Source organism: Amycolatopsis rifamycinica, assembly GCF_000695625.1.
GTDB classification, from domain to species: domain Bacteria; phylum Actinomycetota; class Actinomycetes; order Mycobacteriales; family Pseudonocardiaceae; genus Amycolatopsis; species Amycolatopsis rifamycinica.
Genome location: NZ_JMQI01000013.1, coordinates 1 through 57671 on the forward strand (window position 1 = coordinate 1; position 57671 = coordinate 57671).

Annotated in this window: 40 protein-coding genes and 1 pseudogene (1 of these 41 running past the window's edge); 18 read left to right on the forward strand and 23 right to left on the reverse strand. The window is 73.2% G+C overall.

The annotated features are described in order from the left end of the window. The 6 genes from DV20_RS06590 to DV20_RS06615 all read left to right on the forward strand — a co-directional run. Nucleotides 1–1604, forward strand: a 1604-nt coding sequence (locus DV20_RS06590) for a non-ribosomal peptide synthetase (RefSeq protein ID WP_043777302.1), incomplete at its 5' end; no start/stop codon positions are given. 9 nt (nucleotides 1605–1613) lie between these two features. Next, a complete protein-coding gene (locus DV20_RS06595; RefSeq protein ID WP_043777305.1) occupies nucleotides 1614–16448 on the forward strand; it encodes a non-ribosomal peptide synthetase in 14835 nt (4944 codons plus the stop codon). Beyond that, nucleotides 16445–17785 carry an MFS transporter gene (locus DV20_RS06600; RefSeq protein WP_084093345.1) on the forward strand — a complete coding sequence of 447 codons (1341 nt, stop codon included), beginning with the start codon at nucleotides 16445–16447 and terminating at the stop codon, nucleotides 17783–17785. The genes DV20_RS06595 and DV20_RS06600 overlap by 4 nt, the downstream gene beginning before the upstream one ends. Before the next feature lie 14 nt (nucleotides 17786–17799). Further along, nucleotides 17800–17997 (forward strand): MbtH family protein, encoded by a 198-nt coding sequence (locus DV20_RS06605; protein WP_043777379.1) that lies wholly within the window; start codon nucleotides 17800–17802, stop codon nucleotides 17995–17997. A 147-nt stretch (nucleotides 17998–18144) separates the two neighbouring features. Then, complete coding sequence (locus DV20_RS06610; RefSeq protein WP_043777309.1) at nucleotides 18145–18927, forward strand: hypothetical protein; 783 nt, start codon at nucleotides 18145–18147, stop codon at nucleotides 18925–18927. Nucleotides 18928–19265: 338 nt separating this feature from the next. Beyond that, nucleotides 19266–20036 (forward strand): sugar phosphate isomerase/epimerase family protein, encoded by a 771-nt coding sequence (locus DV20_RS06615; RefSeq protein ID WP_043777312.1) that lies wholly within the window; start codon nucleotides 19266–19268, stop codon nucleotides 20034–20036. Nucleotides 20037–20077: 41 nt separating this feature from the next. Here DV20_RS06615 and DV20_RS06620 read toward each other — a convergent pair whose 3' ends face one another. Then, nucleotides 20078–20749 (reverse strand): lytic polysaccharide monooxygenase auxiliary activity family 9 protein, encoded by a 672-nt coding sequence (locus tag DV20_RS06620; RefSeq protein ID WP_051735814.1) that lies wholly within the window; start codon nucleotides 20747–20749, stop codon nucleotides 20078–20080. A 385-nt stretch (nucleotides 20750–21134) separates the two neighbouring features. On the opposite strand from DV20_RS06620, the gene DV20_RS06625 reads away from it, so the two are divergent. After that, a complete protein-coding gene (locus DV20_RS06625; protein ID WP_043777314.1) occupies nucleotides 21135–21401 on the forward strand; it encodes a hypothetical protein in 267 nt (88 codons plus the stop codon). 249 nt (nucleotides 21402–21650) lie between these two features. Here DV20_RS06625 and DV20_RS06630 read toward each other — a convergent pair whose 3' ends face one another. From DV20_RS06630 to DV20_RS06650, 5 genes are all read right to left on the reverse strand, one after another. After that, nucleotides 21651–22457: an MBL fold metallo-hydrolase gene (locus DV20_RS06630; RefSeq protein ID WP_043777385.1), complete on the reverse strand. Its 807-nt coding sequence runs from the start codon at nucleotides 22455–22457 to the stop codon at nucleotides 21651–21653. Between the two features lie 65 nt (nucleotides 22458–22522). After that, the gene (locus DV20_RS06635; protein WP_043777315.1) at nucleotides 22523–23134 is read right to left on the reverse strand and encodes a DUF3618 domain-containing protein; all 612 of its coding nucleotides are present in this window, start codon (nucleotides 23132–23134) and stop codon (nucleotides 22523–22525) included. Further along, a complete protein-coding gene (locus DV20_RS06640) occupies nucleotides 23131–23559 on the reverse strand; it encodes a phage holin family protein (protein ID WP_043777318.1) in 429 nt (142 codons plus the stop codon). Before DV20_RS06640 ends, DV20_RS06635 begins: the two co-directional genes overlap by 4 nt. After that, nucleotides 23559–24362, reverse strand: a complete 804-nt coding sequence (locus DV20_RS06645) for a hypothetical protein (RefSeq protein WP_235190723.1) — start codon at nucleotides 24360–24362, stop codon at nucleotides 23559–23561. Before DV20_RS06645 ends, DV20_RS06640 begins: the two co-directional genes overlap by 1 nt. Before the next feature lie 184 nt (nucleotides 24363–24546). Further along, nucleotides 24547–25011, reverse strand: a complete 465-nt coding sequence (locus tag DV20_RS06650; RefSeq protein WP_043777320.1) for an SRPBCC family protein — start codon at nucleotides 25009–25011, stop codon at nucleotides 24547–24549. A gap of 111 nt (nucleotides 25012–25122) precedes the next feature. Here DV20_RS06650 and DV20_RS06655 point away from each other — a divergent pair, with 111 nt between their 5' ends. Genes DV20_RS06655 through DV20_RS06665 form a run of 3 tightly spaced genes read left to right on the forward strand, consistent with a single transcriptional unit; the run spans nucleotide 25123 to nucleotide 27082 of the window. Further along, nucleotides 25123–25503 (forward strand): STAS domain-containing protein, encoded by a 381-nt coding sequence (locus tag DV20_RS06655; RefSeq protein ID WP_043777322.1) that lies wholly within the window; start codon nucleotides 25123–25125, stop codon nucleotides 25501–25503. A 41-nt stretch (nucleotides 25504–25544) separates the two neighbouring features. Continuing rightward, on the forward strand, nucleotides 25545–26354 hold the full coding sequence (locus DV20_RS06660) for a nucleotidyltransferase family protein (protein ID WP_043777325.1): 810 nt from the start codon (nucleotides 25545–25547) through the stop codon (nucleotides 26352–26354). Next, nucleotides 26351–27082, forward strand: coding sequence for a metallophosphoesterase family protein (locus DV20_RS06665; RefSeq protein ID WP_043777328.1), 732 nt, complete (start codon nucleotides 26351–26353; stop codon nucleotides 27080–27082). The genes DV20_RS06660 and DV20_RS06665 overlap by 4 nt, the downstream gene beginning before the upstream one ends. A gap of 70 nt (nucleotides 27083–27152) precedes the next feature. On the opposite strand, the gene DV20_RS06670 is transcribed toward DV20_RS06665, so the two are convergent. The 3 genes from DV20_RS06670 to DV20_RS06680 form a co-directional block, all read right to left on the reverse strand. After that, the gene (locus DV20_RS06670; RefSeq protein WP_063607777.1) at nucleotides 27153–30341 is read right to left on the reverse strand and encodes an AfsR/SARP family transcriptional regulator; all 3189 of its coding nucleotides are present in this window, start codon (nucleotides 30339–30341) and stop codon (nucleotides 27153–27155) included. Between the two features lie 187 nt (nucleotides 30342–30528). Beyond that, complete coding sequence (locus DV20_RS06675) at nucleotides 30529–30894, reverse strand: hypothetical protein (RefSeq protein WP_043777333.1); 366 nt, start codon at nucleotides 30892–30894, stop codon at nucleotides 30529–30531. 237 nt (nucleotides 30895–31131) lie between these two features. Continuing rightward, complete coding sequence (locus DV20_RS06680; protein WP_235190724.1) at nucleotides 31132–31740, reverse strand: SGNH/GDSL hydrolase family protein; 609 nt, start codon at nucleotides 31738–31740, stop codon at nucleotides 31132–31134. A 55-nt stretch (nucleotides 31741–31795) separates the two neighbouring features. On the opposite strand from DV20_RS06680, the gene DV20_RS06685 reads away from it, so the two are divergent. The 4 genes from DV20_RS06685 (at nucleotide 31796) to DV20_RS06700 (ending at nucleotide 35304) form a co-directional block, all read left to right on the forward strand. Continuing rightward, complete coding sequence (locus DV20_RS06685; RefSeq protein ID WP_200876360.1) at nucleotides 31796–32611, forward strand: alpha/beta hydrolase; 816 nt, start codon at nucleotides 31796–31798, stop codon at nucleotides 32609–32611. A gap of 69 nt (nucleotides 32612–32680) precedes the next feature. Beyond that, complete coding sequence (locus DV20_RS06690; protein ID WP_051735815.1) at nucleotides 32681–33685, forward strand: quinone oxidoreductase family protein; 1005 nt, start codon at nucleotides 32681–32683, stop codon at nucleotides 33683–33685. A 99-nt stretch (nucleotides 33686–33784) separates the two neighbouring features. Continuing rightward, nucleotides 33785–34537 (forward strand): SDR family oxidoreductase, encoded by a 753-nt coding sequence (locus DV20_RS06695; RefSeq protein WP_043777335.1) that lies wholly within the window; start codon nucleotides 33785–33787, stop codon nucleotides 34535–34537. Further along, on the forward strand, nucleotides 34534–35304 hold the full coding sequence (locus tag DV20_RS06700) for an SDR family oxidoreductase (protein WP_043777337.1): 771 nt from the start codon (nucleotides 34534–34536) through the stop codon (nucleotides 35302–35304). The genes DV20_RS06695 and DV20_RS06700 overlap by 4 nt, the downstream gene beginning before the upstream one ends. Before the next feature lie 475 nt (nucleotides 35305–35779). Here the strand turns inward: DV20_RS06700 and DV20_RS06705 are convergent, their stop codons facing one another. Together DV20_RS06705 and DV20_RS47280 are read right to left on the reverse strand one after the other, a co-directional pair. Continuing rightward, a complete protein-coding gene (locus tag DV20_RS06705) occupies nucleotides 35780–37015 on the reverse strand; it encodes an HNH endonuclease signature motif containing protein (protein WP_043777338.1) in 1236 nt (411 codons plus the stop codon). Nucleotides 37016–37114: 99 nt separating this feature from the next. Continuing rightward, nucleotides 37115–37920, reverse strand: a pseudogene (locus DV20_RS47280) (enoyl-CoA hydratase-related protein). 127 nt (nucleotides 37921–38047) lie between these two features. Here DV20_RS47280 and DV20_RS06715 point away from each other — a divergent pair. Further along, nucleotides 38048–41122 carry a glycoside hydrolase family 2 TIM barrel-domain containing protein gene (locus DV20_RS06715; protein WP_051735816.1) on the forward strand — a complete coding sequence of 1025 codons (3075 nt, stop codon included), beginning with the start codon at nucleotides 38048–38050 and terminating at the stop codon, nucleotides 41120–41122. Nucleotides 41123–41166: 44 nt separating this feature from the next. Here DV20_RS06715 and DV20_RS06720 read toward each other — a convergent pair whose 3' ends face one another. Further along, nucleotides 41167–41991, reverse strand: coding sequence for a hypothetical protein (locus DV20_RS06720; RefSeq protein ID WP_043777340.1), 825 nt, complete (start codon nucleotides 41989–41991; stop codon nucleotides 41167–41169). A 356-nt stretch (nucleotides 41992–42347) separates the two neighbouring features. On the opposite strand from DV20_RS06720, the gene DV20_RS06725 reads away from it, so the two are divergent. The 3 genes from DV20_RS06725 to DV20_RS06735 are packed head-to-tail and all read left to right on the forward strand — an operon-like array spanning nucleotide 42348 to nucleotide 45614. Beyond that, nucleotides 42348–43994 (forward strand): AMP-binding protein, encoded by a 1647-nt coding sequence (locus tag DV20_RS06725; protein WP_043777342.1) that lies wholly within the window; start codon nucleotides 42348–42350, stop codon nucleotides 43992–43994. Further along, nucleotides 43994–44974, forward strand: coding sequence for a phosphotriesterase family protein (locus DV20_RS06730; RefSeq protein WP_043777345.1), 981 nt, complete (start codon nucleotides 43994–43996; stop codon nucleotides 44972–44974). Before DV20_RS06725 ends, DV20_RS06730 begins: the two co-directional genes overlap by 1 nt. 13 nt (nucleotides 44975–44987) lie before the next feature. Continuing rightward, entirely contained in the window at nucleotides 44988–45614 is a 627-nt protein-coding gene (locus DV20_RS06735) for a TetR/AcrR family transcriptional regulator (protein ID WP_043777347.1), read from the forward strand. Here DV20_RS06735 and DV20_RS06740 read toward each other — a convergent pair. From DV20_RS06740 to ligA, 11 genes are all read right to left on the reverse strand, one after another. Then, nucleotides 45611–46489 (reverse strand): alpha/beta fold hydrolase, encoded by an 879-nt coding sequence (locus DV20_RS06740; RefSeq protein ID WP_043777350.1) that lies wholly within the window; start codon nucleotides 46487–46489, stop codon nucleotides 45611–45613. The two genes, DV20_RS06735 and DV20_RS06740, sit on opposite strands and share 4 nt — an antisense overlap. 138 nt (nucleotides 46490–46627) lie before the next feature. Beyond that, a complete protein-coding gene (locus DV20_RS06745) occupies nucleotides 46628–48142 on the reverse strand; it encodes a hypothetical protein (RefSeq protein ID WP_043777352.1) in 1515 nt (504 codons plus the stop codon). Between the two features lie 103 nt (nucleotides 48143–48245). Beyond that, nucleotides 48246–49340: an acyl-CoA dehydrogenase family protein gene (locus DV20_RS06750; RefSeq protein WP_043777353.1), complete on the reverse strand. Its 1095-nt coding sequence runs from the start codon at nucleotides 49338–49340 to the stop codon at nucleotides 48246–48248. Next, nucleotides 49337–50521: an acyl-CoA dehydrogenase family protein gene (locus DV20_RS06755; RefSeq protein ID WP_043777355.1), complete on the reverse strand. Its 1185-nt coding sequence runs from the start codon at nucleotides 50519–50521 to the stop codon at nucleotides 49337–49339. The genes DV20_RS06750 and DV20_RS06755 overlap by 4 nt, the downstream gene beginning before the upstream one ends. Further along, nucleotides 50518–51741, reverse strand: a complete 1224-nt coding sequence (locus DV20_RS06760) for an acyl-CoA dehydrogenase family protein (RefSeq protein WP_043777357.1) — start codon at nucleotides 51739–51741, stop codon at nucleotides 50518–50520. Before DV20_RS06760 ends, DV20_RS06755 begins: the two co-directional genes overlap by 4 nt. Then, on the reverse strand, nucleotides 51742–52767 hold the full coding sequence (locus DV20_RS06765) for a phosphotransferase family protein (protein ID WP_043777359.1): 1026 nt from the start codon (nucleotides 52765–52767) through the stop codon (nucleotides 51742–51744). A 140-nt stretch (nucleotides 52768–52907) separates the two neighbouring features. Further along, nucleotides 52908–53360 carry a MaoC family dehydratase gene (locus DV20_RS06770; RefSeq protein WP_043777360.1) on the reverse strand — a complete coding sequence of 151 codons (453 nt, stop codon included), beginning with the start codon at nucleotides 53358–53360 and terminating at the stop codon, nucleotides 52908–52910. A gap of 5 nt (nucleotides 53361–53365) precedes the next feature. Next, nucleotides 53366–54127, reverse strand: coding sequence for a 3-oxoacyl-ACP reductase FabG (gene fabG / locus DV20_RS06775; protein ID WP_043777363.1), 762 nt, complete (start codon nucleotides 54125–54127; stop codon nucleotides 53366–53368). Between the two features lie 203 nt (nucleotides 54128–54330). Further along, nucleotides 54331–55446, reverse strand: coding sequence for a polysaccharide deacetylase family protein (locus DV20_RS06780; RefSeq protein ID WP_043777365.1), 1116 nt, complete (start codon nucleotides 55444–55446; stop codon nucleotides 54331–54333). Nucleotides 55447–55696: 250 nt separating this feature from the next. Beyond that, nucleotides 55697–56137, reverse strand: coding sequence for a hypothetical protein (locus DV20_RS06785; protein ID WP_043777369.1), 441 nt, complete (start codon nucleotides 56135–56137; stop codon nucleotides 55697–55699). 102 nt (nucleotides 56138–56239) lie between these two features. Then, nucleotides 56240–57671 carry the 3' portion of an NAD-dependent DNA ligase LigA gene (gene ligA, locus DV20_RS06790; protein WP_043777371.1) on the reverse strand. It continues 560 nt past the right edge of the window, so 1432 of the gene's 1992 nt are visible here — the last part of the coding sequence; its start codon lies off the right edge, out of view; the stop codon is at nucleotides 56240–56242.

The following is a 57671-nucleotide window of genomic DNA, read 5'->3' on the forward strand; positions in this document are numbered from 1 at the left end:
CGAACCGGCTGGTCGGCCTCGGGCTGCGGCCGGAGGAGCCGGTCGGGCTCGCCGTCGGCGGCGCCGGCGCCGTGGTGGCCGAACTGGCCGTGGTCAAGGCGGGCGGGGCCTACCTCCCGCTGGACACCCGCGCGCCGGCCGAGCGGCAGCGCCTGCTGCTCGACGGGGTCCGGTTCGTCGTCGCCGAGGCGGAGTACCCGTTCGCGAGCACCGTGCTGCTGTCCTCTGTGGACGATGAGCCCGGCACCGACCCGGCGGTGGCCGTCGACCCCGACCAGCTGGCCTACGTCATGTACACCTCCGGGTCCACCGGGATCCCCAAGGGCGTCGCGGTGCGCCACCGCGATGTCGCCGCGCTGGCCGCCGACCGCCGCTTCCGCGGCGGCGCGCACGACCGCGTCCTGCTGCACTCGCCGCTGGCCTTCGACGCCACGACGTACGAGCTGTGGGTGCCGCTGCTGAACGGCGGCCGCGTCGTCGTCGGTCCGGGCGAGGGCGTGGACGCGCCGGCGCTGCGGGAGCTCGTCCGCGAGCACGGGGTGACCGCGATGTGGGTCACCGCCGGGCTGTTCCGGGTGCTCGCGCAGGAGACGCCGGACTGCTTCGCCGGCCTGCGGGAGGTCTGGACCGGCGGCGACGTCGTCCCCGCGGCCGCGGTGCGGCGGGTGCTGGCCGCGTGTCCCGGCCTGCGGGTCGTCGACGGCTACGGCCCGACCGAGACGACCACCTTCGCCACGGCCCACCCGATGGCCGAGGTGGTCCCGGACCGGATCCCGATCGGCCGTCCGCTGGACGGGATGCGCGCCCGCGTGCTCGACGCCGACCTGCGGCCGGTCCCGCCGGGCGTGCCCGGCGAGCTGTGCCTGGCCGGCGCCGGCCTGGCCCGCGGCTACCGCGGCCGGCCCGGACTGACCGCCGACCGGTTCGTCGCCGATCCCGCCGGCCCGCCGGGGGCGCGGATGTACCGCACCGGCGACATCGTCCGCTGGACCGCCGAAGGCGAGCTGGAGTTCCTGGGCCGGGTCGACGACCAGGTCAAGCTCCGCGGGTTCCGGGTCGAGCCCGGCGAGGTCGAGGCCGCGCTGGCCCGGCACCCGGACGTCGCGCAGGCCGCGGTCGTGGTCCGCGAGGACCAGCCGGGCGTGAAACAGCTGGTGGCGTACGTGGTGTCCGATGTGGACGACGCGGCGCTCCGGGAGTTCCTGGCCCGGTCGCTGCCGGACTACCTCGTCCCCACGGCGTTCGTGGCGCTGGACCGGCTTCCGGTCAGCGCCAACGGGAAGCTCGACCGGCGCGCGCTGCCCGCCCCGGCCGGACCGGCGACCGGCCACGTCGAACCGGAGACGGACACCGAACGCGCGCTCGCGGCGATCTGGGCCGAGGTGCTCGGCGCCGAGCGCGTCGGCGCCGAAGACAGCTTCTTCGCGCTCGGCGGGGATTCGCTGCGGAGCCTGCACATCGCGGCCAAGGCCAGTGCGCTGTTCGCCGTGCGGATCACCCCGGCCGACGTGCTGACCGCGCGCACGGTCGCCGGGCTGGCCGGCACGGTCGAGGAACTCATCTTGGGCGAGCTCGAAAGCCTCGCCTCCGACCAGGAAGCGTGAGGACGTCCCATGACCTCGTCCCGACAGGACCGCATCGCGGCACTGCCCGCCCACCTGCGGGAGGTGCTGCGGGCGCGGATGGCGGGAACGGCCGCACCGGCGCCGGAGATCCCGGCCGCCGCCGACCGTTCCCGCCCGCTCCCGCTGTCCTCGGCCCAGCGCCGGCTGTGGTTCCTCAGCCGGCTCCGGCCGGACGACCCGGAGTACAACAGCGCGATCGCGCTGCGCCTCACCGGGACGCTCGACCCCGGCGCGCTGGCCACCGCGCTGCGCCTGCTGGTCGCCCGGCACGAACCCCTGCGCACGACGTTCACCGAGGTCGACGGCGAGCCGGTCCAGCACGTCCGGCCGCCGTACGAGGTGGCGCTGCCCGTGGTGGACGTCGCCCCGGACGACCTCGGCGCCGTGCTGCGGGCCGAGTACGCCCGGCCGTTCGACCTGGCCCGCGGGCCGCTGCTGCGCGCGGTGCTGCTGCGCCTGTCCCCGGCCGAGCACGTGCTGCTGGTGTGCGTGCACCACATCGCCACCGACGGCGCGTCGATGGGCGTGCTCACCGAAGAGCTCGGCCTGCTCTACCGCGACGGCGAACGCGCCGAGCTGCCGCCCCAGCCGCTGCAGTACGCGGACTTCGCGGTGTGGCAGCACGACCGGCCGACCCGGGCCGCCGGGCTGGACTACTGGAAGGAGCAGCTCGCCGGCGTCACCCCGCTGGACCTGCCCACCGACCGGCCGCGCCCGGCCACCCGCGGCACCGCCGGCGCGGTGCACGAGTTCGCCGTCCCCGCGGACGTGGCCGCCCGGCTCGCCGAGCTGGCCCGGACGGCGGAGACGACGCTGTTCACCGTGCTCGTCGCCGCCTGTCAGGCGCTGTTCGCGCGCTACACCGGGCAGGACGACATCGCGCTCGGCACCGTCGTGCAGGGCCGCGACCGGCCGGAGCTGCAGCGGGTCGTCGGGTTCTTCGTCAACACCGTCGTGCTGCGCTCGGCCGTGGACACCTCGGTCCCGTTCACCGAGCACCTGAACCGCACGCGCCAGACCGTGCTCGACTCCTTCGCCCACGACGACGTGCCCTTCGAGGAACTGGTCGACGCCGTGCACGCCGGGCGCGACCCCGGCCGCAACCCGCTGTTCGACGTCATGGTGCTGCTGCACAGCGTCGGCGGCGCCGGGCCGGCCTTCCCCGGGCTCGCCGCCGAACCGGCCGAGGTGCCGCGGGACTCGTCGAACTTCGACCTGACGGTGGAGTTCGAGGAGTCCGGCGGCCGGCTCGCCGGGCTCGTCGAGTACAGCACCGAGCTGTTCGACGCGGCCACCATCGACCGCCTGACCGCCCACCTGCTGCGGCTGCTGGCCGGGATCGCGGCCGGATCCGGCCGTCGGATCGCCGACCTGCCGCTCACCACCGAAGCCGAAGAACGGCAGCTGCTTTCGTGGGGAAAGCGGGACCTCGACGTTCCCGGCACGACGGTCGTCGACCTCCTCGACCACCAGGCGCGGACCCGGCCCGAGGCCACCGCGCTCGTCTGCGGCGGCGTCCGGCTGACCTTCGCCGAACTCGCGGCCCGCACCGACGCGCTCGCCGCGGACCTCGCCGCCCGCGGCGCCGGGCCGGACCGGGTCGTCGCCGTGCTGCTGCCGCGGTCGGCCGACGCGATCGTCGCGCTGTTCGCCGTCCTCAAGGCGGGCGCGGTGCACCTGTCGATCGACCCCGGGCTGCCCGCGGACCGGATCCGCGTCCTGCTCGACGACACCCGGCCGGTGGCCGTGCTCGACGGCACCACGGTGCCCACCGGCGGAGCGAGACCGGCCGGGCCCCGGCCGTCGGACGCCGCCTACGTCATCCACACCTCCGGCTCGACCGGCACGCCCAAGGGCGTCGTCGTCGAGCACGCGGCCCTGGTGAACCTGCTGGCCGACCACCGCACGGTGTTCGGCCGCGACCGGTTGCGCGTCGCGCTCACCGCGACCCTGTCGTTCGACACCTCGTGGGAGGGCCCGCTGCTGATGGCGGACGGGCACGAGTTGCACCTCATCGACGAGGACACCCGCCTCGACCCGGCCGCGCTGACCCGCTACGTCCGCGACGAGCGCGTCGACTTCCTCGACGTGACCCCGTCCTACCTGCGGCAGCTGCTGCCCGCCGGGCTGCTCACCGGCGAGCACCGCCCGCGGTTCCTCATGGTCGGCGGCGAAGCGCTCAGCCCGGGCCTGTGGCGCGAGCTGGCCGAGGCGGACACGGCCGCCCACAACTACTACGGCCCGACCGAGTCCACTGTGGACGCCACCCGCGCGCCGGTGACCGGCGACCGGCCGCTGATCGGCAGGCCGATCGGCAACGTCACGGCGTACGTCCTCGACGAGCACCTGCGGCTGGTCCCGCCGGGGGTACCGGGCGAGCTGTGCCTCGCCGGGGCCCAGCTGGCCCGCGGCTACCTCGGCCGGCCGGGCCTGACCGCGGACCGGTTCACCGCGGACCCGTTCGGCCCGCCTGGCACGCGCCTGTACCGCACCGGCGACCGGGCCCGCTGGACCGCCGACGGGCAGCTGGAGCACCTCGGCCGCGTCGACGACCAGATCAAGGTCCGCGGCTTCCGCATCGAGCCGGGCGAGGTCGAGACGGCGTTGCGCGCCCAGGCCGGCGTCACCGACGCCGCGGTGGACGCGCGGGACGGCCGGCTCGTCGCCTACGTGGTCGGCGACGCCGAACCCGCCGCCCTGCGGGCCGCGCTCACCGAGGTCCTGCCCGCCCACCTGGTGCCGGCCGCCTTCGTGGCCCTCGACCGCCTGCCGCTGACCCGGCACGGCAAGCTGGACCGGCGGGCGCTGCCGGAGCCGGAGCTGGCCGCGTCGACCCGGTACGTCGCCCCGCGGGACGAGCGCGAACGGCTGGTCACCGAGGTCTGGGCCGACGTCCTGGGCGTCGCCCGGGTCGGCGTCGACGACGACTTCTTCGACCTGGGCGGCGATTCGCTGCTCGGCATCCGGGTCGTGGCGAGGCTGCGGGACGCCCTCGGCGCCGACGTGCCGGCCCGGCTCGTCTTCACCGCCCCGACGCCGGCCCGGCTGGCCGCGCAGCTGCCGGACGCGGCCGCGCCGCAGGCGCCGATCGCGGTCCTGCGGCGCGACGGCGGCCGGTTCGAAGCGCCGCTTTCCTTCGCCCAGCAACGGCTCTGGTTCCTCGACGAGTTCGAGCCCGGCAGCACCGAATACGTGTCGCCGACCGCGCTGCGGCTGCGCGGCGACCTGGACGTCGGCGCGCTGAACCGCGCGCTCACCGCGCTGGTCGCCCGGCACGAGTCCCTGCGCACCACCTTCGCGACCGTCGACGGCCGCGGTGTCCAGGTCGTCCACCCGCCGTACGCGGTCGAAGTTCCCGTGCGCGACGGCGACCTGGCCTCGGCGCTGGCCGCCGCGGGCGGGCCCGTCGACCTGCACACCGGCCCGCTGCTGCGCACCGCGCTCACCCGGCTGGCCCCCGGCGACCATGTGCTCACCCTGGTGCTGCACCACATCGTCACCGACGGCTGGTCCTCGGGTGTGCTGCTGGCCGAGCTGGCCGCCTGCTACGCCGCGTTCGCCCGCGGCGAGGAGCCGGCGCTGCCGGCCCTGCCGGTGCAGTACGCCGACTACGCGGTCTGGCAGCGCAACCGCCTCGACGGCACCGAGTTCGACGGCCAGCTCAGCTACTGGCGCCACCGCCTCGACGGCGTCCCGGTGCTGGACCTGCCCACCGACCGGCCGCGCCCGGCGGTCCGCACGAAGAACGGCGCGCTGCACGAGTTCACCGTTCCGGCCGGCACCACCGCCCGGCTCAAGGAGCTCTCGCGGGCCCACGGCGGCACGCTGTTCATGACGCTGCTCGCCGCCTGCCAGCTGCTGTTCGCCCGGTGGTCGGGCCAATCCGACGTCGCCGTCGGCACGGTCGTCTCCGGCCGCGAGCGCACCGAGCTGGAAGGGCTGATCGGCTTCTTCGTCAACACCCTCGTCCTGCGGTCCACAGTGGACCTCCGGCGCGGGTTCGGCGCCTTCCTCGACGAGGTGCGCGACACGGTGCTGGACGCCTTCGCCCACCAGGACGTCCCCTTCGACCGCGTCGTCGACGACCTGCAGCCCGAGCGCGACACCAGCCGCACGCCGCTGTGCCAGGTGATGGTCGTGCTGCACAACACCCCGGACGCCCGGCCCGCCCTGCCCGGCCTCGACGCCGAAGAGCTGGCGCCGCCGGTCGTGACGGCCGGGTTCGACCTGATGGTCCACTTCCAGGAGACGGCCGGCCGGCTCGACGCGCTCGTCAACTACAACACCGACCTGTTCGACGCGGCCACCATCGAGCGGCTGACCGGCTGGCTGCGCACCCTCCTGGACGGCATCGCGGCGGCGCCGGACCGGCCGCTGGCCCGGCTGCCCTGGACGACCGCCGCCGAGCGCGACCTCGTGCTCGCGGAGTGGAACGGCAAAGCCGTCGCCGAGCCGGCGCCGACGCTGCCGGAGCTGTTCGCCGCGCAGGTGACGCGCACCCCGGACGCCGCCGCGGTGACGAGCGGGACCACCCGGCTGACCTACCGCGAGCTGGACCGCCGCGCCAACCGCCTCGCCCATCGGCTGATCGCCGAGGGCGCCGGTCCGGAGGAGCTGGTGGCGCTGCGCCTGCCGCGCTCGGCCGACCTGGTCGTGGCGGTGCTCGCGGTGCTGAAGTCCGGCGCCGGGTACCTGCCGATCGACCCCGCGTACCCGGCGGCGCGGATCGAGGCGACGCTGGCCGACGCGCGGCCGGTGTGCGTCGTCGACTCCGTCGAGGCCGAAGGCTTCCCGGACACCGCACCGGCGGTACGGGCTCTGCCGGAGAACACCGCGTACGTCATCTACACCTCGGGCTCCACCGGCGTGCCCAAGGGCGTGCTGATCCCGCACGCGAACGTGACCCGGCTGTTCTCCTCGACCGCGCACTGGTTCGGCTTCGGCGAGCGGGACGTCTGGACGCTCTTCCACTCCTACGCCTTCGACTTCTCGGTGTGGGAGCTGTGGGGCGCGCTGCTGCACGGCGGCCGGCTCGTGGTCGTCCCGCCGGACGCCGTGCGCTCGCCCGAAGAGTTCCTGACCCTGCTGGCCGAAGAGCGGGTGACCGTCCTCAACCAGACGCCGTCGGCGTTCTACCGGCTGAGCACCGTGCCGTCCCCGCCGCTGAGCCTGCGGTACGTCATCTTCGGCGGGGAGGCGCTGGACTCCGCGCGGCTGGCCGAATGGCGCCGCCGGCACCCGGACGGCCCGCGGCTGGTCAACATGTACGGCATCACCGAGACCACGGTCCACGTCACCCACCGGGTGCTCGACGCCGACGGGCCGGCCACGGCCGGCGTGCCGATCCCGGACCTGCGGACCTACGTGCTGGACGCGGACCTCGTGCCGGTGCCGCCCGGCGTCACCGGCGAGCTGTACGTCGCCGGCGCGGGCCTGGCCCGCGGCTACCTGAACCGGCCCGGCCTGACCGCGTCGCGGTTCGTCGCCGACCCCTTCGGCGCCCCGGGCACCCGGATGTACCGCACCGGCGACCTGCTCCGGTGGACCGCCGACGGCGAGCTCGACTACCGCGGCCGGGCCGACCAGCAGGTCAAGATCCGCGGCTTCCGGATCGAGCTCGGCGAGGTCGAGGCGGCCCTGATCGCGCACCCCGACGTGGCCGAGGCCGCCGTCGTCGCCCACGGCACGGGGGACGCCAAGCGGCTCGTCGCCTACCTCACCGGATCGGTGCCGGGCACCACGGCGCTGCGTGAGTTCCTCGGCCGGTCCCTGCCCGCGCACATGGTCCCCGCGGTGTTCGTCCCGCTGGAGAAGCTGCCGCTCAACGCCAACGGCAAGCTGGACGTCCGGGCGCTGCCCGAACCCGGCGCGCGCGCCGAAACCCGGTACGTCGCCCCGCGCACCGACGCCGAGACCGTCCTCGCCGAGGTGTGGTCGGCGGTGCTCGGCGTCGACCGGGTCGGCGTCGAAGACAACTTCTTCGGCCTCGGCGGCGACTCGATCCTCAGCATCCAGGTCGTCGCCCGGGCCCGGCAGGCGGGGCTCGCCCTGACGTCGAAAGACCTCTTCCGGCACCAGACGATCGCCGAGCTCGGCCGCGTCGCCGCGGTCGCCGGGCCCGCCACGCCGGCGCCCGCGGAGATCGCCGGGCCCGCCCCGCTCGGCCCGATCCAGTCCTGGCTGTTCGAGCACCTCGAACAGCCGTGGCGGCTGACCATGTCCGTCCACGTCGTCCTGTCCTCTGTGGACGCCCCGCGGCTGGCCGCCGCGCTGGCCCGGGTCGCCGAACGGCACGACGCGCTGCGCATGCGGTTCTCCCGGCCGGACGGCGCCTGGCAGCAGGAACCGGCGGCCACGGAGGCCGCGGAGCTCCTGCGGCACGTCGACCTGTCCGAAGTGGACGACGTCACCGCCGTCATGCACGCCGAGGCCGAACGCGCGCAGACCTCGCTCGACCTCGCCGCCGGACCGGTGTGGCGGGCCGTGCTGTTCACCTTCGCCGACCGCGCGCCGCAGCTCTTCCTCACCGCCCACCACCTGGTGATGGACGGCGTCTCGTGGCGCGTCCTGCTCGGCGACCTCGAACGCGCCTACCGCGGCGAGCCCCTCGAACCGGTCGGCACCTCGGTCACCTCCTGGGCGCGCTCGCTGGCCGAGCACGTCCGCCGAGGCGGCCTCGACGGCGAAGTGCCGTACTGGCAGGGCGTTCTGCGCGAAGCCGACCCGGACCTGCCGGTCGACCGCCCCGGCCGCAACACCGTCGGGTCGGCGCGGGACGTCTCGGTGACCCTCGGCCGGGCCGAGACCACCGCGCTCCTGCAGGAGGTGCCCGGCGCGTACCGGACCGAGGTCAACGACGTCCTGCTGAGCGCGCTGGGCCGGGTGCTGGCCCGCTGGACGGGCCGCCCGCGCGTGGTCGTGGCCCTGGAAGGCCACGGCCGGGAGGAGCTCGCCGCGCCGCTCGAGCTGTCCCGCACCATCGGCTGGTTCACCGCCCAGTACCCGCTCGCGCTCGACGTCCCCGGCGAGGACTGGGGCGAGATCCTCAAGTCCGTCAAGGAACAGCTGCGCGCGGTGCCGAACAAGGGCGCCGGCTACGAGGCCCTGCGCTACCTGAGCCCGGCCGACGCGCCCGGTGCGGCGCTGCGCGACGACCCCGCGCCGCGGATCTCCTTCAACTACCACGGCCGCTGGGACGTCGGGACCGCCGACGACGGCTGGTACCGCGGCCGGGGCGAGGGCCTCGGGCACGACGCCGACCCGGCGGGGACCCGGCCGTACCTGCTCGACGTCATCGGCGTCGTCGAAGGCGGGGAACTGCACCTCACCTGGGAGTACTCGGCCGAGGTGCACGACGAGGCCACCGTCCGGGCGCTCGCCGAGGCGACCGTCCAAGCCCTGCGCGAGATCGTCGGGCACTGCGCGGAGGCCGGGGGGCGCACGCCGTCGGACTTCCCGCTCGCCCGGCTCGGGCAGGCCGACGTCGACCGCCTGGCCGGCGACGGCCGCGACGTCGAAGACATCTACCCGCTCACCCCGCTGCAGGCGGGCATGGTGTTCCACAGCCTGGTCGACCACGGCTCGAACGCCTACTTCGACCAGTTCCGGCTGCGGCTGGCCGGGGTCGGCGACCCGGCCGCGCTCGCCGAGGCCTGGCAGCGCGTCGTCGACCGCACGCCGATCCTGCGCAGCAGCACGGTGTGGGACGGCGTCGACGAGCCCGTGCAGCGGGTGCACCGGGAGGTCCGGGTGCCGGTCGCCCACCACGACTGGCGCGGTCTGACTCCGGACGCCCAGGAGGCGGAACTGGCGAAGCTGCTGGCCGCCGACCTGGCCGCGGGCATGGACCTGACCGCCCCGCCGCTGATGCGCCTGGCGATCGCCCGCGTCGCCGACGACGAGGTGCAGCTGCTGTGGACCTCGCACCACGTCCTGCTCGACGGCTGGAGCACCGCGCAGGTGTTCGGCGAGGTGTGCGAGCAGTACGCCGCCATCGTCGAAGGACGCGCCGCGGAGCTGGCGCCCCGGCGGCCGTTCCGCGACTACCTCGGCTGGCTCGCCGAGCAGGACCGCGCCGAGGCGGAGAACCACTGGCGCGAGGCGCTCGACGGCTTCGCCGCGCCGACGCCCCTGCCCTACGACCACCGGCCGCAGGAGGCCCACCGCGCCGAGTCCGCCGAGGCGGTGCTGGTCGAGCTGTCCCCGGCGGAGTCGGCCCGGCTGCACGAGACGGCGAAGGCGGCGGCGCTGACCGTCAACTCCGTCGTGCAGGGCGCGTGGGCGCTGCTCCTCGCGCGCTACAGCGGGGACTCCGACGTCCTGTTCGGCACCACGGTGTCCGGGCGCCCGGCCGAGCTGCCCGGCGTCGAGGCGATGATCGGGATGTTCATCAACACCGTGCCGACCCGGATCGAGGTCGAGGACTCCCGGCCCGTCGGGGAGTGGCTGCGCGCGGTCCAGGCGCGGCAGGCGGACGCCCGCCGGTACGACTTCCTTGCGCTTTCCCAGCTGCAGGGGTTCACGGCGGTCCCCGCGGGCACGTCGCTGTTCGACAGCGTGGTGGTCTTCGAGAACTACCCGATCGAGGACAGCGGGCAGGACGGCGTCCGGGTGCTGGACGTCGACTCCCTCGACACGACCAGCTTCCCGCTCAACCTCACCGCCTACCTGCACGAGCGGCTCGGGCTCGAGCTGTCCTACGACCCCCGGCTGTTCGACGCGGCCACCGCGCGCCGGCTGGCCGAGCAGCTCGCCGGCCTGGTCCGCGCGATCGTCGCCGACCCGGACCGCCGCGTCGGGGCGGTGTCCCCGCTGACGCCGGACGAGCGGACCCGGCTGCTGGCCGCGGGCGCCGGCGAGCGCGCCGACGTCCCGGCGGGCACGATCCTGGACGTCTTCGAAGCGACCGCCGGGCGCATCCCGCACGAGACCGCGCTGGTCTTCCGCGACACCGCCCTGGACTTCGCCGAGGTCGACGCGCGCGCGTCGAAGCTGGCCGCGGAGCTGGTGGAGCGGGGCGCCGGGCCGGAGCGGGTGGTGGCCGTCATGCTGCCGCGCTCGGCCGAGGCCGTCATCGCGTTGTTCGCCGTGCTCAAGGCGGGGGCGGTGTACCTGCCGGTGGACCCGGGGCTGCCGCCGGAGCGGATCCGGCTGCTGCTGGCCGACGCGCGGCCGGCGGTCGTGCTCGGCGGCGCGCGCGAAGGCGAGGAGCTCCCGGCGGCCGGAACGCGCGCGACGGCGTCCAACGCCGCGTACGTCATCTACACCTCGGGCTCGACCGGCACGCCCAAGGGCGTCGTCGTCGAGCACGCCGCGCTGGTCAACCTGCTGGCCAGCCACCGGACGGTGTTCGGGCGGGAGCGGATGCGCGTCGCGCTGACCGCGGCCCTGTCGTTCGACACGTCCTGGGAGGGCCCGCTGCTGATGGCGGACGGGCACGAGCTGCACGTGATCGACGACGACACCCGGCTCGACCCGGCCGCCCTGACCCGGTACGTGCACGAGCACCGCGTCGAGTTCCTCGACGTGACGCCGTCCTACGTGCACCAGCTGCTGCCCGCCGGCCTGCTGCGCGGCGAGCACCGCCCGCGGTACCTGATGCTCGGCGGCGAGGCCCTCACCGAGGCGCTGTGGCACGAACTGGCCGCGTCCGGGACGGCGGCGTACAACTTCTACGGGCCCACCGAGTCCACTGTGGACGCCGTGTTCACCCGGGTGGCCGGCGACCGGCCGCTGATCGGGCGGCCCCTGGCCAACCTGCGCGCCTACGTGCTGGACGCGGCGGGCGAGCCGGTGCCCGACGGCATGCCCGGCGAGCTGCACCTCGCCGGCGTCCAGCTCGCCCGCGGCTACCTCAACCGGCCGGGCCTGACCGCCGCCCGGTTCGTCGCCGACCCCTTCGGGCCGCCGGGCGGCCGGATGTACCGCACGGGCGACCGCGTCCGCTGGACCGACGGCGGACGCCTCGACTACCTCGGCCGCGTCGACGAGCAGGTCAAGATCCGCGGCTTCCGCGTCGAGCCCGGCGAGGTCGAAGCCGCCCTGCGGCGGCACCCCGCGGTCGCCGACACCACGGTGGTGGCCCGCGACGGCCGGCTCGTCGCCTACGTCGTCGGCGAGACCCGCGGCCTGCGCGCCTGGCTGCGGGAGCGCCTGCCGGACCACCTGGTCCCGACCGTGTTCGTGGCGCTCGACGCGCTGCCCCTGACCCGCCACGGCAAGATCGACCGGCGCGCGCTGCCCGCACCGGAACGGGACGCCGCCGCCGAGTACGTCGCGCCGCGGACCGACGCCGAACGGCGGCTGGCCGCGATCTGGGCCGACGTCCTGCGCGTCGACCGCGTCGGCGTCACCGACAGCTTCTTCGAGCTGGGCGGCGACTCGATCCTCAGCATGCGGATCGTCTCGCGGGTGCGGGCGGAGTTCGGCGTCGAAGTCTCGCCGCGGGCGCTGTTCACGGCCCCGACGCTCGGCCGGTTCGCCGCCGAGCTGCCCGCCGGGCAGGCCACCGCCGAGCCGATCCCGGTCGTGCCGCGCGACGGCGCGCTGCCGCTGTCGTTCGCCCAGCAGCGGCTGTGGTTCCTCGACGAGTTCGAGCCGGGCGGCACGGAATACCTTTCGCCCACGGCGTTGCGCCTGCGCGGCGAGCTCGACGTCGACGCGCTGCGGCGGGCCCTCGACACGCTCGTCACGCGGCACGAGTCGCTGCGCACGACGTTCGGCGCGGTCGACGGCCGCGGCGTCCAGTTCGTGCTCGAGCCCTCCCGCGTCGAGCTGCCGGTCGAAGACTTCGCCGAAGAAGCACTGGCGCGCGAGGCCCTGCGGCCGTTCGACCTGCGCACCGGGCCGCTGCTGCGGGCCCGCCTGTTCCGGCGGGGGCCCGGCGACCACGTGCTCCTGCTGGTGCTGCACCACATCGTCACCGACGGCTGGTCGTCCGGGGTGCTGGCCACCGAGCTGGACGCGTGCTACGCCGCCTACGTCCGCGGAGAGGAACCCGAGCTGCCGCCGTTGCCGGTGCAGTACGCGGACTTCGCCGCGTGGCAACGGGACTACCTCGGCGGTTCCCGGCTGGCCGGCGAGCTCGACCACTGGCGCGAGCGCCTCGCCGGGCTCTCGCCGCTCGAGCTGCCCACCGACCGGCCGCGGCCCCCGGTCCGCACGACCGAGGGGGAGTGGCTCGGCTTCGACGTCCCCGCCGAGGTCGCGGCCGGGCTGCGCGAGCTGGCGAGCGCCCACGACGGCACCCTCTTCATGACCCTGGTGGCCGCCTGCCAGGTGCTGCTGGCCCAGTGGGCAGGCCAGGACGACGTCGCCGTCGGCACGGTCACGGCCGGGCGGGAGCGGCCGGAGCTGGACCGGCTGGTCGGCTTCTTCGTCAACACCCTGGTCCTGCGGTCCACAGTGGACGCCCGGCGGCCCTTCCGCGAGTTCCTGGGTACGGTGCGCGAAACGGTGCTCGACGCCTTCGCCCACCAGGACGTGCCGTTCGAGCGGGTGGTGGACGCGGTCCAGCCGGTGCGCGACGCGAGCCGGACCCCGCTGTTCCAAGCCATGGTCGTGCTGCAGAACACCGGCGACCGGCCCGGCGGCAGCACCCTGGTCGCGGGGGAGGAGCCGCTGCCGGCGGTGTCGGCGAACTTCGATCTACTCCTGCAGTTCGAGGAGGACGAGGGCGCGCTGCGCGGCGCCGTCAACTACAACACCGGCCTGTTCGACGCGACGACGATCGAGCGGCTGGCGGACCGGCTGCGGACGCTGCTGGCCACGCTCGTCGCGGAGCCGGACCGGCCGATGACCGCGCTGCCGATGCTGCCGCAGGCCGAGCTGGACCGGCTGCGGGCGTGGAACGACACCGCGCACGCCGTCCCGCCGGCTTCGCTGGGCCAGCTGCTCGAAGCGCAGGCCGAACGCACCCCGGACGCGCCCGCGCTGCTCTTCGAGGGCGGCGAATACACTTTCGCCGAGCTGAACGCCCGGGCGAACCGGCTGGCGCGGCTGCTCGTGGACCGGGGCGCCGGCCCGGAGCGGATCGTCGCCGTCCGGCTGCCGCGGTCGGCCGCGCTCGTCGTCACCGAGCTGGCCGTGGCGAAGACCGGCGCCGCGTTCCTGCCCGTCGACCCGGCCTACCCCGCCGAGCGGGTGGAGTTCATGCTGCGGGACTCGGCCCCGGTGTTCGTGGTGGACACCGAACCGGCGGCCACCGAGTTCGCCGACACGAACCTGGACGTGCCGATCGACCCCGCGCAGGCGGCGTACGTGATCTACACGTCCGGCTCGACCGGGCGGCCCAAGGGCGTCGTGGTGTCGCACGCCGGGCTGGCCTCCTTCGCCGCCGCCGAAGCCCGGCACTTCGACGTGCGCGCCGGGGACCGCGTGCTGGCGTTCAGCTCGCCGAGCTTCGACGCGTCGATCCTCGAGCTGTGCGCGTCCCTGCCCGCCGGCGCGGCGCTCGTCGTGCCGCCGCCGGACGGCCCGCTGGTCGGGGCCCCGCTCGCCGACGTGCTGCGGGAGCGGCGGATCACCCACGCGCTGATCCCGCCGGTCGCGCTGGCGACCGTCCCCGACGAGCCGCTGCCGGACTTCCGCACGGTCGTCGTCGGCGGGGACGCCTGCCCGGCCGCGCTGGTGGACCGGTGGGCGCCCGGCCGCCGGATGATCAACGCCTACGGGCCGACGGAATCCACCGTCGTCACCTCGTGGAGCGAGCCGCTGGCGCCGGGCGGGACACCGCCGATCGGCAGGCCGATCCCGAACACGCGGGTGCACGTCCTGGACGCGGCCCTGCGGCCGGTGCCGATCGGGACGGCGGGCGAGCTGTACGTCAGCGGCCTCGGCCTGGCCCGCGGGTACCTGAACCGGCCCGGCCTGACCGCGGACCGGTTCGTCGCCGACCCGTTCGGCGAGCCGGGTTCGCGGATGTACCGGACCGGGGACGTCGTCCGCCGGACCGCCGAGGGCGACCTGGAGTTCGTCGGGCGGGCCGACGAGCAGGTCAAGATCCGCGGCTTCCGGATCGAGCTCGGCGAGATCGAGGCCGGGCTGCGGCGGCACCCCTCGGTGCGGGACGCGGTCGTGGCCGTCCACGAGACCGACGGGCACAAGCGGCTCGTCGCCTACGTCGTCGGCGAAGTCGGGGAGCTGCGCTCGTACCTGGGCGAAACCCTGCCGGACCACCTCGTGCCGTCGGCGTTCGTGCCGCTGGACGCGGTGCCGATGACGCCGAACGGCAAGGTGGACCGCCGGGCCCTGCCCGCCCCGGACCCGGAGGCGCTGCGGACCGCGGAGTACGTGGCCCCGCGCACGGAAACCGAGGAGCTGCTGGCGAAGATCTGGGCCGAGGTGCTGGGCCTCGACCGCGTCGGCGCGGCGGACAACTTCTTCGAGCTCGGCGGCGACTCGATCCTGAGCATCCAGGTCGTGCACCGGGCCCGGCAGGCCGGCCTGGCGATGCGCTCGAAGGACCTGTTCACCCACCAGACGGTCGCCGAGCTGGCCGCCGTCGTCACCCCGGCCGAAGCGGGCGTGGAAGAGCGTGAGGCGGTCGTCGGCGACGTGCCGCTCACGCCGATCCAGTGGTGGTTCCTCGACTCGGAACCGGCCAACCCCGCGCACTTCAACCAGTCGGTGCTCGTGGAGCTCGACGGCCCGGTGGACGAAGAGGCGCTGCGGCAGGCCCTCGACGCCGTCATCGCGCACCACGACGCCTTGCGCCTGCGGTTCGTCCGGACCGCGGACGGCTGGACGCAGCACAACGCGCCCGTCGAACCCGGCCCGGTGCTGCGCACGGTGTCCACCGCGGGCCTGGAGCGGGCCGCGGACGAGGCGCAGGCGAGCTTCGACCTCGCCCGGCCGCCGCAGCTGAGGGCGCTGCTGGCCGAGCCCGGCGACGGCGGGAACCCCCGGCTGTTCCTGGCCGCGCACCACCTGGTGGTCGACGCCGTGTCGTGGGGCATCCTGCTGGAGGACCTGGAACGGGCCTACCGGCAGATCCAGGCGGGCGAAAAGGCCGACCTGGGCGCGAAGACGACGTCGTTCCGGGACTGGGCGCACCGGCTGCGCGAGTTCGTCGAAGCCGGCGGCTTCGACGCCGAGCGCGAGCACTGGGCGCGGGAGCTGCCCGGGTGCGCGGTCCCGCTCGACCGGACCGGCGCGCCGCCGTCCCCGCCCGAGCTGGTGGCGGTCGCCGTCGACGAGCGGGACACGGACGCCCTGCTGCACCTGGCTCCGGGTGCCTACCGCACGCGGATCAACGACGTCCTGCTGACCGCGCTGGCCCGCGCGCTCACCCGCTGGACGGGGGAGCCCGCGGTGGCGGTCGACCTGGAAGGCCACGGCCGCGAGGAGATCCTCGACGACGTCGACCTGTCCCGCACGGTCGGCTGGTTCACCACGCTGTACCCGGTGGCGCTCACGGTCGACCCGGACGCGGGCTGGCGGCAGCTGGTCAAGTCGGTGCGGCGGCAGCTGCGCGCGGTGCCCGGCAACGGGTTCTCCCACGGCGCCCTGCGCTGCTACCGGGACCCGGACCTGGGCCGAACCGGGCCACAGGTGGCGTTCAACTACCTGGGCCAGGGCGAGAACGCCACCGCGGGCGGCGGGCTCTACCTGCGCGCGCACCCGCCGGTCGGCCGGGAGCAGGACCCGGCGAACCAGCCCGCGCACGTGCTGGAGGTCGTCGGCGGCGTGCGGGAGGGCCGGCTCGAGTTCTCCTGGTACTACCGGCCGGACCTGCACGACCGCACCACGGTCGAGGCGGTCGCCACGAGCTTCGCCGACGCCCTGCACGCCATCGCCGCCGACTGCCGGGGGGAGGACGCATGAGCGAGGAGGCATCCGACAGGGCGCGGTCCGCGCCGCGCGAACCATCCGACGCCGGGCGTTCCGCGCAGGCTGTCGACGGGCGGCGGGGTGGCCACGGCGGCGGTCTTCGCCGCAACCGCGACTACCGGCTGCTGTGGACCGGCCAGGTCGTCTCCGAAGCCGGGTTCAGCACCACGACGATCGCGTTCCCGCTGCTGGTGCTGGCGATCACCGGGTCGGCCGCGCAGTCCGGGCTCGTGCTGGGCGCCGTCGCGGTCGCCCAGCTGGTGGCCGGGCTGCCCGCCGGGGCACTGGTGGACCGCTGGCACCGCAAGCGGATCATGCTCGCCTGCGAGGCCGTGCAGGCGGTCGCGGCCGCCGGTTTGGTGCTCGCGCTGTTCTGGGACGCGGCCGGGGTCGGGCTGCTGGTCGCCGTCGCGGTCGTGATGGGCCTCTGCCGGGCCCTGTTCGAACCGGCCGAGGAGGCGAGCCTGCCGCGGCTGGTCCCGGAGGACCAGGTGCCGGGCGCGGTGGCGATGAACGCGGCCCGGACGAGCGCGGGCCAGCTGTCGGGGACGGCGCTCGGCGGGTTCCTGTTCGCCGTCGGCCGGCTGGTGCCGTTCGTGTTCGACGTGTTCGCCCACCTCTTCGCGTTCGTCTCGCTGCTGTTCGTGCGGCTGCCCGACCGGCCGGACCAGCAGGCGGGGCGTCCGGCGGCGCACCTGGGCCGGGAGATCCTCGAAGGCCTGCGCTGGGTGTGGCAGCAGCCGCGGCTGCGCGTCACGTCCCTGTGCGTGATCAGCCTGAACCTGTTCTTCTCCGCCTACTACCTGGTGATCATCGTGCTCGCCAACGACCGCGGCGTGCCTTCGGGCGAGATCGGCGTGATGGCCGCGATGCTCGGCGCGGGCGGGATCCTCGGCGCACTGGCGGCGCCGTATCTGCACCGCAGGCTGAGCCCGTACCTGACGATCATCGGCGTCTTCTGGGCGCTGACGCTGCTGACGCCGCTGGCGGTGTTCATCCACAGTGGATACGTGCTGGGCGCGCTGTTCGCGGCGATCGCGTTCCTGCCGCCGGCGGCCAACACGACGATCAGCACCTACCAGCTGCTGTTCACCCCCGACCACCTGCGCGGCCGCCTCGGTGGGGTGCTGGGCGTGGCCGGCGGCCTGGCCGCGGCGCTCGGCCCCGCGCTGGGCGGCTGGCTGATCGAGCTCCTCCCCGGCCCCGCGGCCGTGCTGACGTGCACGGCGGCGATCGCGGCGGTCACCCTCCTGACGACGTTCAGCGGCACCCTCCGCGGCTTCCCGGCCGTGGCCGAGGTCCGCGAACTCGAAGAAACACCCGGCCCGTGAACGAAAGGAACCCGATGGACGACGAAACCACCTACCAGGTCCTGGTCAACGACGAGGAGCAGTACTCGCTCTGGCCGGCGGACAAGGAGGTACCGGCGGGCTGGCGCCCGGACGGCAAGCGCGGCACCCGCCAGGAGTGCATGGACCACGTGGACGAGGTGTGGACGGACATGCGCCCCCGCAGCCTCCGCGAACGCATGGCGGCCGAGTAGGCGGGGGGAGAACCGGCCCTGACCGGCGATAAACCCCTCGTCGGTGACGCCGACGGGTGGCCGAGGTTCCGGATGCGCCTTCTCTGGGTAGCCCAGTGGTGTGAGCTGAGCAGGTGACGCCTGCTGCGACGAGTGAGAGGTGATCACATGAGCCAGGGCGACGCCCCGGTCGGGCGATCGGTGAAGACGGCGGCGGCCGGCGTTCGGGATCTCGCCGCGGAGGCCGCGCGGGTGGGCGCGGCCGCGGCCGCGCGGGCGGTCGAAATCACCGACCGGAAGCTGGCCGAGGGCAAGGACGAACTCGCGAAGGTCGGCCGCGCGGCGACCAAGGACCTCGACAAGAGCACGCGGTCGTCGCGCCGTGACGTCCTGACGAACTCCGGCGCCGCCCGTGACGAGGTCCTGGCCCGCGCGGCGAAGCTGCGCGACCCGGGCCGCAAGGCGGCTCAGGCGGTGGCCACGGTGGTGAGCTCGGCGGGCGAGTCCGGCCGGCGCCGCCGCAAGACCGTGGCCACGGCGAAGCGCGACCTGGCGGTGGCGCTCCAGGAGGCCAAGAGCGTGGCCCGCGGCGAGCGCACCAAGCGCGCCCGCTGGCCGTGGCTGGTGGCCATGGGCGCGGTGGCCGCGGCGATCGTGGCGGTGGTCCAGATCCGCCGGCCGAACCCGCTGGCCGAGGCGGAGCAGAACGCCCCGGCGAAGCCGGCGGACAAGCCGACGGCGACCACGGCGACCACGGCGGAGGCCGTCAAGCCGACCCCGGCAGCGACGCCGACGCCGACCCCGGCCGTCACGCCGACGCCGGCCCCGAAGCCGACCCCGGCGACGGCGGCCAAGCCGGCGGCCGAGAAGCCCACCCAGCAGGCGGCCAAGGCCGCCGACGGCGCGAACGGCCGCGCCCCCGCGGGCCGCGGCCAGAACAAGGCTCACTGAGCCGGGAACCGATGCCCGCGCCCGAGGTGATCACGGGCGCGGGCATCGGCCTGCCCAAGTTGCGTGGGTCGTGCGCCGACGGGGTGAGGTCGCCGGCCGGCGGGCACACGGCCAGCTCGGGTGAAGAAGTCGAGGCTAGCGCCAGCGGGCACGCCCGGCGCCGCCCGCGGATGTGAAGGGCTCGTGCGCTCGCAAGACAAGGCCGCCAACCGGCGAGCACACCCAAGCCGCCGCCGATGGCGTGGCCAATGCCCCTGAACCCACGCGAGCTCCCGACCGGCGTGCCCACTCCCGCTGAAAGCGCTTACACTCGCCCCAGCCAAGCGGGAGGGGTGGCCATGGGGTGGCAGTTCGCCGTGAGCACGCTGGGCATGCCCGGCATCCCCATCCGCGAAGCCGCGCGCACCGCGCAAGCCCACCACTGCGCCGGCCTCGAACTGCGCGTGCACCCCGACGAAGAAGTCCACCAAGGACTGCCCGGCCCCGCCGTCGACGCCGTCCGGTCCTTGCTGCGCGACGAAGGCCTGGCCGTATCCTGCCTGGCCGGGTACGCGAAAGTCGCCGCTCCCGGGGCCGATCGGCCCGTCGTCGACGAACTCAAGGCCCTCATCGCCCTGGCTCACCGCATCGGCGCTCCGAACGTCCGGGTGTTCCCCGGTGGGGACGGAGACGCCCGCCCCCGCATCGCCGCCGTGCTCGACGACCTGCGGGAAGCCCGGGTGCGGCTGCTCGTCGAGACGCACGACTCGCACCCCACCGGGGCCGCGGCCCTCGGCCTCGTCGCCGGGTTCGGGGCGCCCGACCTGGCCGCCGTGCTGTGGGACGCCGTCCACCCGTGGCGGGCCGGCGAACAACCGGCCGACACCTTCGCCGTGCTCGGCCCCCACCTCGGCTACTTCCAGGTCAAGGACGTCGCCGGTGGACCGGATCCGACGCCCGTGCCGCCGGGGGAGGGGGCCGTTCCGCTCGGCGCGTGCGGTGAGCTGCTGCGGGAGTGGTCCGGCTGGGTGTCGCTCGAATGGGAAAAAGCCTGGTACCCCGGCATCCCGCCGGTCGAGGTGCCGTTGCGCGCGGCCGCGGCCTGGTTCGGCCGGTACGCGCCGGGGTAGCCACCGCGGGCCGCGGGGGAGCGCCCCGCGGCCCCGGCCGGTCAGCGTCCGGAGAAGTTCACGTCACTGCAGAAGTAGTACGACTGGTCGAGGTGGCTCGCCTGCCAGATGGTGTAGACGATGTGCCGCCCCGTCCGGGTGCCCGCGTTCACCGCGACCTGGTACTGCCCGGCGGGCGCGAGGCGGCCCGTCTGGGCGACCAGCTCGAGGTTGCCCCAGCCCAGCGGCTGGGTCGCCGGGTCGAAGCCCTGCTTGGTGACGTACACCAGCAGGTAGTCCGCGCCGTGGCGGGCCTGGTCGGTGATGGTGAGGGTGAACCGGTTGTCCTTGTTCGCCATCTGCCACGCGCCCACCGTGTCGAGGGCGTTGTACCGGGGCGCCTGCGTGCGGCCGCCGCTGCACAGCGTCCCGTCCGGGATCGCGCCCTGGTGGTTGCCCTTGACGCCTTCGCGGTAGAGCCCGTTCCAGTTCCACATCGCGTTCGGGTCGGCCTGCCAGGCCTGCCAGCACATCGGGTCCTTCGTCGCCATCGCCGGGTTCTGGAAGTCGCTGCCCCAGCGGTTCCAGCAGCCGTAGTTGCGCGAAGGCGGGTCGGTGGCGGAGCCGTGCGCGTCGGCGACGCCGCTGAGCACGCCGCCCAGCAGCACGGCGGTCACGGCCGTCACCACCAGGGAGAGCAGGGTCTTGCGGGGGCGGATCCGTCGGGGAACCACGCTGTCCTCCTTCGTCGGGGCCGGTCTTGGGAGCGCTCCCAAGGCCGCGCCGGACGACCATACGCGGCGGCCTCGCCGCTGACCACCGAAGCGATGTCCGGAACCGTTGCGGCGCAGTGGTTTCCGGTACGGAGCCGTACTGAACGGTTACTGAACGGCGGAAGGCGGCGAAGGCCGGACCGCCCGAACGGGCCCGGCCGGGGGGACACCCGGTGAGCGGGGAGCCCGCCGGCTGCTCCGCTCGGGTGCATCCGGAAAAATTCCCACCGGAGCCCCGGCCGGGAAGTCCTCAGAGGACTTGAAGCGATCTCCGTCCGGTGCTATAGGAATAAGAGCAGGACATGACCTGGTGACATCGCGAGACGATCCGGGGAGTGAAACGACGATGCCGGACAGGATCACCCGTGCGGCCGCCGCCGACGGGTTCGCCGAGCTGGTGCTGGCCGACCCCGCGTGGGTCCGGGCGGAGTTCGACGCGATCGTCGCCGCGAACTTCGGCCCGCCGCCACCACCGGCTCCCGCCGCCCGCCGCGGACGGCCGCGACCACCCGGGGCCGTCGGCGCGCCACGGCGGCGTCCCGGTGTCCGCCTGCTCGCCGCGAAGTGCCCGCGGCGGGAGAGAGCTCCTCCGCGGCTCCGGAAGGCGAAGTGAACGGACGGCGAAGTGAACGAACACGGGGAAAGGGGAGTGATGCCGTGACGGCTCCCGTGGTTTCCTCGGCGCCGGCGTGCGCTGCCTGCTCCGACACCGGCCGGTAGGACCGCTCCAGGCCCGGCCACCGCGCCTCCAGGCGCATCCCCGCGGCAGCGACGACGGCGTGCCGGGAGTCGTCGAGTTCGCGCAGGTTCACGGACAACGGTTTCGACACGCTGGTTCCGGTGCCGCCAGGCGGCACCGGGATCACAGCGACAGGAATTCGCCCCGCTGCAGCAGGTGCACCTTCGTCGGCGGACGGCGACGGCGGACTTCCTCCAGGAAGTTGGACACCGGCGAGTGGAACAGCCCGTAGTCGTCGAAGTGCACCGGGACCGCGCGCCGGGGCTCGAGCAGGTTCAGCAGGTCCACGCCGCCGCGGTGGTCGAGGGTGACCAGCACGCCGAACGCCCGCGTGCCGCCCAGGTGCACGACCGCGAGATCGAGGCCGGGGAAGTGCTCGCGGATGGTCCGGAGTTCGTCGTGCAGCACGGTGTCGCCGCTGAAGTAGATGCGCAGCGGCTCGGCCTCCGGCGTCGCGCGGTACTCCACGACGCTGCCCATGACCGGCGGGAGCAGCCGCCGGGCCGGGCCCGGGGCGTGCCGTGCGGGCACGGACGTCACCGCCAGCCGCGCCTCACCGTCCGAAAAGGACTCCGTCGTCCACGTCGGCAGCGGGAGCGGCGCGTGGAAACCCCGCCGCAGCAGGCGGGTGGCCGCGTGCTCGGTGGTGAGGATCGGGGTGTCGCGGGGCAGTTCACGGGCGGCGATCCGGTCGAAGTGGTCGCCGTGCAGGTGGGAAAGGACCACCGCGGTCAGGGGCGGCAGGTCCGCCGGCTGCAGCGCGGGTTCGGTGCGCCGCCGGGAGAACAGGCCCTGGCCGAAGTAGGACCATTGGCCGCGGTGCAGGAAGTTCGGGTCGGTCAGCAGGGTGAAGGGGCCCAGCCGGAGCACCGTGGTCGCGGTCCCCACGAACATCAGGGAGTCGCCGCCGGGCGGGTCGTACGCGGGCATCGGCATTCCTTTCCGGGCACGGGGCCGGGGCGCGGCCTGGCGGACCGCGCCCCGAACCGTGCGGCTCAGCTCTGAGACCGCACGTTTTCCCGCGCCTGCTGGGCGCGATCGGTGACGTCGCCGGTCGCGGACTGCGCTTCGTCCTTGACCGTGGACGCCGCGTCGGCGGCTTCCGACTTCACCGACTCGGCCGCCTGCTGCACGGGCTCGCGCAGGTTCTCCTTCAGTTCCTCGGCCGCGTGCTGGGCCACCGGGGCCACGTGCTCGCGGGCGAGGTCGGTGGCCTGCCCGGCGAGCCGGCGCTCCGGCTCGCTCGCCGGCAGCAGGGACGACACGAGCCAGCCGGCGCCGAAGGCGATCAGGCCGGCGGCCAGCGGGTTGCCCTGCGTGCCGCGCTTGATCGACTGCGGGGCCTCGCTGACGGCGTCGGCGGCGGAGCTCATCTTGTCCTGGGCGTTCGACGCGACCGAGCCCACCTTGTCACCCGCCGTCGACGCGTGATCGGACGCGGTGCCCATGACGCGATCCCGCGCGTTGCCCACCGCCGTGCGCATCCGGCCGATGCGGCGTTCGACGATCCGGCCCGGGGTCACCTTCTCGGTGAGGGCGTTCACGTCGGTGCTGAGATTGCGTTGCGTGCCTTCGATTTCGCGGCGGATCCGCTCCGGCTCGGTCATGGTCGTTCGCCTTTCAGTGCGTCGGGGACCTGTTGCAGGGTCTCGACGGTGCGTTCGGGTTTCGGGTTGATCCGGCGGACCTCACGCCGCCCGGTCGCGTAGAGCACGGCGCCGGCGATCACCCACACGACCGCGACGATGAGGGCCGCCCAGCCCGCGTCCATCACGTTCGCCAAGCCCTGCCACAGGGCGATGGAGAGGAACAGCACGACCATGTAGCCGGCGAACCCGGCCCCGCCGAGCATGCCCGCGCCCTTCGCGGCCTTGCCCGCCTCGGCCTTCACTTCGGCCTTCGCCAGCTCCACTTCCTGCCGCACCAGGGTGGAGAGGTCCTTCATCACGTTGGACAGCAGCTCGCCGACCGAATTGTCGGCGACGTCGACGGGTTCCCCGGCGCGAGGCACGGGCCCGGGTGCCTGGGTCATCACGGCACCTGCCCCGGCGCGGAGAAGCGGGGGCTCGGCTGCGGAAGGGCGTCCGGCGCCTGGGGAGCGTTGTACCCGCCCGGAGCCCCGGCCGGACGGCTCGGCTGCGGCAGGCCTTCGGTGGGCTGGGGAGCGTTGTACCCGCCGGGGGCCGCGTAGCCCGGCTGCGGGATGCCCAGCTCAGGCGTCGCGTACCCGGCGTCGGGCTGCGGCACCGCCGGAGTCGCGGCCGGCCCGGCGTGCGGCTGCGGTGCGCCCGCGTGGCCGTTCGAGGAGCTTTCTTCCTTGTGCTGCGCGACAACGCCCCGGGTGAGCCGCCCGACGAGGGCCCCGGCGACGGCCGCGCCGACCAGGAACGTGCCGGGGCGGCGGCGGGCGAAGCGCCGCACCTCGTCCAGGAGGTCACCGGGTTCGCGGTGCTCGAGCCAGTCGGCGACCGTGCGCGTCCGGTCGGACACCTGGCGCGCGACGTCGCCGGCGAGGCCGGGGGAGTCGGTCTGCTCCGCCATCCGCTCCAGCTGACCGGCCAGCTGGTGGAGGCTTTCGGCCGCCTTCCGCTGGCCGTCCCGCGCCTGCGACTGCAGCTGCTCCCGGCCCTCGCGGAGCAGGTCGCGGGCTTCCTGCTGGGCGTGCGCCGCCACGTGCTTCGCTTGGTCCGCCGCCGTTTGCGCGACTTCACCACCCCGGTCGGCGGCGGTCGAGGCCACCTCGCGGGCTTCGTCCTTGGCGGTTTCCGGCTTCGACGGCGATCCGCTGCCGTACTGCTGCTGCGGCGGTGACTGACCGCCGGGTCCCTGCGTCATCTCGACCTCCTGCGGGAGAGGCACTTCCGCGCCTTCGTGGTGCCGATGGATCCATCGGCCTGGTAGGGCGGCTGGCTACCCGGGTGGCCGGGGGATAAACCGGTGCCCGGCCGAGGTGCCACCCCGGGAACGCGACCGCCCCCGCCGTCGGAGGCACGGCGGGGGCGGTCGCGGCAACGGGTCGTCAGCTCCCCGGACGGGCGACGTCGCCGCGCCAGGCGCCGGTCTCGTGGCCGCCGCGTTCCTCGATGAAGGTCTTGAAGCGGCCGAGGTCGCCCTTGACGCGGCGGTCGAGGATGCCGAGCTTGTCGGCGACGTTCTCGACGAAGCCGTCCGGGTCGATGTCGAGCTGGGCGGTGACCCGGGTGTGCCGGTCGTCGAGGCGGTGGAACGTCACGACACCCGCGTGGTTCGGGCCGGAGTCGGACTTCCAGGCGACGCGCTCGTCCGGGTGCTGCTCGGTGATCGTCGCGTCGAACTCCCGGGTCTGCCCGCCGACGCTGATCTTCCAGTGGGTGTGCGTGTCGTCGAGCTGCCGGATCTCGTCGACGCCCTCCATGAACTGCGGGAAGGACTCGAACTGCGTCCACTGGTTGTAGGCGGTGGTCACGTCGGTCTCGACGTCGACGGACTCGGTGACGGTGCTCATCAGAAGCCGTTCCTTTCTTCGGTCGGGATCGTCCCGCATCGATTACCCCGGCAAATCGATGACAAAACGATGCAACCCCTCTAGGGTCTACAGCGACGGAAGGGAGCACCCGTGACCGATGCAGGGACGCCCGCGCTGACGGTGCAGGTCCGCACCGTGCCCGAAGCCGTCGTCGTCGCGGCGGCCGGCGACCTGGACCTCGACACCGCGCCCGTGCTGCGCGCGCGGGCCAGGGCCGCGCTGACCGGCCGGCCGGGCGCGCTCATCGTGGACCTGGGCGCGATCACCTTCTGCGGCTCGGCGGGGCTGCAGGTCATCGCCGAGCTCGTCGCCGAGTCCACGGCCACCGAGCTGCCGTTCGCGGTCGTCACCGACCAGCGCCCGGTGTTGCGCGCGCTGCGGCTCACCCGGCTGGACACCACGCTCGCGCTGCACCCCACGGTGGACGGCGCCCGCGCGTGGCTCCGGCGGCGGCCCGCGGCACCGGGGTGACGGCGGGTTAGGGCCGGCCCGGTCGCGGGTAATCCCCCGCCATGGAAGCGGAGGCGCTACTGCAGAGCCTGACCCGCGTCGTGACCGAGCTGGACGGCACGGGCATCCGGTTCGCCGTCGCCGGCGGCCTGGCCGTGTATGCCCGGGGCGGACCACCGTCGGACCACGACGTCGACCTGTTCCTCAAACCCGGCGACGCGGAGCGGGCCGCGGAGGTGCTCACCGCCGCGGGCCTGCGTCGCGTGCACCCGCCGGAAGACTGGCTGACGAAGGTCTACGACGGCGACATCCTCGTGGACCTCATCCACGGCCCCAACCACCGCCCGGTCACCGACGAACTCCTCGACCGGGCCGCGCTGATGCGGATCGGGTCCACCGCGGCGCCGGTCGTCTCCGGCACCGACCTGCTCGTGGACAAGCTGCTCGTGCTCAGCGCGCACCGGTGCGACTTCGCGCCGCTGCTGCGGATCGCCCGCGACCTGCGCGAGCAGGTCGACTGGACCGACGTCGCCGTGCAGGTGTCGGCGTCCCCGTACGCCCGGGCGTTCCTGGCGCTGCTCGGCGACCTGGCCGTGATCGACCCGAAGGAGGCACTCGTGCCCGAACCACCGCAGTACCTCGTCGCCCGGCTCAGCCGGGCACTGGCCGAAGACCCCCGGACCGCCGAGCTCGGCGTGCACGTGACCGTGCGGGGCGAGCACGTCCACCTGACCGGCGAAGTCACCTGTCCCGCGCGCAAGGCGGAGGTGGACGCCGTCGTCGGCGAATACCTGACCGGGGAGCTGGTGCACAACGACGTCCGGGTCGCCGACGTCCGTGAACCGGCGAGCGCGGAGGAGATCGGCCGATGAGGATCGCCGCGGTCGGGGACGTGCACCTGGGCGAGGACTCCCGCGGCCTGCTCCGGCCCGCCCTGGACCACCTCGCGGGCACCGCCGACGTCCTGCTGCTGGCCGGGGACCTGACCCGGCACGGGACCATCGAGGAAGCCCGCGTGGTGGCCGACGAGCTCGCCGGCCTCGGCGTGCCGATCGCCGCGGTCCTCGGCAACCACGACCACCACAGCGACTCCGGCGAGATGATTTCGAACCTGCTCCGGGAGACGGGTGTCGACGTGCTGGAAGGCGACGCGGTCCGGTACGACCTGCCGGACGGCTCCCTCGGCGTCGCGGGGGTCAAGGGCTTCGGCGGCGGGTTCGCCGGCAAGTGCGCCAGCCGGTTCGGCGAGCGCGAGATGAAGGACTTCGTCGAGACCACGATGGCGTCGGCGGATTCGTTGCGCAAAGCGTTGCAAACCCTCGACACGGACGTCGTCGTCGCGCTGACGCACTACGCGCCGATCCCCGGCACCCTGCACGGCGAGCCGCCCGAGATCCACCCGTTCCTCGGGTCGTACCTGCTGTGCGAGCCGATCGACGAGGCAGCGGCGGACCTCGCGCTGCACGGCCACGCCCACTTCGGCTCCGAGCAGGGCGTGACCCCCGGCGGCGTGCGCGTGCGGAACGTGGCGCAGCCGGTGATCCGCAAGGCCTACGCGCTCTACGAACTGCACCCGGCGGAGCTGTCCACGCACCGCTGACGAGTCCCCTCGTGAGGGGTGAGGCCGGTTAGAACCGGCCTCACCCCTCACGACCAGCTGCGGCAGAGGGTCAGCCGGCGGCCAGCAGGGTGCGTACTGCGGCCAGTACCGGGCGCTCGCCTGCCGCGGACAGGATCGCCTCGGCCGTGCGCCAGCACTCGCGGGCCGCGGCGGGGCCGGTCAGGCTCGATCGCGCCTGGCCGAGCACCACGAAGGCGTACGCCTGGCCCAGCCGGTGCCCGGTGGCCCGGAAGCCCGCGATCGCCCGCAGGGCCAGGGTTTCCGCGGTGCCCGGGTCGCCCGCGCCGACCGACGTCCACGCCAGGCTGGTCCGGGCCTGCTCGGCCAGCAGGCGGAACCCGCCCTCTTCGGCGTCACGCAACGCGGTTGTGGCGTGCGTGACCGCGCCGTCGGTATCCACAGTGGACAGACCGATCAGGGTGGCGATCCGGCCGCGCAGGTAGCCGATCTTCTCCGCCAGCCGGTGGGCTTCGGCGTACTCCGCCAGCGCCGCGGCCGGCTCGCCCGCTTGGCGGTGGAGGTCGCCGAGCGCGCCGAGCGCGTCCACCTCGAACCGCTGGTTGCCCGCCTCGCGGGCCACTGTCACCGCCCGCCGCGCCGCGGGCCACGCCCGCTCGAGGTCGCCGGTCACCCGGTGGACCGCGGCCAGCCGGACCAGCGCGTCGGCCTCGTCGTCGCGCGAACCGAGCTCCCGCAACGCTTCCAGCGCCTCGGTCAGCACGGCCCCGGCGCGGGCGAGGTCGCCCGACACGCGGTAGCCGTAGCCGAGGTTGCACTGCGCGATCGCCGCCGCGTGCGGTGAGCCGAGCCGGCGGCAGAGCTCGAGCGCGCGCTCGTTGTGCTCGATGCCGTCGGCGAGCCGACCGTGTTCGATGAGCACGGCACCCAGGTTGATCAGCCCGTTCGCCGCCCGGATCGACGCCCCGCTGCGCAGCGTGCCCGCCAGCGCCGCGGTGAAGTGCTCGATCGCCCGGTCGAGCCGGCCGAGGTCCAGGTGCACGACGCCGAGCGCGTGCAGGACCGAATCGGCGCCTTCGCGGGCTCCGGCGGCGCGGTAGGACGCCTGCGCGGCTTCGAGTTCCGCGAGCGCCGTCGCGTAGTCGCCGCGGCTCCAGGCCAGCGCGCCGAGGCTGTGCCGCATCGCGCCGGCCGCCCGCTCGTCCCCGGCCCGCCGCGCGGCGGCCAGCCCGGCGGTCGCCGCCGCCTGCCATTCGGCGTCGAGCCGGTGCGAGTGGTAGAAGCCGCGCAGCAGGTCGGCCGCCCGCCAGGCGAACGGCCCCTGCTCCCGCCCGGCGGTCCACCGGATCGCGGCGAGCACGTTGCCGTGCTCGGCCAGCAGCCACCGGCGGGCTTCGGCCGGTTCGACGGCTTCGCCGCCCTCGGGCGCGTCGGGCAGCCGTTGCAGGTCCGGGTAGAGGGCGGTCGCCGCGCCGGCCGCGGCCCGCAGGTAGTACCCGAAGAGCCGGTCGAGAGCGGCCGCCCGCTCGGCGGCCGGGAGCTCGTCGCGGGCCCGCCCGGCGGCGTACGCGCGGAGCAGGTCGTGCAGGCCGAACCGGTCACCGCCGCGGGGCTGCACCAGGTGGCTCGCGGCCAGTTCCCACAGCAGCCGGCCGGCCTGCGGCTCCGCCACTCCGGCCAGTGCCGCCGCGCCCGCCACGCCGACGTCGGCGCCGGGCACCAGCCCGAGCAGGCGGAAGAACCGGGCCGCCGCCGGGGAAACGGCGTCGAAGGACAGGTCGAAGGCCCGCCGGACGCCGAGCTGCTCGAGGTCGGGCCCGGCCAGTTCGGCGAGGTAGCCGCGCAGCGACCGGTCCGGCCAGAGCGAGAGGTTCGCCGCGACGATCCGCAGGGCCAGCGGCAGCCCGGCGCACAGCCGCACCAGCTCGCGCGCCGAGTCCTCCTCGGCCGCGACACGCTCGTCCCCGACGACCGAGGCCAGCAGGGCGAGGGAGTCGTCCGGCGGCAGCTCGGTCAGTTCCACCAGCCGGGTGTCCACGGTGGCGGCCAGGCCGCCGAGCCGGTCGCGGCTGGTGACCAGCACCGCGCAGCCCGGGCTCCCGGGCAGCAGCGCACGGACTTGGTCGGGCCCGGCCACGTTGTCCAGCACGATGAGCACCCGCCGGTCGGCGAGCACCGAGCGGTAGAGCGCGGCGGCGTCGGCGAGGTCGGTCGGCACCTGGCCGGGCCGGACGCCGAGCGCGTGCGAGAACCGGGTCAGCACCTCCAGCTGCGCGAGCGGCGGGACCGTCGAGTAGCCCTGGAGGTCGGCGAAGAGCTGGCCGTCCGGGAAGTGCCGCGCGGCGCGGTGCGCCCAGTGCACGGCCGCGGTCGTCTTGCCCACCCCGGCCGGCCCGACGAGCAGCGCGATCGGCGGGTTCGGGCCGGGGGCCCGGCCGGGGCCGACGGCCTCGTCCAAAGTGGACATGAACCCGGCCCGGCCGACGAGCGTGGCGACGTCGGGGGGCAGCTGCCGCGGCCGGAACTCCGGCTTCGCGACGGCGGGCGGTTCCTCGGGTGCCTCGTCGGCCAGGACGGCCCCGTGGGCGCGCCGCAGCCGCTCGCCGGGACCGACCCCCAGCTCATCGGTGAACATCCGGTGCACTTCGCGGTAGGTCTCCAGTGCGTCGGCGCGGCGGCCCGAACGGTGCAGGGCCTCCAGGTACAACGCCCAGAACGCTTCCCGCCACGGGTGCTGCCGGGTCACCCGCGCCAGCTCGCCGGTGATCTCGCCCGGCCGGCCGAGCTCGAGGCAGACCTCGAAGTAGCGCTCCTGCGCCCGCAGCCGCTCTTCGGTGGGCTGGTCGACGTCCTCCCGGCTCAGCACCTCGGCGGGGATGTCGGCGAGCACCGGCCCGCGCCAGCAGGCGAGCGCGGCGGCGAGCAGTTCGCGTTCGGCGTCCGGGCGCGACTCGGCCCGCGCGGCGGCGGTGAGCTCGCGGAACCGCAGCAGGTCGTGCCGGTCGGGCCGCACGCGCAGCAGGTAGCCGGTCGGCTGCGTCTCGACGACGCCTTCGCCGAGCGCCCGCCGCAGCCGGACCGCGTGCACCTGGAGGCTCTTGCGGGCGGTCTCCGGCGGGTCCTCGCCCCACAGCAGTTCGGTGAGCCGCTCGAGCGACACCGTCGTGTTCGGCCGCATCAGCAACGCCGCCAGCAGGGCCCGCACCTTGGGCCCGGTGACCGGAACGGGCTCGCCGTCCCGCAGCACCCGCAACGTCCCCAGCACCCCGAAACTGAGCACTTTCCCGCACCCCCCGCTGACCGGACGAACCGGTCATCCCGCCGTGAGGGTAGCGGAATCGGTCACTTCGGCGGGACGGGCCGCACCACCGGCGGAGGCAGCTCGGCGCACGGCCGTCTCCGGGGGAAACGCCGCGGCCGGGGTTCGGGGTCCCCGGCCGCGGTGGTCCCCCCGCTCTCGGTGGGTGTTACCAGCGGAGGCCGATGTTCGAGGTCGGGGCGCCCCCGGAGACGATGCCGTACAGCCACTGGGCGGACACGCCGGTGCAGATCCAGGACCGCGGCGGGTCCTCGGCGGCGAACCCGGAGCGGCAGATGGTGCCGCCGTTGTCCTGGCGGACGATCCACTCGGCCGGACCGCTGCCGTGCACGTCGGCGTCGACCGAGAGGGTGCCGCCCGGGAACCAGACCGGCGGGTCGATCTGGCAGGTGTTGATCTGGCACGTCCGCGAGACGCCGCCTTGCACGGTGGCCAGCGCGGCGGGTGCGGTCAGTGCGAGCGCACTGGCGGCGACCGCGCCCACGACGGCGGCGCGCCGGGTTGATCGGTACATGTCTGCCCTCTCTCCCTGGATCGGAAGGGGCGGGCGCTGCAGGCCCCCAGCCTGCAGCGCGCGTCGGCGACCGACGCGGGAAGAGCTCCCCCAGTACCCCCCTGGCTGCCAGGCGACCGGCACCCTCGACCGGCGAATCCCCCCGGCCGGTGAGCTCCGGACCCCCAGTCCCTCGCTCCGACCGCCTGACGGAGGCGATCTTGCCGGATGCCGGTTAAAGCCGGGCAAAACCCGGTTTCAGGCGGCCAGGTGCCTGGCCGCGTCGAGGACGTGGGGTGCCAGGCCGTCGGCGATCACGGCGTAGCCGGCCGAGGACGGGTGGAAGCGGTCGGCGGAGAACAGGGCCGGGTCGGCGGCGAAGCGGGCGGCGAGTTCGGGGCCGGCCGTGGCCACGGCACCCCCGGCCCGGATGGCGGCTTCGGTCTGGGCCTGCGCGTAGTGGCCGCTGGCCGCCGAGACCAGCTGCCGGTAGGGCCCCGGCACCCGCGCCACGATCCCCAGGTCGGGTGCCGGCACCACGATCACGCGGGCGCCGGCGCGGACCAGCCGCGTCACGGCGTCCTGCAGCTGCCGCGCACCGACGGCGGGGGCGACGAACCCGGCGAGGTCGTTCGCGCCGATCACGATCAGGGCCAGGTCCACGCCCTCGCCGAGGGCGACGCCGACCTGGCGTTCGAGGTCGGCCGAGCGGGCCCCGGGCACGCCGAAGTTCCGCAGGTGCACGGGGTGGCCGGCGTCGCGCAGCCGGCGGGCGAGCCGGCGGCCGAGCGTGTCGTCCTCGCGGCTGCTGCCGACGCCGGCCGCCAGGGAGTCGCCGAGGACGCAGAATCGGAGTGGGGAAGTCATCACCGGGTACAACGTGGCCAGGTCGCCGTTGTTTCCCGTGGGGCTGGAGGTCACGTTGACCAAGACGGTGCTCGTGCGCGTGGTCCTGGTGGCCGTCGTGCTCGTCGTGCTGCTGCTCGCCGCCTTCTGGGCGGTTCAGCGCCGGCTGATCTACCTCCCGGACCCGGCGCCGGTGCCCGCCGCCGCGAGCGTGCTGCCCGGCGCCGAGGACGTCCGCCTCCGCACCGCCGACGGGCTGGACCTCGGCGCCTGGTACCTGCGTCCGGCGGGCCGGGACCCGGCGGCGACGGTGCTGGTGGCGGGCGGCAACGGCGGCAACCGGGCGGGGCGCGCGCCGCTGGCCGCGAAGCTCGCGCAGGCGGGGCTGGCCGTGCTGCTGCTCGACTACCGCGGGTACGGCGGCAATCCGGGCGACCCCAGCGAAGAGGGCCTGGCCCTCGACGTCCGCGCCGCCCACCGCTACCTGACCGAGGAGCGGCGGGTGCCGCCCGGGCGGCTCCTCTACTTCGGCGAAAGCCTCGGCTCCGCCGTGGTGACGGAGCTGGCCCTCGAACACCCGCCGGCCGGGCTGCTGCTGCGGTCCCCGTTCGTGGACCTGGCGTCAGTCGGCGCCGAGATCTACCCCTACCTGCCGGTGCGCCTGCTGCTGCGTGACCGCTTCCCGGTCAAGGAGCAGGCCGCGCGCCTGCGTGTGCCGTCGGTGGTGGTCGTGGGCGGGCGGGACTCGATCGTCCCGCCGTCCCAGAGCCGCGAGGTGGCGGCCGCGGCCTCGGCCCGGCTGGTCGAGATCCCCGGCGCCGACCACAACGACCCGGTGCTGCTCGACGGCCCGGAGCTGGTCGAGGCGGTGCGGTCGCTGGTGCCGCGCTGAACCAGGTCCTGGCGGACCCAGGCTGGGCCGGACCTGGTCCGGTCCTTCCGGGCGCCGCAGGATCGTGGCATGACGAACAGCATGAAGGCGGTCACCATCCCCGAGTTCGGCCCGGCCGAGGTCCTGCGGCTCGACGCCGTGGCGGTCCCGGAGCCCGGTCCGGGCGAGGTCTCGATCGACGTCGCCTACGCCGGCGCCAACTTCGCCGAGGTCCTCTACCGGCAGGGGGTCGTGGACGTCCCGCTGCCCTTCGTCCCCGGCATCGAGGTGTCCGGCCGGATCCGTGCGCTGGGCGAAGGCGTTTCGGGCCTGGCGGTGGGGGAGCCGGTCGCGGCGCTGACGATCGTGGCGAGCGGGGGCTACGCCGAGGTCGTGACCACGTCCGCCGACCTGGTCGCACCGCTGGCCGGGACGGGACTGGAGGTGGCGGCGGCGGTGCCGTCCAACAGCACGACCGCGTTCCTGGTGCTCGAGCGGGTGGCCCGGCTCGCCCCGGGCGAGCGCGTCCTGGTGCACGCCGCCGCCGGCGGGGCCGGCAGCCAGCTGGGCCAGGTCGCCCGGCTGCTCGGAGCGGGCCGGGTGGTCGGCACGGTCGGGAGCGAAGCGAAGATCGCCGCCGCGAAGGCGTTCGGCTACGACGAGGTCGTCCTGCGCGACGAGGTCGCGGGCACCGGCGAGTTCGACGTCGTGGTGGACATGGTCGGCGGACCGGCGCGCCGCGCGAGCCTGGACCGGCTGGCGCCGATGGGCCGCCTGGTGGTGATGGGCAACGCCTCGGGCGCCGAGGACGTCGGCATCCCGGCCAACGAGCTGTGGTTCACCAACAAGACGGTGTCGGGGTTCAACCTCGCCGCGTTCGCCGCGGTGGCCCCGGAAACCGTGGGCCCGGCGTTGCGCCGGGCGGTGACGGCCGTCGCGGACGGAACTCTGCGCGTCGACGTCGAATCCCTGCCCCTGGCGGACGCGGCGACCGCGCACCGCCGCATCGAATCCGGGTCGACGACCGGCAAGCTGGTGCTGCGCGTGCGGCCGCCACGAGAGGGCGAAGGTCACGGTCGGGGCCGTGGGGTGTGACGTGTGTCCGGCTTGAGACCGTGGCCGCATCGCGCATAATGGCCACTGACCGACTGCTTGGTATGTGCCGGGCACCACAGCCGAAGGAGACACCCTGCCGTGAACTCGTTCAAGGATCGCGTCGCGATCGTCACCGGGGCCAGCCGGGGCATCGGCCTCGGGATCGCGAAGACGCTCGTCGAGCGCGGCGCCAAGGTCTGCCTCACCGCGCGCAAGCCGGAGGCTCTGGAAGAGGCCGTCAACTCCCTCGGCGGCCCCGACGTCGCCATGTTCGTGGCGGGCAAGGCCGACGACACCGACCACCAGGACGAGACGGTCGCCAAGACGATCGAGACCTTCGGCAGGCTCGACTACCTGGTCAACAACACCGGCATCAACCCCGTCTACGGGCCCACCCTGGACATCGACCCGGCCGCCGCGGCGAAGATCCTCGGCGTCAACGTGCTCGCGCCGCTGGGCTGGACCAAGCGCGCCCGCGACGCGTGGATGGGCGAGCACGGCGGCGCCGTCGTGAACGTCGCTTCCGTCGCCGGTCTCGGCGCTTCGCCGGGCATCGGCATGTACGGCGTCAGCAAGGCCGCCCTGATCCGGCTGACCGTCGAGCTCGGCGCCGAGCTGGGCCCGAAGATCCGCGTCAACGCCGTCGCGCCGGCCGTGGTCAAGACGAAGTTCGCGACCGCGCTGTACGAGGGCCGCGAAGAGGAGGTCGCCGCGGCGTACCCGATGAAGCGGCTCGGCGTGCCGTCCGACATCGCGGGCGCGGTGGCGTTCCTGCTGTCCGACGACGCGGGCTGGATCACCGGCCAGACCGTGGTCCTCGACGGCGGCGTGACCCTCGGCGGTGGCCTGTGACCGGCGTTGTCGTCACCGGAGGCGGCGGTGGCATCGGAGCCGTGCTGGCCCGCCGGTTCGCGGCCGAGGGCGCTGACGTCGTCGTGGCCGACCTCGACGGCGAAAAGGCCGCGGAGGTGGCCGCCGAAGTCGGCGGGACGGCGTTCGCCGGCGATGTCGCGAGCCTCGAAGGCGTCACGAAGCTGATCGAGAGCGCCCGCTCGGCCCTGGGCGAGATCGACATCTTCTGCGCGAACGCGGGCATCGCCCCGTTCGGCGGCGCGGAAAGCGGCGAGGAGGTGTGGGCCCGCACCTGGGACGTCAACGTGATGGCCCACGTCCGCGCGGCGAACCTGCTGCTCCCGGCGTGGCTCGAGCGCGGCAAGGGACACTTCATCGCGACGGTGTCCGCGGCGGGCCTGCTGACCAGCCTCGGATCGGCACCGTACTCGGTGACCAAGCACGGCGCGCTGGCGTTCGCGGAGTGGCTGTCGGCGACCTACCGCCACCGCGGCATCACGGTGCAGGCGATCTGCCCGCAGGGCGTGCGCACGGCGATGCTGGAGAGCACCGGCACGGCTGGCCAGCTGCTGATGGGAGCGTCGGCGATCGAGCCGGAGCAGGTGGCGGACGCACTGTTCGCGGCGATCGAGGAGAAGCGCTTCCTGGTCCTGCCCCACCCGGAGGTCGCGGGGTATTACGCGGCCCGCGCGACCGAGACCGACCGCTGGCTCGGCGGGATGAACAAGCTGCAGCGCAAGGTCGAAGAGGCCGTCGGAGAGCTGTGACCCGGCGGCCCGGGGTTCGCCCGGCGGCCGGTGGCCCGGGCGGCTTCGACGAGATCGGGCGGACGGGTTTCGCCGCTGGTGAAGCCGCGTGGGTACACGAACCTCTCCGGCGGTCGGGGCGGCGCGGTTCTCTGGCCTGCATCGTGATCGGAGCGGCCCGGCCGATCCACGCGGAGAGGCCGGCCAAGGAGCTCGGGAAGCGGTGGACGGATCGCGGAGCCCGATGCGGCGGCTTTCTCGCTGATCGAGCGTTCTGGTGATACCCGGTATCCCCATGGGCTGGTCCTGTCCATTTCGGACGGAGCTTGGCGGACAGCACGGTTTCCTCGATCGGCGACACGAGACCGTCGGCCCGCCGGGCGTCCGGTCGAGTGGAGTCTGCGGTGGAAAGTCGACTTGTTGCCTGCCGGGCGGAAGAGGCAAGGTCGCGTGGGTGTAGGCCCGTAGCCGTGTGGCTGCGGGCCTTCCCCCGTGTTCAGGCTGCGAATGGCAGCGGTTCGTGGAGGTTGTTGCGCCGAGGTTTTCGGCGTCTGTCGATGAACACCGGTGGCAGGAACTCCGGGAGGCCATCGGCGGCGATGCGGACTTCCCACCCGGAGCGGTGCAGCAGCCGATGGTGGTGGGCACACATCAATACCAGGTTGCCCAGATCCGTGGGGCCGCCATCGGCCCAGTGCCGGATGTGGTGGCCTTGGCAGTGCCGGGGTGGACGATGACAGCCAGGGAAGGCGCAGCCACGGTCGCGGAGGAACAACGCTCGGCGGAGTCCGGCGGAAATCAGGCGGCGAAGCCGGCCGAGGTTGAGGGGTTCGCTTTTGTCGCCCAGGACCGCGGGGATGATCATGGCGTCGCAGGCATGAACCCGCGCTTCGGCCGCGGACATCTCCCCGGTGTCGCCGAGGGTGGCTTTGCCAACCCCAGACTTCAGGTCCTGCAGGGAGACGGCGACCATGACGTGGGCGCGTTCCCCGGCCTGGATCGGCAGGTCCGGTGAGTTGAGCGCCAGGTCCATCGCGTCGGAGAACGCGTCCCCGTAGCGCTGCGGCAGGGTGCGGTGGTCGGGGCCATCATCGCTGCTGCGGCGTTCAGCCAGCGCATCCAACAGGGCGCTGGCCCGGGTGCCGGTCTCATCGTCGAACCGGCCGTTCAGCTCCCACACCCCGGATCTTTTCCGGCGCAGGAACAACTCCCGGGGTGGGATCACCGGCTCGGTGTCGTCGGGCTCCGCGCCATCGGGGGCGAGGTGGGCGAGGATGCGGGCGCCGAGGGCGGCGACCTGCTTGTGTCCGGCTTCGGCGGCGAAGGTGAGCAGGTGGGTTTCGGCGCTGTCGCGGTGCTCGCAGGGCACCTCAGCGAGAACTCCGGTGATCACGTCGATCATCGGGTTGCTCAACCGTCCCGCGCGGGCGGCGGCACCGGTAGCGGGGGCCAACGCGGGAATCGGGGTGCCGTCGAGGTTACGGCCGGGGTTGAGCAGGCGGGCACGTCGCACGAGCCGTTCAGCCGCGGGCTTGGGGACATCGCCGAGGTGCTCCAGCAACCGTGCGGCGGAACGGTAGCCGAACAGCTCCATGACTCCGCGCTGTTCGATTTCGACAAGCAGGGCACCGAGTTCCGCCTCGGCAGACCGCATGCAGGCAAGCAACTCCCCGATGCGGTCGGCAAGAGCGACCGCCTCGGCGGAGGAGGGGTGGGCTGCGGTGCTGGTCATGCCTCCAAGCTACCGACCATCGAACACCAGTTCACCACTCGAAAGGGTACGAATCCCACCCCCTGTCCGCACCCCAGAACACCAAAGCCCAGCACCAGCTCATCGGCGGCCAGGAAACCGTGGTGGCCGGCGCTCCTTCCAGCTCGCCAGCCCCTCCGCCAGCTCCGGACGGCCGAACGACTCGATCATCAACGCCGTCGCCGAGCGGGCGGCCTCGAAAAGCGGCACCGAAGGCTCCTGCGCGAGCTGGGTCTTCATCACCGCCATCGAGCGGGGTGCGCTGTACGTCGCCAGCTCCGTCGCATACGCGTGTGTGCGCTCGATCAGCGATCCGGCCGGGACGACCTCCTGGACCAGGCCGTACTCCAGGGCCTGCTCCGCCGTGAACGTCCGCCCCGACAGCAGCAGGTCGCGGGCCCACCCCTGGCCGACGAGCTCCGGGAGCAGCTTCGCGATGCCGTACTCGGCGATCAGGCCGCGGCGGGCGAACGCCGTGGTGAACTTCGCGCCCGCCGCCGCGAAACGGACGTCCGCGAGCAGGCGATGACGAACCCCAGGCCGGCGCAGCCGCCGTTGATCGCCGCGATCACCGGGACGCCCACCGTGGCCGCCGCCAGGACGTCGTGGAAGTTGTCCTCGATCGGCGGGCGGGTGGCGATCTTGTCCAGCAGGCCCAGGTCGGCGCCCGGGCAGAAGGCCCTGCCCGCTCCCGTGACGACGACCGCGCGGATCCGCGGGTCGGCGTCCGCCTGTCGCAGCAGGGCGCCGTAGCGGGCCTGCATGGGGATGTCCATCGCGTTGCTCGAGCCCGGCTTGTCGAAGGTGCACGTCGCGACCGCGCCGTCCGCCTCGTACCGGACACCATCCACTGTGGACATCGCCGCCTCCTCGGGGTCGCCTTTCATACTAAGCGGTCGCTTCGCCGAAAGTCACGTGCGGGAGTTCGAAATTATCGAACTCTTTGATTGTCCGGAAACCTGTGTGCCATAGTGCTTTCCGCCCGCACATCGCCGCGCTGGAAGGGGCTGCCCGATGCCGGAAGAGGAACCGAGCGGTCTCCGCAGACGGGTCGTGCTGGGTGGGGTCGGCGCCGCCGTCGCCGTCACGGCCGTTACGCCGGTCGCCCGGGCCGCCGACGCGTTGACACAGCCGGTGCGGGGGCGGGAAAGCGATTTCACCGACGGCTGGCGGTTCGCACTGGCCAACCCCGACGGCGTCACCGATCCCGGTGGCCGCTTCGCCGACGCCCCGAAGCCCGGCTTCGACGACTCGAAGTGGCAGGTCGTCGACCTCCCGCACGACTGGAGCATCGAGCTCCCGCCGACCGGCAAGGGCACCAGCAGCGGTTCCGGCTTCTTCCGCGGCGGGCTCGGCTGGTACCGCAAGTCGTTCACGCTGCCGCCGTCGCTCGGCGGCAAGCGGGTGTCCGTGGAGTTCGACGGCGTCTATTCGGACGCCCACGTGTACCTGAACGGCGAGCTGCTCGGCAACCACCCGTACGCCTACACCGGGTTCGCCTTCGACCTCACCGGACGGCTGCACACCGACGGGCGGACGCCGAACGTCCTCGCCGTGCGCGCGGTGAACCCGCTGCCCAGCAGCCGCTGGTACTCCGGCAGCGGGATCTACCGCCGCGTGCGGCTGGTGGTCACCGAGCCGGTGCACGTCGCCCGGCACGGCACGTTCGTCACCACCCCGGACATCGCCGCCGGCCGGGGCACGGTCCGGGTGACCACGGACGTCGTCAACGACGCGAAGACCCCGGTGACGGCCGAGGTGCGCACCACCGTCTTCGACCCGGCGGGCCGCGTGGTGGCGAACGGCTCGACGAGCCTGCACCTGCCCGGCGAGCGGACGGCGACCGCGGTGACCGGCTTGCGGGTGGACAAGCCGCAGCTGTGGTCGATCGGCGCACCACGGCTGTACCGGCTGCGCACCGACGTCGTGGTGGCCGGGCGCGTGCTCGACACGACCACCGCGGACTTCGGCTTCCGCTACACCGAATTCCACCCTGACAACGGGTTTTCGCTCAACGGCGTGCCGATGAAGCTGCGCGGGGTCAACCTGCACTCCAGCCAGGGCGCGCTGGGCGCGGTGGTCGACCCGGCCGCGCTGGAGCACCAGATGCGGCTGATGCTCGCGATGGGCGTCAACGCGCTGCGGACCGCGCACAACCCGCCGGACCCGCAGCTGGTCACGGTCTGCGAACGGCTCGGGATCGTCATGATGGTCGAAGCGTTCGACTGCTGGCGGACCGGCAAGCTCGAATACGACTACCACCGCGACTTCGACGAGTGGAGCCGGCGCGACGTCGCGGAAATGGTGCACGCGGCCAAGAACTCGCCCGCGGTGGTGCTGTGGTCGATCGGCAACGAGGTGCCGGATGCCTCGATGGCGGGCGGCCCGGAGATCGCCGCGGGGCTGATCGCCGCGGTCCGGGCGATCGACAGCACCCGGCCGATCGTGATGGGCTCGGACCGCTACCGCGGGGTGCCCGCGCCGGGCTCGCCGCAGGACCTCATCATGAAGCAGCTCGACGGCCTCGGCGTCAACTACAACACCGCCCAGTCCATCGACGGGCTGCACAAGCAGTACCCGGACAAGTTCTTCTTCGAGTCCGAGTCGTCGTCGGAGACCTCGACGCGCGGGGTCTACCAGGACCCGGACCTGCTCAACACCGGCGAAAACCACACGCCGGGCAAGCGGGCGACGTCGTCCTACGACAACAACCTGGCTTCGTGGACGTTCAGCGGCGAATACTCGCTGAAGAAGGACCGCGACCGCAAGTTCTGCCAGGGCCAGTTCCTCTGGGCCGGACAGGACTACCTCGGCGAGCCGACGCCCTACGACGTCTTCCCGGTCAAGACGTCCTTCTTCGGCGCGATCGACAGCGCCGGCCTGCCCAAGGACGCCTTCCACCTGTTCCGCAGCCAGTGGACCACCGCGCCGATGGTGCACCTGACCCCGATGGACTGGACGAACCACCGGCCCGGCGAGCCCGTCGCGGTGTGGGTCTACTCCACTGTGGACACCGTCGAGCTGGTGCTGAACGGGAAGTCGCTGGGGACCAAGAGGTTCGACCGCAAGACCACGGTGGACGGGCGCCCGTACCTGGAGACGAGCGAGCCGGCCGGCGACGACAAGAACGACCCCTCCGGCAGCTACGTCAGCCCGAACGGCGGCACCGGCAAGCTCCACCTGACCTGGACCGTGCCCTTCGAGCCCGGCACCCTGACCGCGATCGCCCGGTCCGGCGGCCGCGAGGTGGCCCGCGACGAGCTCGTCACGGCCGGGCCGCCGCGCGCGATCAAGCTGAGCGTGAACACGGCTGGCAAGCCGGTGGTCGCCGGGGCGATGACGTTCGTGACGGCGTCGGTCGTGGACGCCCGCGGGGTCGTCGTCCCCGGCGACGGACCGGTGCTGCGGTTCGCCGTCGCCGGGCCCGGCCGGGTCGCCGGCGTGGACAACGGGCGGCAGGAACTCGCCCAGAGCTACCAGCAGCCGACGATCCCGGCGTTCAAGGGGCTGGCCGTCGCCGTCGTCGCGGCGACCGGCGGACGAGGGCCGATCACCGTGACGGCGAGCGCCCCGGGGCTGACACCGGGGAAGCTCACCCTGCCCGGCACGGCCCTCGGTCAGCGCAACGGCCCGGGAGCGCGCGCTGTCGAGGGGCCCGTGATCCCGGCGGTCTCGACCGCGGACGCGAGCTACTCGGGTGCCCCGGACACGCTGCCGGCCGCGATGCTGGACGGGAACCCGGCCACCGGCTGGTCGAACCACTACGTCAAACCGGCGACGGCGACGCTGACCGCGGTGAGCCGGCCGCGCGCCGGGGACTGGGTGTCCCTGGCCTGGCCGTCGGCCCAGCGGATCAGCGCCGTCACGGCGAACTTCGTCGTGGACGGGACGCTGACCCTGCCGGTCGCCGTCGAAGTCGCCTGTCGCACGGCGCGGGGCTTCGAGCCGGTGCGGAACCTGCGGATCACGTGGGGGACCGGCTCGAACGACCCGACGTCGTTCGCGTTCGATCCGGTCGTCACCACGGAGGTGCGGGTGACGATGACCGCGAAGGGTTTCCTGCGGATCAACGCGCTGCTGGCCCGGTGAGGCGCGGGTCCGGCGGGGCGCACCCCCCGCCGGACCCGGCGTGGTCACCGGCTACAGGGCGCGAGCGCGTCGAGGCCCTGCGGCTTGGCCGCGGTGCGGCCGATGGCGGTGGCGATCCGGTTGATCGTCGCCACGCGCTTGTCCTCGAGCGGGCCGAGGATGGCGTTCTGGACGAAGTTGGGGCCGCCCTGGCCGACGGTCGTCCGCAGGCGGTTGTCGGCTTCGGCGATCTGGGTGTTCAGCAGCTCGAGGTTGCGCTGGACCTCGGCCTGGGCCTGGGCGGGGATGGCCGGGAGCTTGCTCGCCACGTCGGGACAGCTGATCCGGCCCACCCCGGCGTTGCCCGTGTTCCCGGTGTTGCCGTTCTGTCCGCCGTTGCCCGTGCCCTGCGCCGGAGCCGGTGCCGGTGCCGGTGCGCCGGCCTGCCCGCCGACCGAGCACGTGGCCAGGCTGTCGAGGCCCTGCGGCTTCTCGGCCCGGCGCCCGATCGAGATCGCGATGCGGTCGATCGTCGACTTCCGCTTGTCCGCCAGGGGTCCGAGGATGGCGTTCTGGACGAAGTTGGGGCCGCCCTGGCCGACGGTCGTCCGCAGGCGGTTGTCGGCTTCGGCGATCTGGGTGTTCAGCAGCTCGAGGTTGCGCTGCACCTCGGCCTGGGCCTGGGCGGGGATGGCCGGCAGCCGGCTCGCCACGTCGGGGCAGCTGATCTGGCCGCCGGCCGCCTGACCGCCGGAGGCGGCGTTGGCGGCGTTGGGGTCGCCGACGGTCGTGGCGATGGCCAGCGCCCCGCCCGCGATCGCGAGGGCCAGGGCCCCGGTCGCGATCTTCGTCCGCCGGGACAGGCGGTGTCGTCCACCGGAAGCAGGCATGAATGACTCCGTTTTCGTGCGTGAGTTAGCGTGAACATATGGGCTGCTCCGCCGCGTTCGGGGGATACGGCGGAGTATTCGGATGGGGCGGACCAATCTGGTCGCCGACGCCATGGTGACCTCTGGAACAGGGATTTGTCCAGTGTGATCCGGCCGAAAAAGAAGATCTGAACCATTTCGAACCGGGGTACGTGTACCCCGGTGAGGGCGGCATCTGGCCGCATTGTTTTGGCGCGGATTCGGTGCGCCGGAATTGCCGTGCGCGATTTCGGCGCGCCCGGCCGGGCTTGACGCGGCCCGTCGTGTCCTCCTAGCGTCGGCATACCGACCGGTCGGTGTCCAAAGGAGGTCGCTGGATGAGCTGGTACGACGCGAAGCCCTGGCTCGCGAGCTACGACGAACGGGTGCGGAACGCGGAACCGGCGAAGCCGACGACGCTGCCCGAGTCGTTCCGCCGGGCCGTGGACCACGTCCCGGACCGGGCGGCGATCGCGTACTTCGACGCGCGGCTGAGCTACCGCGAGGTCGACGAGCTCTCCGACGGCGTCGCGCGGTACCTGGCCGCCCACGGCTTCGTGCGCGGCGACCGGCTCGCCCTGGTGCTGCAGAACATCCCGCAGTTCGTCATCGCCCTGCTCGGCGCGTGGAAGGCCGGCGGGATCGTGGTGCCGGTCAACCCGATGTACCGCGAACGCGAGCTCACGCACGTGCTCACCGACGCCGGTGTGAAGGCGATCGTCTGCTCGCAGCGCGGCTGGAACGCCTACATCGGCAAGACGGCGGCCGCCTTGGACATCGCGCTCACCACCAGCGAACTCGAGTTCCAGACGCGCGACGACGAGCGCGTGCTGGGCAAGGTCGAACGGGAGGAGACGCCGGGCGCGACCGAGCTCCTGGAAGCCGCCGCCACGCCGGGCCCGAAGCCGCCCGAGCCCGCCTTCGCCGTCGACGACGTCGCGCTGATCAGCTACACCTCCGGCACCAGCGGTACCCCGAAGGGCGCCACCAACACCCACGGCAACATCGGCACCAACGCCGCGGGCCTCGGCTCGTTCAGCGGCCTGCCCGCCGGCTCGACGTTGTTCGGGCTCGCGCCGCTGTTCCACATCACCGGGATGGTCTGCGAGGTCGGTTCCGCGATCGACATCGCCGGCACCCTGGCCCTGGCCTACCGCTTCGAACCGGGTGTCGTGCTCGACGCGTTCCTCGAGCACAAGCCGTCGTACACGGTCGGGCCGTCCACGGCCTACATGGCGCTGATGGCGCACCCGTCGTTCAGCCGCGAGCACTTCGCCTCGTTCGCGCTGCTGTACTCCGGCGGCGCCGCGCTGCCACCCGCCGTCGTCGAGGCCTTCCGGGCGAAGACCGGGCACTACATCCACAACGGCTACGGCCTCACCGAGACCACGGCGGGCTGCATCGTCGTCCCCGGCACCCTGGAAGCGCCGATCGACCCGGAGTCCGGCACCATCTCGATCGGCCTGCCCGTACCGGACACGATCGTCCGGATCCTCGGCGAGAACGGCGAAGAGCTGCCGCCCGGGCAGGCGGGCGAGATCGCCGTCGAAGGCCCGATGGTCGTTTCGGGCTACTGGAACCGCCCGGATGCCACGGCCGAGGCCCTGCCCGGCGGGCGGCTGCTCACCGGCGACATCGGGTTCATGGACGAACGCGGCTGGGTCTACGTCGTCGACCGCAAGAAGGACATGATCAACGCGTCCGGCTTCAAGGTCTGGCCGCGCGAGGTCGAAGACGTCCTCTACACGCACCCGGCCGTCCGCGAGGCCGCCGTCGTCGGGATCGCGGACGAATACCGCGGCGAGACGGTCAAGGCGTACGTCAGCCCGGCCCCGGGGGCGACCGCCGACCCCGCCGAGCTGGTCGCCTGGTGCAAGGACCGGCTCGCCGCCTACAAGTACCCGCGCACCATCGAAGTCCTCGACGAGCTGCCGAAGACCACGAGCGGCAAGATCCTCCGGCGGGAACTGCGAGCGAGGGGCTGATGGTCGAGACCGTCCGCGGCGCGATCGCGCCGGAAGCGCTGGGCCGGGTGCTGATGCACGAGCACCTCTTCGTGCTGAGCCCCGAATTCGCCGAGAACTACCCGGAGGACGAGGGATTCCGCGAGGACGAGCACGTTCCCGAGGCGATCCGGCGGCTGAACGAGCTGAAGGCCGCCGGGATCGACACGATCGTCGACCCGACGGTGATCGGCCTCGGCCGCTACATCCCGCGCGTGCAGCGGGTGGCCGCCGAAGTCGACGTCAACATCGTCGTCGCGACCGGGCTGTACACGTACAACGACGTGCCGCACTACCTGCACTTCCGCGGGCCCGGCACGCTGCTGCAAGGCGAGGACCCGCTGATCGCGATGTTCGTCGGGGACCTGCGCGAGGGCATCGCGGGCACCGGCGTCAAGGCCGGCCTGCTCAAGTGCGCCACCGACGAGCCCGGGGTGACGCCCGGCGTCGAACGCGTCCTGCGCGCGGTCGCGCGGGCGCACGTCGAGACGGGCGCGCCGATCATGACCCACACGCACGCGGGCACGCGGCGCGGGCTGGAGCAGCAGGCCATCTTCGCGGCCGAAGGCGTCGACCTGACCCGGGTGCTCGTCGGGCACTCGGGCGACTCGACCGACCTGTCCTATTTGACGGAGCTCGCCGACGCCGGCTCGCTGCTCGGGATGGACCGGTTCGGCCTGGACCTGCTGCTGCCGTTCGAGGAGCGGGTCGACACGGTCGCGGCGCTGTGCGAACGCGGCTACGCGGGCAGCATGGTGCTTTCGCACGACGCGTCGTGCTACATCGACTGGCTGCCCGCCGCGCAGCTGCCGGCGATCGCGCCGAACTGGCACTACCTGCACATCACCCGGGACGTGCTGCCGGCGCTGCGGGAGCGCGGGGTGTCCGAAGCGGACATCACGACGATGCTCGTGGACAACCCGCGGCGGTTCCTGTCGTGGCGTTATCCTGGTGCGTCCTGAGAGGGGGTCCCGCGTGACTCGAGCAAGCACCCGGAAGCCGGGCGAGGCCACCGGCGACGACCAGGCCGCCGTGCCCCGGCGGCTGCTGGAGCACGCCACGAAGCTGTTCGCGAAGAAGGGCTTCGACCGCACGTCGGTCCAGGAGATCGTCGAGGCGGCGGGCGTCACCAAGGGCGCGATGTACCACTACTTCGGCTCGAAGGACGACCTGCTCTACGAGATCTACGCGCGCGTCCTGCGCGAGCAGACCCGCCAGCTGGAGAGCGTGGCGTCGTCGGACGCGCCGTTGCGGCAGCGGCTTTCCGCGGCGGCGTCCGACGTGGTGGTGTCGAGCATCGACAACCTCGACGACAACACGATCTTCCTGCAGTCGATGCACCAGCTGTCCCCGGACAAGCAGAAGGCGGTCCGGGCCGAGCGCCGCAAGTACCACGAGCGGTTCCGCGGGCTGATCGAAGAGGGCCAGGCGTCGGGCGAGTTCCGCACGGACAAGCCGGCCGACGTGGTGGTGGACTTCTTCTTCGGGTCGGTGCACCACCTGGGGTCCTGGTACCGGCGGAGCGGGTCGCTGACGGCCCGGCAGATCGGTGACCACTACGCGGACCTGCTGCTCGACGCCCTGCGGCCGCCGGTGGGCTAGTGCCGCTGGAGGTGGTCCAGCAGCAGGGCGCTCACCTCGTCCGGGGCCTCCATCGCCATCCACTGGCTGGCGCCCTCGATGATCTGGAAGCGGTACTCCGCGTCGATGTGGTGGACCGTCTGCTCCGCCGCGCTCTGGCCCAGGTACGGGTCCTCGCGGCCCCACAGGTACAGGGTCGGGACCTTGATGCGGCCCGCCGGGATGTCGAACTCGTCGTTCGTCGCGCCGCGGTACCAATTCAGCGTTGCCGTCAGGGCGCCCGGTTCGGAAAGGCGGGTCACCGCGCCTTCGACGACGGCTTCCGGAATGCGGCGGCCGTAAACCGCGCGTAATTGCGCGGCTTCGTCACGTAAGAGGAATCTTTCCGCTTTGCCGGCCTCGCGGCGGAAGAACCGGATGTAGCCGAGGTCGTGGAACTGGCCGTCGTCGGTGGCCACCGCTCGCCGGAGGGCCGCGGGGTGGGGGGTCGAGAGCACCGTCAGCGACCGGAGGCGGTCCGGGTGGGCCGCGGCGAGGACCCACGCCACCATGCCACCCCAGTCGCGGGCGATCAGGTGGAAGCGCTCCGCGCCCTGGCTGTCGGCGAACGCGAGGGCGTCGCCGACCAGGTCGTCGAGCGTGTAGTGCTCGACGCCGTCCGGGCGCGCCCCCTCGGCGAAGCCCCGCTGGTCGACCGCCAGGGCGCGGTAGCCGGCCTCGCCGAGTGCGTGGAGCTGCTCGGTCCAGGAGTCGGCGAACTCGGGCCAGCCGTGCAGCAGCAGGACCAGTTCGCCCGATGCGGGCCCGGCCGCCAGCGCGCTGTGGTGGTGACCACCCACGGTGACGATCGTGTGCTCCAGCGCGCCGGGGTCGGCCGGCGCGACGGCGGTTTCCATGGCGCACAGGTTAGAACCGGGAGTCGACGAGAACCATGGGAAGACGGGCATTTTTGTCACCCTTTTACCCGTGAAGTGGCCTGGCTCACAGAATTCTCGCTCAGGTGAGCGAAAATTCCGCACGAAACTGAATCTTCTTCACGAAGACCGGCCGAGCCGCTGCAGGTCGACCACGGCCTTGTCGAACGCGAAGACGTCGGCCGGGATGTGCTTCGCCGCATCCGCGTCCGTGCCGCCGAGAAGGGTGACGTAGCAGCCGTAGTCGATGGCGTACCCGTCGTACAGGCGCCCCGGCCGGCGCGGGTCGACGAGGCCGCGCCGGAGGATGTGGAGCAGCCGCGCGTCGCAGAGCGTGTCGATCGCCGCGGTGCGCTCCCGCGTGGGCAGCAGGAACGTCCGGCAGCGGCGCCGGCCGACCACTTCGTCGACCAGCAGGCCCAGGAGCCGGTCGGCGTCCTCGTCCCGGCGGATGACGGACTGCTTGTCCCGCAGGTACCAGTCCCGGGCCGCCCGGCGCACGTGCGCGCCCGTGATCCGCCCGCCGTGGGCGTGCTGGGCGGCCAGCGCCGCGATGTTGATCGCGTCGCGCGGGACGCCCTCGGCGGCCCGGACGAGCTCAGCGAACGCGCCGCCGTGGAAGGCCGCGTCGACGAACTCGCCGGGCACTTCCGTCCGCAGCATCGAGGTGAGGATCGGCCGGACGTGGCTGGCGAACAGCTCCCGGAAGAACGCCTGGGCCGCCTCCGGCGACTCGTCGAACACGAGGGCGTCGTCGAGGCTGACGGCGGACGCCGCGTCGGAGCCGACCTCGATGCCGAGGTAGTCGTCGTCGAGCGGGACGAAGAAGCGGGCGCGGTGCTCGATCGCGGCGATCTTCACCGTGACCCCCCGTACGGGCAGCACGCTGCGGCGCAGCAGGTCCGCGAGGAACGGCTGCAGGTCGAGCGGCACGCTGCTCCACTCGTCGAGCAGCAGCCACAGCCGGGCCGGCCGGACGCCGTCGGCGACGGCCTGGACGGCCCGGCTCAGCGGACCGAACAGCACCCGGTGCTGCTCGACGCCGGTGCGCTTCCGGCGGCTCGACGCCGTGGCCGACGTCTTGTGCCGCACGCCGGCTTTGGCGCCGCCTTTCGGCGCGAGCGACAATTCCGCCGCGCATTCCCGTTCGACGGCGTCGCCGACGGTCTGTTCCTGTTCGGTTTCGCCGACGACTTCCACTTCGGTGGCGGCCGACACCAGTGCGTCGAGACCGCGCAGAAGTGCGTCCTGGTCCGGAGAACGGTCGTCGACGGCGAAGGAGAAAAGCCGGTCGTGGACGGCTTCGAGGGTGTCGACCAGCAATTGCGTGCCGCGCTGGGCCGGGCTCAGCGCGGTGTTGGCGTACAGGCCGCCCGTGGAGCCGATCGTCCGCAGGTCCAGGTAGATCGCCAGGTCGCCGGTGCGCTCGAGGAGCTCCTGCAGGTGGAGCAACGCGTGCGTCTTGCCGGTGCCGCGGCGGCCGAACAGGATCTGGTGGTCGGCCGAATTGATCATCGCGGAAAACGATCCCGCGGCGACGTAGGTCGCGGCGAGGGCCGACCGGTCGGCGCTTTCGGCGCGCCGGGGAATGCGCATCAGAGCCTGGTTGAGGTGCCGCTGGATGGCCTGCGCCATGGGAGCCAGCGTACGGCAGCCGGCGTTCCGCCCGGCACGGCCGAATGTGTTGTGAAACGCGGAAACGGCCCGTTCCGGGGAACGGGCCGTCTCCGGGAGGAACCTAAGCGGGCAGGTCGACCAGGTCCGCCAGCCGGGCGCGGTGGCGTCCCGGGGTGCCGAGGGCGATCTCGTCCGCCTTCGCCCGCTTCAGGTACAGGTGGGCCGGGTGCTCCCACGTCATCCCGATGCCGCCGTGCAGCTGGATCGCCTCTTCGGTCGCCTTGACCGCGATCGGCCCGTTGCGGGCCTGCGCCACGGCCACCGAGATCGGCACGTCGGTGCCCGTGGCCAGGGCGTCCGCGGCGTTGCGGGCGGCCGCGCGGGCGAGCACCAGGTCCGTGTACAGGTTCGCCAGGCGGTGCTTCAGCGACTGGAACCCGCCGACCGGGCGGCCGAACTGGTACCGGCCCTTCAGGTAGGTCACCGTCTCGGTGAGCGCCCACTCGGCCACACCCGTCTGCTCGGACGCGAGGATGCCCGCGCCGAACAGCAGCGCCTGCTCCAGGGCCGCGGCGGCCTCCGGACCCGAAGCGACCAGCGTGGCGGGGGCGTTGTCCAGCGACACGTCGGCCACGCGCCGCGTCAGGTCGAACGACACCAGCTCCGACACCGTCGCCGCCGGCGCCTCGACCACGTACAGCGCCGGGCCGTCCGGGCCGGCGGCCGGGACGACGAGCAGGTCGGCCACCGACGCGTCGGCGACCGTGCCCACCCGGCCGCTCAGCGTGCCGTCCGCGGCCGCCGTCACCGACGACGGGAAGCCCGCACCCGGTGCCGTCGACAGCGGCACGGCCAGCGCGCCGATCGCCTGCCCGGCGGCGAGCTTGCCGACGAAGCCGCGGTCGGAGGTGTGCAGCAGCGCGGTCGTCGCCAGCACGACGCTGCCCAGGAACGGCACCGGCGCGACGCTGCGGCCCAGCTCTTCGGCCACGACGGCGACTTCGCGGGCCGAAGCGCCGTGGCCGCCCAGCTCCTCGGGCACGGCCAGCCCGGCCACGCCCACCTCGTCGGCCAGCGTGCGCCACAGCTTGAGGTCGTACGGCTCGGCCGTCTCCACGCGCGCCAGGAGCGCCTCGGCGCCGGCCTTGGCCTTGAGCAGGTCCCGGACGGAAGCCCGCAGGTCTTCCTCGACCTCGGAATACAGCAGATCGGTCATCGGGGGAGGTCCTTCCAGGCGACGTCCTTGTCGACGCGCGGCTCCGAGGGCAGCCCCAGCACGCGCTCGGCGATGATGTTGCGCAGGATCTCCGAGGTGCCGCCCTCGATGGAGTTGCCCTTCGCGCGCAGGTAGCGGTAGCCGGCTTCGCGGCCGTTGAAGTCGACGATCGCGGGCCGCCGGAACGTCCAGTCGTCGTAGGCCAGGCCCTCTTCGCCGAGCAGCTCGACTTCCAGGCCGGTGAGCGCCTGGTTGAGCTCGGAGAAGGCGACCTTCATGGCCGAGCCCTCCGGCCCGGGCGCGCCGACCGCGAGCTGCTGGCGCAGCCGGGTGCCGGCCAGCCGCAGCGTTTCCGCCTCGACCCAGCGCTGGACGAGCCGGTCGCGCAGCTCCGGCGTGCGCAGCTCGGGCCGCTCCCGCCAGGTCCTGGCGACGATCCCGATCAGGCCGCCTTCGCGGGGCTGGACGTGGCCGCCGATCGCGACGCGCTCGTTCATCAGCGTCGTCTGCGCGACCTTCCAGCCCTCGCCGACCGCGCCTAGGCGCTGGGTGTCCGGGATCCGGACGTCGGTCAGGAAGACCTCGTTGAACTCGGCCTCACCGGTGATCTGGCGCAGCGGCCGGACCTCGACGCCGGGCGCGGTCATGTCGCACAGGAAGTACGTCATGCCCTGGTGCTTCGGCACGTCCGGGTCGGTGCGGGTGACCAGGATCGCCCACTGCGACTCGTGCGCGCCCGACGTCCACACCTTCTGGCCGGTGACGATCCAGTCGTCGCCATCACGGACGGCGCGAGTGCCGAGCGCGGCGAGGTCGGAGCCGGCCCCGGGCTCGGAGAACAGCTGGCACCACACCTCCTCGCCGGTCCACAGTGGACGCAGGAAGCGCTCGCGCTGCTCCGGCGTGCCGAAGGCGAGGATGGTCGGCGCGGCCATGCCGAGGCCGATGCCGATCCGGCGCGGGTTGTTGTCGGGGGCGCCCGCGTCCGTGAACACCGCGTCCACAACGGACTGCAGTGCGCGCGGCGCGTTCTGCCCGCCGAGCCCGGCGGGGAAGTGGATCCAGGCCAGGCCGGCGTCGAACCGGGCCCGGAGGAACTCCAGCGAGTCGGTCGTCTTGGGATCGTGCGAGGCCAGGAATTCGGTGGCCTGGCGGGTCAGGTCTTCGGCGGTGACAGTCACTTCGCGCCCTCCGAGAGGTACTTCTTCAGTTCGCGCCGGGCCAGCGAGCGCTTGTGGACCTCGTCCGGCCCGTCGGCCAGGCGCAGCGTGCGGTTGCCCGCCCACATCGCGGCCAGCGGGAAGTCCTGGCTGACGCCGCCCGCGCCGTGCACCTGCACGGCCTTGTCGAGGATCCACTCGACGGTGATCGGGGTGGAGATCTTGATCGCCTGGATCTCGGTGTGCGCGCCCTGGTTGCCGACGGTGTCCATCAGCCAGGCGGTCTTGAGCACGAGCAGCCGCTGCTGCTCGATCTTGACGCGGGACTCGGCGATCCAGTCCTGCACCACACCCTGCTGGGCGATCGGCTTGCCGAACGCCTCGCGCGAGATCGCGCGGCGGCACATGAGTTCCAGCGCCCGCTCGGCCATGCCGATGGCCCGCATGCAGTGGTGGATCCGGCCCGGGCCGAGCCGGGCCTGGGCGACCGCGAACCCGTCGCCCTCGCCGGCGATCAGGTTCTCGACCGGCACGCGGACGTCCTCGAACAGGACTTCGGCGTGACCGCCGTGGTCGCTGTCGTCGTAGCCGAAGACGTGCATGCCGCGCTTGACCGTGACCCCCGGCGCGTCGCGGGGGACCAGGATCATGCTCTGCTGCTTGTGCGGCGCGGCTTCGGGATCGGTCTTGCCCATGACGATGAAGATCTTGCACGCGGGGTTCATCGCGCCGGAGATGTACCACTTGCGGCCGTTGATCACGTACTCGTCGCCGTCCCGCCGGATCGCGGTCTCGATGTTGCGGGCGTCGGAGGAGGCGACGTCCGGCTCGGTCATCGCGAACGCGGAGCGGATCTCGCCGTTCAGCAGCGGTTCCAGCCACTGCTTCTGCTGCTGCTCGGTGCCGAACATGGCCAGCACTTCCATATTCCCGGTGTCGGGCGCGGCGCAGTTGAGCGCGGCCGGCGCGAGCCGGATGCTGCGGCCGGTGATCTCGGCCAGGGGCGCGTACTGCAGGTTCGTCAGGCCGGCACCGTGCTCGCCGGGGAGAAAGAAGTTCCACAGGTCGCGCCGGCGGGCCTCCGCCTTGAGCTCCTCGACGACCGGCGGGATGGCCCACGGGTCGTCGCGTTCGGCGAGCTGCCGCTCGAACACCGGCTCGGCGGGGTAGACGTGCGAGTCCATGAACTCGAGGAGCCGCCCGCGCAGCTCCTCGGTCTTCTCGTCGAACGCGAAGTCCATTTACTTCTCCTCTTTGAGAATCTCGTTGCCGTGCGCGATGAGCGGCGCGACCCCGGCGCCGACGCCTTCGAAGCCCGCCCCGACCGTCTGGCCCTTGCTGAAGCGGTAGTAGATGCCTTCCAGGATCACGGCCAGCTTGAAGAAGGCGAAGCTGACGTACCAGTTCAGCTGCGAGACGTCCCGGCCGGAGAGCTCGGCGTAGCGGGCGACAACCTCGTCGGTGGCCGGGTAGCCCGGCGCCGAGCTGGCGTTGGAGACGAACGGCAGCGAGACCTTGTCGCGCTCGGCGTAGGCCACCAGCAGCGCGAGGTCGGTCAGCGGGTCGCCCAGCGTCGACATCTCCCAGTCGAGCACCGCGGAGATCCGGTCGTCCGCGTCGACCAGGACGTTGTCCAGGCGGTAGTCGCCGTGGACGATCGACGGCGTGCCGGACACCGGCACCGCGGCCGCGAGCCGGTCGTGCAGTTCGTCGACACCCGGGAGGTCGCGGCTGCGGGAGGCGTCCAGCTGCTTCTTCCACCGCCGCAGCTGCCGCTCCAGGAAGCCCTCCGGACGGCCGAAATCGGCCAGCCCGACGGCGGCCGGGTCCACCGCGTGCAGGTCCACGAGCGTGCCGACCAGCGCGTCGGCCATCGCCCGGGTGCGCTCGGGTCCGAGCTCGGCGAGCTCGGCGGCGGTCCGGTAGGGCGTGCCCTCGACGAAGCTCATGAGGTAGAAGGGCGCGCCGACGACGTCGGGGTCCTCGCACAGCAGCAGCGCTTCGGGCACCGGCACGGCGGTGTCGCGCAGGCCGGAGATCACCCGGAACTCGCGGCTCATGTCGTGCGCGGTGGGCAGCACGTGCCCGAGCGGCGGGCGGCGGACGACCCAGCGCGACCGGCCGTCACCCACCACGTAGGTGAGGTTCGACCGGCCGCCCTCCACGACGTCCGCGGTCAGCTCCCCGGCGACCAGGCCCGGCCGTCGCGCGTCCAGGTGGGCGCGCAGGCGGCCCAGGTCGAGACCCGGTGGGTCGGTCCGGCTCATCCAGCCTCCTCAAGCTCTCCCGTAAGCATACCGACTAGTCGGTATGTCGTACAGAGGTCGCCAGGAGGCGGCACTTTCACGTGAAAGTGCCGCTTTGTCGAGCAAAGCGCAGCTTTCACGTGAAAGTGACGCCTCAGTGGTCACGCGAGGAACCGGGTGACCCACTCGGCGACGCAGGCGGGCTTCGCTTCGCCGTCGATCTCGACCGTCCACTTCGACACCGCCTGCTTGCCGCCCGGGATGTCGGTGATCTCCACCAGCTCCGCCCCGGCGCGCACCTTCGAGCCGACCTTCACCGGCTGCGGGAAGCGGACCTTGTTGAGGCCGTAGTTGATGCCCATCCTGATCCCGTTGACCCGGTAGATCTTCGGGCCGAACGCCGACAGCAGCGACAGCGTCAGGAAGCCGTGGGCGATGGTGCCGCCGAACGGGCCCGCGGCCGCCATCGGCTCGTCGACGTGGATCCACTGGTGGTCATCGGTGGCGTCGGCGAACTGGTTGACGCGCTCCTGGGTGATGGTCAGCCACTCGCTGTACCCGAGGTGCTCCCCGGCCGCGGCGGCGAACTCGTCGAGGTTCTGGAACTCCCGCATCGGCCTCAGTCCTTCGGTCCGCCGGCGACGTAGATGACCTGGCCCGACACGAACCCGGCACCCTCGCTGACCAGGTACGACGCGAGGTGGGCGATGTCGTCGGGCGTGCCGACGCGCTGCACCGGGATCTGCGACGCGGCCGCCGCCTTGAAGTCCTCGAAGCCCATGCCGAGCCGCTCGGCGGTCGCCGCGGTCATGTCGGTGGCGATGAAGCCCGGCGCGATCGCGTTGGCGGTGATGTTGAACTTGCCGAGCTCGATGGCGAGGGTCTTGGTGAAGCCCTGCATGCCGGCCTTGGCGGCGGAGTAGTTGACCTGGCCGCGGTTGCCCAGCGCCGAGGTGCTCGACAGGTTGACGATCCGGCCGTACTTCTGCTCGGTCATGTGCTTCTGCACCGCGCGGGTCATCAGGAAGGACCCTTTGAGGTGCACGTCGAGCACGGAGTCCCACTCCTGCTCGGTCATCTTGAAGATCAGGTTGTCGCGGGTGATGCCGGCGTTGTTGACCAGCACGACCGGCGGCCCGAGCTCGGCGGCGACCTGCGCGACGGCGGCCTCGACCTGCTCGGCGTCGCTGACGTCGAGGGCGACCCCGACGGCCTTGCCACCCTTGGCGACGATGGCCTCGGCGCCCTGCTTGACACCGGCCTCGTCCAGGTCGAGCAGCCCGACGGCGAAACCGTCATCGGCCAGCCGCGCCGCGACGGCGGCACCGATGCCGCGGCCGGCACCGGTGACCACGGCGACACGGGAAGGGGAATCGGTCACGGGGGACCTCCTCGTCGTTGAGAAGCGGGCTCGTGCCCGCGAGCCTACTAAGCGGTTGGTCACAGACGATACGGGTCGCGGCCCGCATTTCGGTGCCAACGTACGCAGATTTCCGCCGCCGCGCCGGGTCCGCCGCGGTTTGCCGAGGAAGCCGCCGCGGCCGCAGGAGGCCGGTGGCCAACGTCACAACGGCGTCGCTTCCGTCAGCCGGCCTGGGCGAGCGGCATCGACCGGTAGTGCTCCAGCACGGCGGGGTCCTGCAGCGACATCCACTTCGTGACTTCGGCGTAGGTGGCGCACACGGTCTCGGGTTTGACGCACACCTCGCTCATGAAACTTTCCGCGGCCCGGGAGAAGGCACCGCCGGCCCAGTCGTTGAAGTGGTTGCCGATGACGAGCGGAGCCCGGTTGCCGTCGAAGGCGGCGCGGTAGGCGCCGCGGTAGGTCTCGAGCGTGGCCTGGGTGTACTGCCCGCCGTCGTTCTTGGCGTGGCCCAGCTGGTACCACAGGTTGTAGTCCATCATGATGACCTTCTTGTGCAGCGCGGGCACCTTCACGTACGGCATCCAGAACTCCCAGATGCCGTCGAGCCGGGTGGGCCACTTGACGCCGTCGGAGGGCTGGCTGGAGTCGAAGGTGTAGCCGGCGTCGCGCATGGCGGGGAAGGCCGCGGCCCAGTTGCCTTCGAGGCACGGCGTCCGGCCGCCGGTGACGTCCTTGGCGGACAGGTGCAGCCCCAGGCGATCGTGGGCGTCGTCGACGAAGCGGCTGAACTGCGCGATTTCGCCGGCCCAGCCCGGCGTGGTCCAGCGGCCGACGCTCGGCTCGGCGCCGGCGCAGAAGTGCCCGTTGTAGTGCGTGCCGATCTGGTGCCCCGCCGCGACGGCGGCGTTGAGGTCCTGGACGCGGGTGACCACTTCTTCGGCACTGCCGCCGAAACCGATCGAGGCGCTGCCCGGTTTGTGTCCGGGCCCGGTGTAGCGCGACCGCTGGTCGTCGGTGAGCAGGTAGATGCCGGAGAGGAAGCCGCTGAAGTGGGCGTTGACGGACTCGGCGAGGGAGAGGTAGCGGCGCCAGTGTTCGTGCGAGCCGGCACCGTCGAAGGAGAAGAGCACGAACTGCGGCGGCTTTTCCCCGGGGCGCAGCGGACGCATCCACGCCGGGGTCTGGGCGACGGGTGGGGCCGTCGCGGACGAGGAGGGCGGTGTTCCGCCGGCCCGCGGGCCGGGCTGGGCGTGGCCGCGGTCGAGGGTCACGATCAGGACGCCGGCCAGGGCCAGGGCGAGGGTGACGGTGAACCAGGTGCCCGGCTGTCGCATCCACCGTGACGAACGAGTACTCATGTGGCGCCCCCCCCTGTTACGTACCGTCACAGGGAGGACGTCAGAGACGCGTTTCGGTGTACTGGGGTGAGATGCGTAACTCGAAAGCAACGCTGTCGATGCACGGACAGTGGTCGCGTGGCCGTCGGCGACCACTCACCAGAGCTCTCCGGCACCCGCGAAGGCGCTCGGAGGATCGACCGCGCCGGTTCCCCGGGCCGTGGCCCGGGGAACCGTGCGCGGAGGCCTACCGCTTACAGGGCCCGAAGTACCGGCACTCGATCAACGCCCGCGGGTCGAGCGATCGCGCCCGCGGCTCGAGGGTCTCCAGCAGGGCGGCGATCTCGTCCAGCTCCACGACGCCGCCCGCCGTCAGGGGGAAGAACCGCTCCTCGGTGTCGTGCTCGGGGCAGCCGCTGCCGCGGAGGTTGCCCGCCGGGACGACGGCGAACACCTCGTCGCCCTCGTTGTCGAAGGTGAAGTAGCTCTGCAACCTCACCGGGGTCGTGTCGGCGACGTCGTTGATGTGCCGGCCGCCGAACGTGGCGGGGTAGTGCCAGCCCGCGTGGACGTCGTCGGCGAACCACACCCGTGCCGGGTCGCTGTCGCCGTCGAGGAGCCAGCCCCGTGCGGTGAGGAACTCGTGCACCCCGAGCTGGCGGGTGACCATGAGGTCGGACGTGGTCATCGCGGTCCCTTCGGACGAAGTCGGATACTCACGCTCAGTGTCGCGCTTGGCTGGTTTGCACGACCGGGTGACCCGCGTCCGGGAAGCGAGACGCTGGACCGGCTACACGATGCCCGCCGCGATCAGCTGCTGCCAGATCTCGCCCTGGTCGACGACTTCGACGCCGTGCTTCTCGGCCTTCGTCAGCTTGCTCGCCCCGACGTCCGCGCCGGTGATGAGCAGGTCCGTGCTCGCCGAGACCGACGTCGCCGTGGTCGCGCCCGCCTTCTCGCAGAGCCGCTGGAACGTCGGGCGGGGGACCTTCTCGCCGGATCGGGGGTCGCTGATCGCGCCGGTGACCACCACCGTCTTGCCCGCCAGCGGGGCGCCCGCCGCGACGACCGGCGGGAGGTCCTCCTCCCGCACGTCCAGCGAAACCCCCGCCTCCCGCAGGCGCTCGAGCTCGGGGCGCAGCCGGGTGAGGTGCTCGATGAGCGACGCGGCGACCTTCGGCCCGATGTCCTCCACGGCCACGAGCCCGTCGACGCCCGCGTCCGCGACATCTTCCAGTGAGCCGAACCCGGCCCGGCACAGGCGGGCGGCCGTGCCTTCGGACGCCATCGGGATCGCCAGCCCGATCAGCGCGCGGCGCAGGCCGACCGACCGGCTCGCGTCGATCGACTCGATCATCCGCGTGGCCGAGACCTCGCCGATGCGGTCGAACTCGAGCAGTTTCTCCTTCGTCAGCCCGTAGAAGTCCGACGGGTGCTCCAGGATCCCCGCCTCGGCCAGCCGTTCGATCCACACGCCGCCGATGGCGTCGATGTCCGCCGCCGCCCGCGACGCCCAGTGGATCAGCCGCCGGACGGTCTGGGCCGGGCAGGAGACGTTGGTGCAGAACAGTTCCCGGCTGTTGCCCTGCTCGGTCAGCGGCTGGCCGCACGACGGACACTCACTCGGCGGGACGATCTCCCGCTCGGCGCCGGTGCGCTTCGAGGCGTCGAGCACGCCGGCGACGAACGGGATGACGTCGCCGGCGCGGCGCACCAGCACGGTGTCGCCGATCTTGATGCCGCGGGCGCGGATCACCTCCTGGTTCGCCAGCGTCGCGCGGGTGACCGTGGTCCCGCCCACGAACACCGGTTCCAGCCAGGCGACCGGGGCGATCTTGCCGGTCTTGCCGACGTCCCAGACCACATCGGACAGCACCGTGGTCTTCTCCTCGGCCGCGAACTTGAACGCCAGCGCCCCGCGCGGCGAGCTCGACCGGGTGCCGGCCGCGGCGTAGGCGTCCCGGCTCGCCAGCCGCAGCACCGCGCCGTCGAGGTCGTAGTCCAGGTCGTTGCGCTGCCGCTCGATCTCGCCGATCACGTCCTGCGCCGCGGCGGGGTCCGCGCAGCGCCGCATGTCGGCCGCGGTGAAGCCGAGCGAGTGCAGTGCGCTGCCGAGGTCGGTCTCCGCGCTGTCGGGTTCGGTGTACAGGTCGAAGGCGAAGAACCGCAGCCGCCGCTCGGCGACGGTGGCCGGGTCCTTCGCGCGCAGCGTGCCGGCGGCC

What these genes read in the sequence shown, in the direction of transcription:
- DV20_RS06615 (WP_043777312.1), top strand. Translation starts at nt 19,266, where the DNA reads ATGGGGTGGCAGTTCGCCGTGAGCACGCTGGGCATGCCCGGCATCCCC.
- DV20_RS06630 (WP_043777385.1), bottom strand. Translation starts at nt 22,457, where the DNA reads ATGCCCGCGTACGACCCGCCCGGCGGCGACTCCCTGATGTTCGTGGGG.
- DV20_RS06665 (WP_043777328.1), top strand. Translation starts at nt 26,351, where the DNA reads ATGAGGATCGCCGCGGTCGGGGACGTGCACCTGGGCGAGGACTCCCGC.
- DV20_RS06690 (WP_051735815.1), top strand. Translation starts at nt 32,681, where the DNA reads ATGACGAACAGCATGAAGGCGGTCACCATCCCCGAGTTCGGCCCGGCC.
- DV20_RS06650 (WP_043777320.1), bottom strand. Translation starts at nt 25,011, where the DNA reads ATGAGCACCGTCACCGAGTCCGTCGACGTCGAGACCGACGTGACCACC.
- DV20_RS06745 (WP_043777352.1), bottom strand. Translation starts at nt 48,142, where the DNA reads ATGGCGCAGGCCATCCAGCGGCACCTCAACCAGGCTCTGATGCGCATT.
- DV20_RS06780 (WP_043777365.1), bottom strand. Translation starts at nt 55,446, where the DNA reads ATGCGACAGCCGGGCACCTGGTTCACCGTCACCCTCGCCCTGGCCCTG.
- DV20_RS06785 (WP_043777369.1), bottom strand. Translation starts at nt 56,137, where the DNA reads ATGACCACGTCCGACCTCATGGTCACCCGCCAGCTCGGGGTGCACGAG.
- DV20_RS06705 (WP_043777338.1), bottom strand. Translation starts at nt 37,015, where the DNA reads ATGACCAGCACCGCAGCCCACCCCTCCTCCGCCGAGGCGGTCGCTCTT.
- DV20_RS06660 (WP_043777325.1), top strand. Translation starts at nt 25,545, where the DNA reads ATGGAAGCGGAGGCGCTACTGCAGAGCCTGACCCGCGTCGTGACCGAG.
- DV20_RS06760 (WP_043777357.1), bottom strand. Translation starts at nt 51,741, where the DNA reads ATGGACTTCGCGTTCGACGAGAAGACCGAGGAGCTGCGCGGGCGGCTC.
- DV20_RS06595 (WP_043777305.1), top strand. Translation starts at nt 1,614, where the DNA reads ATGACCTCGTCCCGACAGGACCGCATCGCGGCACTGCCCGCCCACCTG.
- DV20_RS06605 (WP_043777379.1), top strand. Translation starts at nt 17,800, where the DNA reads ATGGACGACGAAACCACCTACCAGGTCCTGGTCAACGACGAGGAGCAG.
- DV20_RS06730 (WP_043777345.1), top strand. Translation starts at nt 43,994, where the DNA reads ATGGTCGAGACCGTCCGCGGCGCGATCGCGCCGGAAGCGCTGGGCCGG.
- DV20_RS06715 (WP_051735816.1), top strand. Translation starts at nt 38,048, where the DNA reads ATGCCGGAAGAGGAACCGAGCGGTCTCCGCAGACGGGTCGTGCTGGGT.
- DV20_RS06640 (WP_043777318.1), bottom strand. Translation starts at nt 23,559, where the DNA reads ATGACCCAGGCACCCGGGCCCGTGCCTCGCGCCGGGGAACCCGTCGAC.
- DV20_RS06725 (WP_043777342.1), top strand. Translation starts at nt 42,348, where the DNA reads ATGAGCTGGTACGACGCGAAGCCCTGGCTCGCGAGCTACGACGAACGG.
- DV20_RS06770 (WP_043777360.1), bottom strand. Translation starts at nt 53,360, where the DNA reads ATGCGGGAGTTCCAGAACCTCGACGAGTTCGCCGCCGCGGCCGGGGAG.
- DV20_RS06720 (WP_043777340.1), bottom strand. Translation starts at nt 41,991, where the DNA reads ATGCCTGCTTCCGGTGGACGACACCGCCTGTCCCGGCGGACGAAGATC.
- DV20_RS06645 (WP_235190723.1), bottom strand. Translation starts at nt 24,362, where the DNA reads ATGACGCAGGGACCCGGCGGTCAGTCACCGCCGCAGCAGCAGTACGGC.
- DV20_RS06625 (WP_043777314.1), top strand. Translation starts at nt 21,135, where the DNA reads ATGCCGGACAGGATCACCCGTGCGGCCGCCGCCGACGGGTTCGCCGAG.
- DV20_RS06680 (WP_235190724.1), bottom strand. Translation starts at nt 31,740, where the DNA reads ATGACTTCCCCACTCCGATTCTGCGTCCTCGGCGACTCCCTGGCGGCC.
- DV20_RS06675 (WP_043777333.1), bottom strand. Translation starts at nt 30,894, where the DNA reads ATGTACCGATCAACCCGGCGCGCCGCCGTCGTGGGCGCGGTCGCCGCC.
- DV20_RS06750 (WP_043777353.1), bottom strand. Translation starts at nt 49,340, where the DNA reads ATGACCGATCTGCTGTATTCCGAGGTCGAGGAAGACCTGCGGGCTTCC.
- DV20_RS06610 (WP_043777309.1), top strand. Translation starts at nt 18,145, where the DNA reads ATGAGCCAGGGCGACGCCCCGGTCGGGCGATCGGTGAAGACGGCGGCG.
- DV20_RS06635 (WP_043777315.1), bottom strand. Translation starts at nt 23,134, where the DNA reads ATGACCGAGCCGGAGCGGATCCGCCGCGAAATCGAAGGCACGCAACGC.
- DV20_RS06740 (WP_043777350.1), bottom strand. Translation starts at nt 46,489, where the DNA reads ATGGAAACCGCCGTCGCGCCGGCCGACCCCGGCGCGCTGGAGCACACG.
- DV20_RS06600 (WP_084093345.1), top strand. Translation starts at nt 16,445, where the DNA reads ATGAGCGAGGAGGCATCCGACAGGGCGCGGTCCGCGCCGCGCGAACCA.
- DV20_RS06765 (WP_043777359.1), bottom strand. Translation starts at nt 52,767, where the DNA reads ATGAGCCGGACCGACCCACCGGGTCTCGACCTGGGCCGCCTGCGCGCC.